The organism is Nocardioides psychrotolerans, from assembly GCF_943371775.1.
GTDB lineage: Bacteria > Actinomycetota > Actinomycetes > Propionibacteriales > Nocardioidaceae > Nocardioides > Nocardioides psychrotolerans_A.
This window is the reverse complement of record NZ_CALRWD010000029.1, coordinates 1-45,848: the sequence shown is the minus strand read 5'-3', so window position 1 is coordinate 45,848 and position 45,848 is coordinate 1. Positions and strand designations below refer to the sequence as shown.

Below are 45,848 nucleotides of genomic sequence, written 5' to 3'. Positions count from 1 at the left end.
CGTTGGGCACGTTGAGGCGCACGTTGCCGATCGTGGCGGACGTGAAGCCCTTGCCGGTCATGCCCTTCTGCAGGCCGCTGAAGGCGTACTTGATGCCGCTGAGCGTCACGCCGAGCTGGTCGTGGATGAGGCTGGCCGAGGCGGTGTTGATCGTGCGGGTCTTGCCCGCGGTGCCCTCGCAGGGGATGGAGCTCTGCGAGATGCCACCGAGCGAGACCAGGTCGCCCAGGGCGCTGAGCTCGAGGGCGGACATGGTGGAGCGGAAGACGCCGGCGGTGACCGGGCGGCTGATGCGGCTGCTGGCGCGACCGAGCTGGAGCACGGTCTCCTCGCCGGTGGCGTCGACGAGGACCTTCAGGGCGTAGGCCTCGGAGGAGGCGAAGTTCTTGCCGGTCTTGCCCGAGGCGGAGCCCAGGCTGATGCTGCCGAGGCCCGGGATCTCGAGCGGACCGGTGATGGTCTGCAGGAGGGTGATGACCTGGTTGACGATCTGCGCGATGGGCGCGGTCACCTGGTTGAGGATGTCGAGCAGCTGCTGGACCTCCTGCGGGATCGGGGACTCCTCGGGCAGCTCGAGGGACATGCCCTTGAACTTGAAGGAGTGCTCCTCGCGGAAGGCGCCCTTGCCGCCATTGGCCTTGGCGTCGAAGAAGGAGTCGGCGATCGACTGGAGGCCCTCGATCTTGAGGACAGGCGTCGCGATGCCGGCGACGGTGCCACCGAGCTTGATGTCGGCGACGGTGTTGACCGCGCGGACGCCGTTGATGCCCTTGGCGGCGTCGCGGTAGGTCTTGCTCTCGCTCGTCGAGGCGGCGACCTTGATCAGGTCGTTGCCGATCGCGAGGGGGACCGAGGCGATGGAGGGCTGGGCCTCGGAGACGCCGACCTTGCGGGTGCAGGGCATCTGGAGGTTGGCGTCACGGAGCGTGCGGAGCTCGACGTTGTTGACGCGGACCTTGGTGCCGAAGACGCTGGCCTTGTAGCCGAAGTTGGTCACGGCCGGCTTGGCGGCGGCGTCTGCCGGCGCGGCGACGGCGGGAAGCGTGGTGAGGCTGGCACTCAACCCGGCGGCGCAGGCGGCCGCGACAGCGACGGACCTGACGATCGAACTCTTCATGCGAATACTCCTATGGGGATGGCGAGGCGAGGGCACGGCCGAGTCCGCTCCCCCCTCAACGGGGGAGGGGCTCGGAGGTTATAGACACATCTAGACCAGTCATGGAGGGTCTGTTAAGCACGTCGCTCATGATGACGGTCGACCGACCCGCCGTCCCGGTTTTAGGGAGACCTCGCGCCGGTCGGTAAGGTCCCGCTGCGTGCAGGTGCATTTCCGGCAGGACATCCAGGGGCTCCGAGCCGTTGCGGTGACCCTGGTGGCCCTGGACCACGCCAACATCGGCCCCTTCCACGGCGGCTTCGTCGGGGTCGACGTCTTCTTCGTCATCTCCGGCTACCTGATCACCTCGCTGCTGCTGCGCGAGGCGGACCGGACCGGCACGGTCTCCCTGTCGAGCTTCTACGCGCGCCGCGCGCGCCGGATCCTGCCTGCCGCCCTGCTCGTCACCCTCGTGACGATCGTGCTGTCCGTCCTCTTCCTGGACGGCGCCCGCGCCCTGGCGGTGGGGGAGCAGGCCGTGTGGGTGACCTTCTTCGCGGCCAACATCAAGTTCGCCTCCGACGAGACCGACTACTTCGCGGCCGGCGAGCCCGTCTCCCCGTTGCAGCACTACTGGTCGCTGGCGGTGGAGGAGCAGTTCTACCTGCTCTGGCCACTGATCCTGATCGCGGCCCTGGCCCTGCTCTCGAGACGCGTCGGCGGACCGCGCAAGGCCGCTGCGCTGGTGCTCGGTGTCGTCGTGGTCGCGTCGTTCGCCTGGTCGCTGCACCTCACCGCGACCAACCCGCTGGCGGCCTACTTCTCGACCCCGGCGCGGGCCTACGAGCTCGCGCTCGGCGCACTCGCCGCCGCCGGTACGCCGTACCTCTCGCGGTTGCGGGTCCCGAGGCTGCCGTTCCTGCTGGCCCTCGCCTCATGGGTGGGCATCGGCCTGGTCGCCTGGTCGGCGCTGGTCTTCACCGAGACCACGCCGTTCCCCGGCTCCGCGGCGGCCGTCCCGACCATCGGCACGGCCCTGCTGCTGCTGGGCGGCATCGAACGGGTGGCCCGCTGGGGACCCCAGCGGCTGCTGTCGCTGCCGCCGATGCGGGTCGTGGGGGACTGGTCCTACTCGTTCTACCTGTGGCACTGGCCGCTGATCATCGTGGCCGACTACCAGCTCGGGGAGGTCTCCGGCTTCCGTGGCGGCTCCGTGCTCCTCGTGGCCCTGGCGCTCAGCGCCTCCACCTACACGTGGGTCGAGACGCCCTTCCGGACCAGGAAGGTCTGGAGCGTCGGCAAGACGCGCGCGCTGCTCCTCTATCCCGCGACGGTCCTGATCGTGCTGCCGTCGGTGGCCGTCGCCAACCACGTCGTGCGGTCCGGCTCCGAGGACGGCGGCGCGGCGATCTCCCTGACCACCTACGGCCAGGACCCCTCCGACCCGCCGGCCCGCTTCGACGACGACCCCTTCGTCGCCCTGGTCGAGGCGTCGGTCCTGGCCGCGGAGAACGAGATGGCGATGCCGGGCGACCTCCAGCCCAACCCGCTCGACCTGAAGGAGAGCACCGCGTCGCTCGGCGACTGCGACTACATCGGGATCGACACCGAGGACCTCGAGCTGTGCCCGCGCGGGGACACCGACGGCGACCAGGTGATGGTCGTCTTCGGCGACTCCCACGCGCGGCAGTGGGTGCCCGCGCTGGAGGCGATCGCCGAGGACCAGGGCTACCTGCTCTACGTCCTCGTGCGTGACGGCTGCCCCTCGATCGACCAGACCCCGGTGACCACCTCGGGCGGCGCCAGCGTGGGGTGCCAGGAGTTCCAGGACTGGGCCTTCGACACCATCGACGAGCTCCAGCCCGACCTCACCGTCCTGGCGACCGACGCCAACGAGCGCGGCTTCGTCGTCGACGGCGAGGTCGTCGACGACGACACGAGCGTCGCGGTCCTCGTGGAGTCCGGGATGGAGGCCACGATCGAGCGGGTGCAGCCCTCCAGCGGTCGCACGATCCTGATCGGAGACCCCCCGATCCACAAGACCAGCCCCGTCGACTGCCTGACCCGTGACGACCCGACCCTGCTGGGCTGCCTGTCGGAGCCCACCCGTCGCTCCGAGCGGATGATGCGCGCCACGAAGCGGGCTGCCGAGAGCACCGGGGCCGACTTCATCATCACGCGGCCGTGGTTCTGCGTGGAGGACAGGTGCCCCACGGTGGTCGGTCGGATGGTGACGCACCGTGACGTCGAGCACATCACCGTGGAGTACGCCACCTACCTCGCCCCGAAGCTGGCGGAGAAGATGGAGCTCGAGTTCGACGGCTGAGCCGTCGCGAGCGGGTGGAGAAGGTGGTACCCCCGGCAGGATTCGAACCTGCGCTTTCGCCTCCGGAGGGCGACGCTCTATCCCCTGAGCTACGGGGGCCCGGGGTGCGGGACGACCTTACAGGCGCCGGTGTCCGAGGGTGAAACCGGTTCGGAGTCCAGGGTGCCCCGCCGATAGGCTGGACCGGTGACTCCTGAGCAGCTCTCCACCGCGATCGTCGATGTCCTGACGACCCTGTCCACCACGGGTGAGGTCGCCCTGCCGGACGGTGTCCCGACGGCGGTCACGGTGGAGCGACCCCGTCAGAAGGGGCACGGCGACTACGCGACCAACGTCGCGTTGCAGCTGGGCAAGAAGGCCGGGATGAACCCCCGTGCGTTCGCCGAGCTCGTCAAGGCAGGACTCGAGGCAGTCGATGGCGTCGCCGAGGTCGAGGTGGCCGGGCCCGGCTTCCTCAACATCACCGTGGCGGCCGGCGCCCAGGGCCTCGTCGCGCAGCAGGTCGTCGCCGCCGGTTCCTCCTACGGCGCCACGGAGGCGTTCGCCGGAGAGAAGATCAACCTCGAGTTCGTCTCGGCCAACCCCACCGGCCCGCTGCACATCGGCGGCGTGCGGTGGGCCGCGGTCGGTGACGCCCTCGGCCGGATCTTCACCATGACCGGCGCCGAGGTCACCCGGGAGTACTACTTCAACGACCACGGCGCCCAGATCGACCGCTTCAGCCGCTCGCTGCTCGCGAGCGCGAAGGGCGAGCCGGCGCCGGAGGACGGCTACGGCGGGCAGTACATCCACGACATCGCCAGGGCGGTCCTCGAGAAGCGGCCCGACGCCCTCGACCAGTCGGCCGAGGACTCCCTCGAGGCCTTCCGCGAGGTCGGCGTCGACATGATGTTCGCCGAGATCAAGCAGAGCCTGCACGACTTCGGCGTCGACTTCGACGTCTACTTCCACGAGGACGAGCTGCACAGGAGCGGCGCGGTGGCCCGCGCCGTCGAGCGACTCACCGCGCTCGGCAGCACCTACGAGAAGGACGGCGCACTCTGGCTCGCCACCGAGAAGTACGGCGACGACAAGGACCGCGTCATCATCAAGTCCGACGGTGAGGGTGCCTACCTCTCCGGCGACCTGGCCTACTACCTCGACAAGCGCGAGCGCGGCTTCGACCGCTGCTTCATCATGCTCGGCGCCGACCACCACGGCTACGTCTCGCGCATGATGGCGATGTGCGCCGCCTTCGGCGACAAGCCCCACGAGAACCTCGAGATCCTCATCGGGCAGATGGTCAACCTGCTCAAGGACGGCGAGCCGATGCGCATGTCCAAGCGCGCCGGCACCGTGGTGACCATCGACGACCTCGTCGACGCGATCGGCGTCGATGCCGCGCGCTACGCCCTCGCCCGTTACAGCAGCGACTCCAACATCGACCTCGACCTCGGCCTGTGGACCAAGGCGGCCGGCGAGAACCCCGTGTTCTACGTCCAGTACGTCGCCGCGCGCACCTGGCGCCTGCTGCACAACGGGGCCGACCTCGGCGTCCTGCCGGCATCCGACGACTTCGACCCGAGCCTGCTCTCCCACGAGAAGGAGGGCGACCTGCTGCGCGCGCTCGCGGACTTCCCGCGCGTCGTCACCGCCGCTGCCGAGCTGCGCGAGCCGCACCGCGTCGCGCGCTACCTCGAGGACACGGCCGGCTCCTTCCACCGCTTCTACGACAGCTGCCCGGTCCTGCCCAAGGGCGACGAGGAGCCGACCGAGCTGCACCGCGCCCGGCTGCTGCTGGTGCAGGCGACCCGGACGGTCTTCGAGAACGGCCTGGCGCTGCTCGGCGTCACCGCGCCCGAGCGGATGTGAGCGCGCGATGACGCACGAAGCAGGGTGGGCCCACGCGCCCGGTGCCCTCAGGCTCCCGTCGTGGCTGCGCGAGCCGAGCGACCCCAACGAGCTGGTCCCGCTGCTGTGGTCGAGCACCACGCGCAAGGTCGAGGGCGACCTGACCGTCGGCGGCGTGGCGCTGGCCGACCTCGCTGCCGAGTTCAACACCCCGGCCTACGTCCTCGACGAGGACGACTTCCGGGCCCGGGCCCGCGCCTTCCGCGACGCCTTCGCCGACTACGACGTCTACTACGCCGGCAAGGCGTTCCTCTGCACGACGATCGCCCGCTGGGTGGCCGAGGAGGGCCTGCACCTCGACGTCTGCTCGCCGGGCGAGCTCACGGTCGCGCTGCGCGCCGGGGTCGACCCCGCGCGCATCGGCTACCACGGCAACAACAAGTCCCACCCCGAGCTGCGTCGCGCCGTCGACGCGGGCGTCGGGCGGATCATCGTCGACAGCTTCATCGAGATCGAGCGGCTCGCCCAGGTCGCGGCCGACCTCGGCACGACGGCCTCCGTGATGATCCGGGTGACCGCCGGGGTCGAGGCCCACACCCACGAATACATCGCGACCGCCCACGAGGACCAGAAGTTCGGTTTCTCGATCACCTCCGGCGACGCCCTCGAGGCCGCGCGCCGCGTGGTCGCGGCCGAGGGTCTCGAGCTGCTGGGCCTGCACTCCCACATCGGCAGCCAGATCTTCGACTCCAGCGGCTTCGAGGTCGCGGCCCGACGGGTGCTCGCGCTGCACGCCCGGGTCGCGAGCGAGGTCGGTCTGACCATGCCCGAGATGGACCTCGGAGGTGGCTTCGGCATCGCCTACACCACCCAGGACGACCCGTCGGAGCCCGCGCAGCTGGCCATCGAGATGAGCAAGATCGTCGAGCACGAGTGCCGCGCGCTCGGCATCGAGCAGCCCCGGCTCTCCATCGAGCCCGGCCGCGCGATCGTCGGTCCCTCGATGTGCACCGTCTACACCGTCGGCACGGTCAAGCCCGTGGCGCTCGACGGTGGCGCCGTGCGCACCTACGTCTCGGTCGACGGCGGGATGAGCGACAACATCCGCACCGCCCTCTACGACGCCGACTACTCCTGCACGCTCGCCTCGCGTGTCTCGCAGGCGCCGCCCATGCTGGCGCGCGTCGTCGGGATGCACTGCGAGGCGGGCGACATCGTGGTCAAGGACGAGTTCCTGCCGTCCGACCTGATGCCGGGTGATCTACTGGCGGTGCCCGGCACGGGTGCCTACTGCCGGTCCATGGCCTCCAACTACAACCATGCTCTCCGGCCCCCGGTGATCGCGGTGAAGGACGGGGTCGCACGCGTGGTCGTGCGACGCGAGACGATCGATGACCTGTTGGCGACGGATGTGGGTGCAGTAGATGGATAAGCGGTCATTGCGGGTCGCGGTGCTCGGGTGCGGCTCGGTGGGCTCCCAGGTGGTGCGGCTGCTCCTGGAGCAGGCCACCGACCTCGAGGCGCGCGTCGGTGCGCGGGTCGAGCTCGCCGGGGTCGCCGTACGACGGATCGACGCGGCGCGCGACGTCGACGTGCCCGAGGGACTACTGACGACCGACGCCGCGGGGCTGGTGGCCCGCGACGACGTCGACCTGGTCGTCGAGGTGATCGGGGGCATCGAGCCGGCCCGGTCGCTGATCCTGTCCGCGCTCGAGCACGGTGCCTCCGTGGTCACGGCCAACAAGGCCCTGCTCGCCGAGGACGGCCCGACGCTCTTCGAGGCGGCCGAGAAGGCCGGCCGCGACCTCTACTACGAGGCCGCCGTCGCCGGTGCCATCCCGATCCTGCGACCGCTGCGCGAGTCGCTCGCCGGCGACCGGGTCACGCGGGTGCTCGGCATCGTCAACGGCACCACCAACTTCATCCTCGACAAGATGGACACCTCGGGAGCCGGCTTCGGCGAGGCCCTCGAGGAGGCCCAGGAGCTCGGCTACGCCGAGGCCGACCCCACGGCCGACGTCGAGGGCTTCGACGCCGCCGCCAAGGCCGCGATCCTCGCCTCCCTGGCGTTCCACTCCCGGGTGACGGCCTCCGACGTCTACCGCGAGGGCATCTCGGAGGTCACCGCCGCCGACGTGCAGTCCGCCCGCGAGATGAACAGCGTCGTCAAGCTGCTGGCGATCTGCGAGCTCCGGGCCGTCGCCGGGGGCGACGACGCGGTCTCCGTGCGCGTGCACCCCGCGATGATCCCGCGCTCGCACCCGCTGGCGAGCGTGCGTGAGGCCTACAACGCGGTGTTCGTGGAGTCCGAGGCCGCCGGCCAGCTGATGTTCTACGGCCCCGGCGCCGGTGGCTCGCCCACCGCCTCGGCGGTGCTCGGCGACCTGGTCACCGTGGCCCGCAACCACCTCGCGGGCACTCGCGGGGTGGGGGAGTCCGCCTACGCCGACCGAGCGGTCCTGCCGATGGGCGAGACCCGCACCCGCTACCACGTCGCGATCGACGTCGACGACCGCGCCGGGGTGCTGGCCTCGGTGGCCCTCGCCTTCGCCGAGCACGACGTCTCGATCCAGACGGTGCGCCAGGAGGGACGCGGGGACGACGCCCAGCTCGTCGTCGTCTCGCACGAGGCCACCGATGCCCAGCTCAGCGCCACCGTCGAGCACCTGCGAGGCATGGACAACGTCCGCGAGGTCACCTCGGTGATGCGGGTCGAGGGAGAGACCGAATGAGCACCGTGACCCGCACCCACCAGTGGCGAGGCGTGATCGAGGAGTACCGCCCGCTGCTCGACATCCCCGAGGGCACGCCCGCGGTCACCCTGCGGGAGGGCGGCACGCCGTTGGTCTTCTCCGAGTGGCTCTCCGGCCTGACCGGGGCCGAGGTCTGGCTCAAGGTCGAGGGCAACAACCCCACCGGCTCCTTCAAGGACCGCGGCATGACGACCGCGATCTCGGTCGCCAAGGCCGACGGTGCGGAGGCCGTCGTGTGCGCCTCGACGGGCAACACGTCGGCGGCGATGGCCGCCTATGCCGCCAAGGCCGGGCTCAAGCCGCTGGTGCTCGTCCCCGAGGGCAAGATCGCCGCCGGCAAGATGGCCCAGGCGATCGTCCACGGCGCCCAGGTGATCATGGTGCGCGGCAACTTCGACCACTGCCTGACCCTGGCCCGCCAGCTCGCCTGGGACTATCCCGTCGCCCTGGTCAACTCGGTCAACCCGGTGCGGCTCGAGGGCCAGAAGACGGCCGCCTTCGAGATCGCCGACTTCCTCGGCGACGCCCCCGACTACCACCTCCTGCCGGTCGGCAACGCGGGCAACATCGCCGCCTACTGGCTGGGCTACACGCAGTACCACTCGCTCGGCATGACCACCCGGACGCCCGTCATGCGCGGCTTCCAGGCCGAGGGCGCCTCGCCGCTCGTGACCGGCGAGCCCTTCCCCGACCCGGAGACGAAGGCAACCGCGATCCGGATCGGCAACCCCGCCTCGTGGAAGCTCGCCGAGGCTGCGCGCAACGAGTCAGGTGGGCGCTTCGCGGCCGTCAGTGACGACCAGATCCTCTCGGCGCAGCGCGAGCTCGCCTCGCGCGACGGCGTCTTCGTCGAGCCGGCCTCGGCCGCCGGCATCGCGGGCATCCTTCAGGAGCTCGCCGCCGGTGAGTCCTACGCGGGCTCCACGGTCGCCATCACGGTCACCGGCCACGGGCTCAAGGACACCGCGACCGCGCTGGAGGGCGTGGGCGCGCTCGTCGACACCGTCATCGACGCCGACGTGACCGCTGCGGCCCAGGCCGCCGGTCTCGCCTGAGGAGGCGAGGGTGGTGACGTTCGTCGAGGGGCCCGTGCGCGTCTCGGTGCCGGCTACCTCGGCCAACCTCGGCCCGGGGTTCGACTCGCTCGGCCTCGCGCTCGACCTGCGCGACCACCTCGAGGGGGAGGTCGTCGCGGAGGGGCTGGTCGTCGAGGTGACGGGTGCCGGCGCCGGCGCCGTACCCCTCGACGAGACGCACCTCGTCGTCCGCTCCATGCGCGCGGCGTTCGACCGCCTCGGCGGTCAGCCGTCGGGACTGCGGCTCTCGTGCACCAACGTCGTGCCCCACGCCCGTGGGCTGGGGTCCTCGTCGGCCGCCATCGTCGGCGGCGTCTTCCTGGCCCGCTCGCTCGTCGCCGGGGGAGCGCTGCTCCTCGACGACGACGCGCTCTTCCGGCTCGCCGCCGACCTGGAGGGGCACCCCGACAACGTCGCGCCCGCCATGCACGGCGGCTTCGTGATCTCGGGACACCAGGACGGCGACTTCTACGCCGTCGACTCCTCGGTCGATCCGCGCGTGAGCGCTGTCGTCTTCATCCCGCCCACCCCCGTCTCGACCGAGGTGGCGCGCGGGCTCCTGCCGGCGCAGGTGCCCCACGCGGAGGCGGCGGCCGATGCCGGCCGCACGGCGCTCCTCGTGGCCGCGCTGGCCGGCAGCCCCGAGCACCTGTGGCTGGCCACGCGCGACTACCTCCACCAGGACTACCGTCGCCCGGCCATGCCGGAGTCCCTCGAGCTCGTCGACCGGCTGCGCGCCGACGGCGTCGCTGCCGTGGTCTCCGGGGCCGGTCCCACGGTGCTGGCGTTCAGCGACGGCGTGGACAGCGCCGGCACCGAGGCCCTCCTCGGTCGGGCGCCCCGGGGCTGGCAGGTGCTGGCGCTCGCGGTCGACCGCGACGGCGTACGACCCGCCTGAGCGGACCCGCCCGTGTGGCCGCGATCGCAGTGATACATTGACCGCGCGTCAGCCCCTCTCGACGCAGCCCCTTCGTGTGACCACGGCCCGCCAGGGCAGTCGATCCGCGAGGAGCACCCACCCCTTCCTTGGCTCGTGCGGAGCATCCGCACGACCCGTCCGTCTCCTGCGCGAGCGACGACGAGGCAGGGCCCCGACATGTAGCCGTGGGTGATCACCCAGTGCGGCACTGATACGTGGGAAGGACCTCACGTGACCGAGACCATCGATTCCTCCACCGCCCCTGACGCTGCCGCGTCGGCTCCCAAGAAGCGTGGTGGCGGGCTCAACTCCCTGCTGCTCGCCGACCTGAAGTCGATGGCCGGCGGCATGGGCATCTCCGGCGCCAAGACGATGAAGAAGGCCCAGCTCGTCGACGCCATCAAGGCTGCCCAGTCGGGTGGCCAGTCGGGTGGCCAGTCGGCCCCGGTCAAGGTCGAGAAGTCGGCCGACAAGGCTGCCGAGACGCCCGCCGACAAGGCTGCCGAGACGCCCGCCGAGACGCCCGGCGCCTCCGCACCTGTCGTCACCCGGACCGAGCGGACCCGCCGCACCCGGGACCGCCAGCAGGACCGTGAGGAGCCCACCCAGCGCGACGGCGACCGTGAGGCGCAGGCCCAGCGCGACCGTGAGGCGCAGCCCAACCGCGACCGCGAGGCGCAGGCCAACCGCGACCGTGAGGCGCAGGCCAACCGCGACCGCGAGGCGCAGGCCAACCGCGACCGCGACCGTGATCGTCAGCAGGATCGCAACCCGCAGGATCGCACCCCCCAAGACCGTGGTCAGCAGGACCGTGGCCAGCAGGACGCGCAGGGCGAGGAGGGCGGCGGCCGCAACCGTCGCCGTCGCGGCCGCGACCGCAACAACCGTCAGGCCGGGCCTGTCGGAGCGGGCCGCAACGAGCCCGACACCACGGTCCTCGAGGACGACGTGCTGGTCCCGGCGGCCGGCATCCTCGACGTGCTCGACAACTACGCCTTCGTGCGCACCAGCGGCTACCTCCCCGGCACCGAGGACGTCTACGTCTCGCTGTCGATGGTCCGCAAGTACGGCCTGCGTCGGGGCGACGCGATCCTCGGCCAGGTGCGCCAGCCCCGCGAGGGCGAGGGCAAGGCCAAGTTCAACCCGATGGTGCACATCGAGAGCGTCAACGGGGCCGACCCCGAGACCGCCAAGAACCGGGTGGAGTTCCAGAAGCTGACGCCGCTCTACGCGTCGGAGCGACTGCGTCTCGAGACCGAGCCGGGCAACCTCATCGGCCGTGTCATCGACATCGCCGCGCCGATCGGCAAGGGACAGCGGGGGCTCATCGTGTCGCCGTCCAAGGCCGGCAAGACGATGATCATGCAGTCGATCGCCAACTCGATCACGACCAACAACCCCGAGTGCCACCTCATGGTGGTCCTGGTCGACGAGCGTCCCGAGGAGGTCACCGACTTCGAGCGCTCCGTCAAGGGCGAGGTCATCTCCTCGACCTTCGACCGCCCGGCCTCCGACCACACCATGGTGGCCGAGCTGGCCATCGAGCGGGCCAAGCGCCTCGTGGAGCTCGGCCACGACGTCGTGGTGCTGCTCGACGGCATCACCCGGCTGGGTCGCGCCTACAACCTCGCCGCTCCCGCGAGTGGTCGCATCCTGTCCGGTGGCGTCGACTCGGCTGCTCTCTACCCGCCGAAGAAGTTCTTCGGGGCCGCCCGCAACATCGAGAACGGCGGCTCGCTGACGATCCTGGCCACGGCCCTGATCGAGAGCGGCTCGAAGATGGACGAGGTGATCTTCGAGGAGTTCAAGGGCACCGGCAACATGGAGATCCGGCTGCGCCGCGACTTCGCCGACAAGCGCATCTTCCCCGCGATCGACGCCGTGCAGTCGGGCACCCGCCGCGAGGAGCTCCTGATGAGCAAGGAGGAGCTGGCCATCATCTGGAAGCTCCGCCGCGTGTTGTCCGGGCTCGACAGCCAGCAGGCGCTCGAGCTTCTCCTGGAGCGACTGAAGAAGTCCCAGAACAACATGGAGTTCCTGCTCCAGGTCCAGAAGACCACGCCGACGGCAGGCGGCTCGGACGACTGAGTCCGACCGGGGCTAGGCTGACCGCACAACCACCAGGGGAGAGGGACGACGTGGCACGCATCGTGGTCGCTGATGACGACGTGGACATCCGCGAGCTCGTCGAGTTCAAGCTGTCGACGCTCGGACACGAGATCGTCGCCGTCGGCGACGGAGCCGCGGCCGTGGAGGCCTGCCAGGCGCAGCGTCCCGACCTGGCGGTGCTCGACGTGATGATGCCCGGCACCTCGGGGCTCGACGCCATCCGGCTGATCCGCGCCGACCCGGCGCTTGTCGACCTCCCGGTCATCCTGCTGACGGCCCGGGCCCAGGAGTCCGACGTCGAGACCGGGTTCGACTCCGGCGCCGACGACTACATCACCAAGCCGTTCAGCCCCCGCGAGCTCGCGTCGCGGGTCGAGGCCCTGCTCGCCCGGGCCCAGGGCGGCGTCTCCTAGGGAGCCCCCGCTCCCGGGGCCCGCCGAGCTGCCTGGACCACCCCACGCGTTGTCCCACGAGGGACCCCGGTCACCGAGTACCGTTGCTCTCGGCGGTGGGGGCCGCCGTTCGTGAGGGGGGACCGTGGTCGCAGCAGTGCGCAGCACACCGTCTCCGCGACCGACCCCGCGGCCGGCGAGGTCCCCGGGGAAGCCTCCGAAGGTGGAGCGCGGTCGGTCGGTAGCCCGCCTCGTCGGGCCGGTGTTCTTCCGCGTCGGCATGCTGGTCGCGGCGATGGCGGCGATCTGCGTGGTGGGGGTGGTCCTCTCGGTGCGCTCCGTGGACCACCTGACCGACGACGTCGAGCGGTCGGCCGACGCCAACGCCGCGGTGCTCCTCGACGTCACCGAGATGGACGCCGCCGTGGGCGCCTGGGTGCAGAGCGGCCAGGCAGCGTCTCGCGACGACTACACGCAGGCCTTCCGGCGGCTGCCGGCCGACCAGGAGATCGTCCGTCGCCTGACGGCGGGCGACGCCGAGCTGGACCTGCTGGTCACCCGGCTCGAGGACACCGTGCAGGCCTGGGTCGACGGCTACGCGGCGCCCCGCATCGTCGCGGAGGGCGGTGCCGGGTCCTTCGCGCCCCAACGCTTCCGGGTCGGGCGCGAGCTCTTCTCCGAGGTCACCACCGCCCACGCCGAGACGGAGAGCGCGCTCTCCTCCCGGATCCGCGACGCCCGCCAGGAGGCGACCCTGCGGCTGCGCGGCACGATCGGCGGGGTCCTCCTGCTGGCGATCGCCGCGTGGGTGGTGATCGGGCGGTCGCGCCGGCGTCTGCTGGCGGAGCTCTCCGAGCCGCTGCTGGCCCTCGAGGCTGCCGTGCAGAAGATGACCAAGACCGACCTCGACGCCCGGGCTCCGGCCGGCGGCCCCAAGGAGGTCCGCGCGGTCGCGATCGCCCTCAACGACTACGCCGACGGGCAGAGCCGTGCCCGTGCGGTCGAGGGACGCATCCAGAACGAGCTGCGGGTGCTCGACACCGCCAAGGACGACTTCGTCTCCAACGTCTCCCACGAGCTCCGCACGCCCCTGACCACCATCAGCGGCTATCTCGAGATGGTCGCCGAGGAGTTCGAGGACCGCATCGAGCCGCGCCACGAGCGGATGCTCGAGGCCACCCGGCGCAACGTCACCCGGCTCAAGACCCTGATCGACGACCTGCTCGCGCTGTCCAAGGCGGAGAGTCGCGCGACCGACCTCGAGGCCTCCGACGTCATCTCGATGGTCCGTGATGCCGTGACCGACGTGCGGATCACCGGGGCCCGGCGCGGCATCCGCATCGACGTGGTCGTCCCCGACCAGCCCCTGCTGGTGCTCTCGGACCGCGCCATGCTCCAGCGCGCCCTGCTCAACGTGCTGTCCAACGCGGTGAAGTTCAGCCACGACGACGGCGTCATCGAGGTCGTCGTGGGTCGACACCTCGACGAGCAGGTCGAGATCATGGTCCGCGACCACGGCATCGGGATCCCTCGCGCCGAGCTGGACCGTCTCGGCACCCGCTTCTTCCGCGCGTCCAACGCCGTGACCAACGAGATCGCCGGGACGGGACTGGGGCTGCGCATCGTGCAGACCATCATCGACAAGCACGCCGGCGACGTCATGATCGAGTCGACCGAGGGGGAGGGCACCGCGGTGTTCATCCGCCTTCGTCTGCACGGCCCCGCCCAGCCCGTCGAGACGCTGCCGGAGTCGGCTCCCGAGGCGACCCAGCCCCTCACCTCAGCGGGGAATTAGGCAGCACTCGGCGACGTTACCTATCATCGTCAGCTGGTTCCGGTTCACGCTCCCGCAGTCAGCGGGGACGACCCGGCGGCCCTCCCAGCAATGGGAACAGAGAGGACAGTCATGAAGAAGGACATCCACCCCGACTACGTCGTCACCGACGTCACCTGCACCTGCGGCGCGCAGTTCACCACGCGCAGCACCTCGACGGGCGGCTCCATCCGCACCGACGTCTGCTCGCAGTGCCACCCGTTCTACACCGGCAAGCAGAAGATCCTCGACACCGGCGGCCGCGTCGCCCGCTTCGAGGCGCGCTACGCCAAGAAGGCCGCGGCCCCGTCCGAGGCCGACGCCAAGTAGCAACCTCCGAGCGCCGACCCGCTGCCTCCATGCAGTGGGTCGGCGCTCGTGATTTGTCCCCAGCACCCCGCACCAGCCCGCCACCACGACCACCACAGGAGTCCTCATGTTCGAGGCCGTCGAGGGCTACCTCGCTGAGCACAGCGAGCTCGAGACCCGACTGGGTGCTCCCGAGACGCATGCCGACGCCCGCCTGGCCAAGCGGCTCAACCAGCGCTACTCCGAGCTGAGCGCCATCATCGCGGCCTGGCGCGAGTGGCAGGCCTTCGACGGCGACATCGAGGCCGCGCGCGAGCTCGCGGCCGAGGACCCCACCTTCGCCGGCGAGGTCGATGCCCTGGTGGCCGGTCGTGTCCAGGCGGAGGAGCGCGTGCGCTACCTGCTGATCCCGCGGGACCCGGCCGACGACAAGGACACGCTGCTGGAGATCAAGTCGGGGGAGGGCGGCGAGGAGTCGGCACTCTTCGCCGGGGACCTGCTGCGGATGTACACGCGCTACGCCGAGGCCCGGGGGTGGCGCACCGAGCTGATCGACGCCACCGAGTCCGACCTCGGCGGCTACAAGTCGGCCACGGTCGCCGTGAAGGCCAAGGGCACTCCGGCCCCGGGGGAGGGCCCCTTCGCCCAGCTCAAGTTCGAGGGCGGCGTCCACCGCGTCCAGCGGGTGCCCGTCACGGAGTCGCAGGGTCGCGTCCACACGAGCGCCGCCGGTGTCCTCGTGCTGCCCGAGGCCGAGCAGATCGACGTCACGATCGACGACAACGACCTGCGCATCGACGTCTACCGCAGCAGCGGACCCGGTGGCCAGAGCGTCAACACCACCGACTCCGCGGTCCGCATCACCCACGTCCCGACGGGCATCGTGGCCAGCTGCCAGAACGAGAAGAGCCAGCTGCAGAACAAGGAGAGCGCGATGCGCATCCTGCGCGCCCGACTCCTGGCCGCCGCGCAGGAGGAGGCGGACGCCGAGGCGAGCGAGGCGCGGCGCAGCCAGATCCGCACGGTCGACCGCTCCGAGCGGATCCGCACCTACAACTACCCCGAGAACCGGATCTCCGACCACCGCACCGGCTACAAGTCCTACAACCTCGACCAGGTGCTCGACGGCGACCTCCAGCCGGTCCTCGACTCCTGCATCCAGGCCGACCTCGACGCCCGCCTCGCGGCGCTCGAGGACTGATGGAGCCGCGTCGGCGGCTGCTGACAGCCGCGAGCGACCAGCTCCGCTCCGCCGGGGTGGCCAGCCCCGAGCACGACGCAGCGGAGCTGCTCGCCCACGTCCTGGGCAGCGAGCGCTCACGCCTCGTCCTGGTCGACGAGGTCGCCGACGACGTCGCCGAGGCGTACGCCGTGCTGGTGGCACGTCGTGCCGCTCGCGAGCCGCTGCAGCACCTGACCGGCGTCGCCTGGTTCCGCCACGTCGAGCTCCGCGTCGGCCCCGGCGTCTTCGTGCCCCGGCCGGAGACGGAGCTGCTGGCCGGGTGGGCGATCGAGCAGGCGTCCGCGCTGGAGTCTCCCGTGGTGCTCGACCTCTGCACGGGCTCCGGCGCGATCGCCAAGTCGATCGCCGACGAGGTGCCCTCCGCGCAGGTGCACGCGGTCGAGCTCGACGAGCAGGCGCTGGACTGGGCGGCGCGCAACCTCGCGGGCACCGGGGTCGACCTACGGCACGGCGACCTCGCGACCGCCTTCGACGACCTGGTCGGCCAGGTCGACGTGATCGCCTGCAACCCGCCCTACATCCCGCTCGACGCGTGGGAGTCCGTCGCCGTCGAGGCCCGCGACCACGACCCGCACCTGGCGCTCTTCTCCGGCGACGACGGGCTGGACGCGATGCGGGTCCTCGAGGAGCGAGCCGCGCTGCTGCTGAGGCCCGGCGGGGTCGTCGGCGCCGAGCACGCGGACGCCCAGGGGGAGCTCGCACCCGCGGTGTTCGAGCGGACGCGGCGCTGGACCGACGTACGAGATCATCGCGATCTGGCCGGGCGAGCGCGCTTCGTGACGGCGCGACTGGCACGATGAGGCCGTGAGCGAGCGTTACGCGACCGAGAGTCCCGACGAGCTGGAGTCCGCGATCGAGGCGGCGAGCCTGGCCGTCCAACGCGGACTGCTGATCGTCCTGCCGACCGACACCGTCTACGGCGTCGGTGCCGACGCCTTCGAGCCCGACGCCGTCGCGTCCCTGCTCGAGGCCAAGGGGCGTGGGCGCGACATGCCACCCCCGGTCCTGGTCAGCTCGGCGACCACCATCGACGCGCTCGCGGTCAAGGTGCCCGGCTATGCCCGGGCGCTGGTCGAGGCTTTCTGGCCCGGCCCCCTGACCTTGGTGTGCCACCAGCAGCAGTCCCTGCAGTGGGACCTCGGCGACACCCGCGGCACGGTCGCGATCCGGATGCCCGACCACCCCGTCACGCTCGAGATCCTCGAGCGCACCGGTCCGCTCGCCGTCAGCTCGGCCAACCGCACGGGCATGCCCGCCGCCACCGACGCCGACCAGGCCGAGGACATGCTCGGCGACTCCGTCGCGGTCATCGTCGACGCGGGGGAGTCCCCGGTCGGCCAGGCCTCGACCATCGTCGACGTCACCGGCAGCCAGGGCCGCATCCTGCGCCGCGGGGCCCTCTCGCTGGAGGAGCTCAACGAGGTCCTCGAGCCGTTGGGCGCGACGCTCACGGACGAGGAGTGAGGGAGCAGGCATGAGGGAGTACCTCCTGGTCTTCCTCGTCGCCGCGTCCGTCACCTACCTCCTGACGGTCGTCGCCCGCGAGATCGCGCTGCGCACCGGGGCGGTGGCCCAGGTGCGCGACCGCGACGTGCACGCCGAGCCGATCCCCTACCTCGGCGGCATCGCGATGCTGGGCGGGCTCGTGGCGGCCTACGTCGTGGCGCGCGAGCTGCCCTTCCTCTCCAACGGAGGGCCGTTCGTCTTCGAGGACGCCAAGATCGTGCTCATCGCCGGGGCGATGGTCTGCGGCATCGGGGTCCTCGACGACATCTTCGACCTCGACGCCCTCACGAAGTTCGGGGGACAGGTCCTGGCGGTCGGGCTGCTCATCTACTCCGGTCTCCAGTTCAACTTCTTCCCCCGTCCCGACGGTTACCAGCTGGCGCTCGACCCGGCCCAGGGAGCCCTGCTGACGCTCGTCGTGGTGGTCGCGACCGTCAACGCGGTCAACTTCGTCGACGGGCTCGACGGTCTCGCCGCCGGGGTGGTCGGCATCGGGGCCGCGGCGTTCTTCCTCTTCAGCTATCAGCTGGCCAACCTCAACGGTGCCAGCCTGGCCACGACCGCGGCCCTGCTCTCGGCGTCCCTGGCGGGGGCCTGCACGGGGTTCCTGGCCCACAACTTCCACCCCGCCCGGCTCTTCATGGGCGACAGCGGCTCGATGCTGATCGGCCTGGTGCTCTCGACCACGGCGCTGACGATCACCACGCAGTTCCGTGGCAACGAGCTCACCCAGGGCGCCGACGGCTCCCAGGCCAGCCTGCTGCCCTTCCTCCTGCCGCTCGCGCTGCCGGTCCTCATCCTGATCGTGCCGCTGGCCGACCTCGTCCTCGCCGTCGTACGACGCACGCGGGCCGGCCGCTCGCCCTTCGCCCCGGACAAGCAGCACCTGCACCACCGGCTGCTGGAGATCGGGCACTCCCACCGCCGCGCGGTGGCCATCATGTGGCTCTGGGCGGCCCTGATCGCCTTCGGCACGGTGCTCGCCAGCCTCTACACCGGTCCCCGGATGTGGGGGTCCCTGGGTGTCATGGCAGCGGTGACGCTCGTGCTCACGTTCGTGCTCCCACGCTTCGCCAAACCCCTCACCGAGCCGCTCGCCGGAGCGCCCGGTGAGGGGCTTCCGCCGTCCGATGCGGAGCGCTCCGAGACCTTGTGATAGTTTTCACGAGCACCCCGAACGACCTCCACAGAACGGCCGCCAATGATGACGACCGAGGCTCCCCGCACCGGACAGGTTGACCGCGACAGCGGTGTCAGCGTGCTCCTCGGTGCGGCGGCATCCGCCGTGGTCCTGGGGCTCCTCGCCGTTGTCGTCGGCGCCCTCGTGAGCGGCTCCGCAGCCGCCCTCGGCGCCCTAGTCGGCACCCTCCTGGTCGTCGGGATCCTCGGTTTCGGCTCCTTCGTCGTCAACGTCGTCGCGGGCCTGGTGCCCACGCTCGCGCTGATGGTCGCGATGACGACCTACGTGCTCCAGGTGGTGCTCATGGGCCTGGTGTTCGCGGTCCTCTCCGGCAGCGGCCTGCTCGACACGACGCTCGACCGCGGCTGGCTCGCGGGCGCGGTCATCGGCGGCACCGCGATCTGGCTCGTGAGCCAGGTCCTGCTGACCACGCGCCGCCGGATTCCGGTCTACGAGCTGCCCACCGAGGGGGGTGCGCGATGACCACCAGCGACTGCTATTGTCCGGTTCGCGATGGCTCAGGAGATTCCCCCCGGGGAGCACGACGACGGACCACGCGGAGATCCCTGGAATGCTTTCGGCTACCTGGTCTCCGGGGTCCTGCTCTACGGTCTCGCCGGATGGCTCCTCGATCGCTGGCTGGGCACGACCTTCCTGGTAGCGATCGGCATCCTGCTGGGCGCGATCCTCGGGACCTACCAGACCTGGGCACGCTTCCGGATCCCGGACAGCACCGCCACGACCACGCAGAAGAAGCAGCAGTAGTGCACGAGAACGTAGTGAAGACACAGGAGACACGTTGAGCGGCATCGGCAGCGCACTTCTCATGCAGGGAAGCATCCGGACCGAGGGTGGGGAGGGCTTCACGCCTCCCGGACCCGCGGACTTCGACCTTCCCCCCGTATTCGGCGGCGGCTCGTCGTTCTCCTTCATGGGACAGGAGTTCGTGCTCGGCGTCACCAAGCCGATGCTCCAGGTCGTCTTGTCGGGCGTGCTGATCTTCGCCTTCTTCTACCTGGCCTCGCGCAAGCGCGCCATGGTCCCGGGCAGGCTGCAGTTCGTCGGCGAGGAGACCTACGGCTTCGTGCGCAACTCGCTGGGCCGCGACATCATCGGCAGCCACGACTTCCGCCGCTTCACGCCCTACCTCTTCACGTTGTTCACGTTCATCTTGCTGAACAACCTCTTCGCCTCGATCCCGTTCATCCAGTTCCCGACCTTCTCCCGCTCGGGGATGGTCTACGGGCTGGCGGTCATGAGCTGGATCATCTACAACTACGCCGGCATCAAGAAGCACGGCTTCGTCGGCTACATGAAGCTCCAGTGCGTGCCTGCGGGCATCAAGGGCCCGATCCTTGCCCTGCTCATCCCGCTCGAGTTCATGTCCAACATCCTCGTCCGGCCCGTCACCCTCGCGCTGCGACTCTTCGCCAACATGTTCGCCGGCCACCTGCTGCTGATCCTGTTCGCGCTCGGAGGTGAGTACCTCATCGTCGAGATGGGTGCCGCCTACGCCCCGGTCGGCATCCTCGCGTGGGTGCTGTTCGTGGCCGTTGCCTTCCTGGAGATCCTGATCCAGTTCCTCCAGGCGTATGTGTTCGTCCTGCTCAACGCCATGTACATCTCAGGTGCTCTCGCTGACGAGCACTGAGCTGACGTAAGAACCAACCGAAAGGAAGAATGCCGTGGAAGGCACTCTGAACGGCTCGCTCAACATGATCGGCTACGGCCTGGCGGCCATCGGCCCCGGTATCGGTATCGGTCTGATCTTCGCGGCCTACATCAACGGCGTCGCCCGCCAGCCCGAGGCCCAGTCGCGCCTGCAGTCGATCGCGATCCTCGGATTCGCGCTCGCCGAGGCCCTGGCCATCATCGGTATCGCCCTCGCGTTCGTCCTCAGCTGACCTCGTCGACCCTGACGTAGGCCACCGACCGAACACGAAGGATCTGCCATGCAGACACAGAACCCCACGCACGTGGTGAGGGCCGCCGAGGGAGAGCTCAACCCGCTCGTCCCTCACCTCGCCGAGATCGGGCTGTCGCTCGTCGTCTTCGGGATCCTCTTCTTCCTGGTGAAGAAGTTCGTGGTCCCGGCGTTCGAAGCGACCTATGCCGAGCGCACCACCGCGATCGAGGGTGGGCTCGCGGCTGCCGAGACCAAGCAGGCCGAGGCCGACGCCAAGCTCGCCGAGCTCGAGAAGCAGCTCGGCGACGCTCGGCACGAGGCCGCGCGCATCCGCGAGGAGGCGCGTGAGCAGGGTGCCCAGATCCTGGCGGAGATGCGGGAGCAGGCCCAGGCCGAGTCCACCCGCATCGTCGACCACGGCAAGGCGCAGATCGAGGCGGAGCGCCAGCAGGCGGTCACCTCGCTCCGTGCCGAGGTGGGCGCGCTCGCGACCGGCCTGGCCGGTCGCATCGTGGGTGAGAGCCTGGAGGACGACGAGCGCTCCGCGCGCGTGGTCGACCGGTTCCTCGCCGACCTGGAGGCCATCGAGACGACCGGAGCCGGCACCACCGGCAACGGGGCGGTCTGATGTCCATGCGTGGCGCTTCTGCCGAGGCCGTGGCCGGTCTGCACGACCGGCTCGGCCAGGTGGCGACCCCGAGCACCGCTCTGGGTCAGGACCTCTTCGGGGTCGCGGGCGTCCTCCGGTCGGAGCCCGCCCTGCGGCGCCTGGCCACGGACGTCTCCACGGACTCCGCGGCCAAGTCCGGCCTGGTGCGCTCCATCTTCGAGGGCAAGATCGACGGGGTCGCGCTCGACCTCGTCGCCGATGCCGTCGCGCGTCGCTGGACCGCGACGCGTGACCTCGCGGACGCACTCGAGCAGCTCGGGGTGGTGACGGTCGTCCGATCGGCCGGCAGCACGCCGGCCGAGGGCAGCCGTCTCTCCGACGAGCTGTTCGGGATCGGTCAGACGATCAACGACAACCCGGAGCTGCGCAGCGCCCTGGGTGACCCCGCTCGCTCGGGCGACGACAAGCGGGCGCTGCTGCGCTCGCTGCTCGAGGGCAAGGTGCTCCCCGAGTCGCTGGTCCTCGCGGAGCAGGCGCTCTCGGGTGCCTACCGCACGGTGGGTCTCGCGATCGCCGACTACCAGAAGATCGCGGCCTCGGTCCACGAGGAGAGCGTCGCCCGGGTGCGTGTCGCCCAGGAGCTCTCCACCGCTGACCGCGACCGTCTCCAGCGAGCGCTCACGCGCCAGTACGGCCGCGAGGTCCACCTCGACGTGCTGGTCGACCCGTCCCTCCTCGGAGGCATGCGGATCGAGATCGGCGACGACGTCATCGACGGCACGGTCGTGGCGCGCATCGACGAAGCACGACGGAAGCTGGCCGGCTGATCGCCGGCTCCCCGCCCCACCACACGATTTTCACCAGAGTCCAAGAGAGTAGGCAGACATGACGGAGCTTTCGATCCGTCCGGACGAGATCCGGGACGCGCTGCAGAAGTTCGTTTCCGACTACAAGCCGGAGGCCGCCGGCAAGGAAGAGGTCGGCACCGTGGCCGAGGCCGGCGACGGCATCGCGCGGATCAGCGGTCTGCCCTCGGCCATGGCCAACGAGCTCCTCGAGTTCGAGGACGGCACGCTGGGCCTGGCCCTCAACCTCGACACCCGCGAGATCGGCGCCGTCGTCCTCGGTGACTTCGACAAGATCGAGGAGGGTCAGACCGTGCGCCGCACGGGCGAGGTCCTCTCGGTCCCCGTCGGCGAGGGCTACCTCGGTCGCGTGGTCGACCCGCTCGGCAACCCGATCGACGGCCTGGGCGACATCGAGACCGACGGCCGTCGTGCGCTCGAGCTCCAGGCCCCCTCCGTCATGGAGCGCAAGTCGGTGCACGAGCCGCTCGCCACGGGCATCAAGGCGATCGACGCCCTGACCCCGATCGGCCGCGGCCAGCGCCAGCTGATCATCGGTGACCGCGCGACCGGCAAGACCACGGTCGCCATCGACACGATCATCAACCAGAAGCAGTACTGGGACTCCGGTGACCCGACGAAGCAGGTGCGCTGCATCTACGTCGCCATCGGCCAGAAGGGCTCGACCATCGCCTCCGTGCGTGGCGCCCTCGAGGAGGCCGGCGCGCTGGAGTACACCACCATCGTCGCCGCCCCCGCGTCCGACAGTGCCGGCTTCAAGTACCTCGCCCCCTACACCGGCTCGGCCATCGGCCAGCACTGGATGTACGACGGCAAGCACGTCCTCATCGTGTTCGACGACCTGACCAAGCAGGCCGAGGCCTACCGCGCCGTGTCGCTGCTGCTGCGTCGCCCGCCGGGCCGCGAGGCCTACCCCGGCGACGTGTTCTACCTCCACAGCCGGCTGCTCGAGCGGTGCGCGAAGCTCTCCGACGACCTCGGTTCCGGCTCGATGACGGGCCTGCCCATCGTCGAGACCAAGGCCAACGACGTCTCGGCGTTCATCCCGACCAACGTCATCTCGATCACCGACGGCCAGATCTTCTTGCAGTCGGACCTCTTCGCCGCCAACCAGCGCCCGGCCATCGACGTCGGTGTCTCGGTGTCGCGTGTGGGTGGTGCCGCCATGACGAAGGCGATGAAGAAGGTCACCGGCTCGCTGAAGGTCGACCTGGCGCAGTTCCGCGCCATGGAGGCTTTCGCCATGTTCGCCTCCGACCTCGACGCGGCCTCGCGTCAGCAGCTCGATCGCGGCTCGCGCCTGATGGCGCTGCTCAAGCAGCCGGCCTACTCGCCCTACCCCCTCGCCGAGATGACCGTCTCGCTGTGGCTGGGCACCAGTGGCCGTCTCGACCGCGTCCCGGTCGAGGACGTGCTCCGTTTCGAGCGCGAGTTCCTCGACTACCTGCGTCGCTCGCACGACGGCATCCTGGCCGCCATCCGCGAGTCGATGAAGTTCGAGGACGAGACCGAGTCCTCGCTCTCCGACGCCTACGACTCCTTCCTCAACGAGTTCGAGACCTCCGAAGGTGGCTCGATCAAGGTCGGCCACGAGGCCCCGGCCGAGGCGCTGGAGGACGAGGACCAGGAGCAGATCGTCAAGCAGAAGCGAGGCTGACCCATGGCCCTCTCGCTGCGTGAGTACCGCGCGCGGATCAAGTCGACGGAGTCGATGAAGAAGATCACGCGCGCCATGGAGCTCATCGCTGCGTCCCGCATCATCAAGGCGCAGCAACGAGCACAGGCGGCAGCGCCCTACGCTCGTGAGCTGACGCGTGCGGTGTCGGCCGTCGCGACGTTCTCCAACGTCGACCACCCGTTGACGCGCGAGGAGGACAACCCCGTGCGGGCTGCCGTCCTCATCGTGACCAGCGACCGTGGTCTCGCCGGGGCCTACTCCTCGAGCGTGCTCAAGGAGGCCGAGCGCCTCGCCGAGAAGCTGCGCGGCGAGGGCAAGGAGATCGACTGGTACATCTGCGGTCGCAAGGGCGAGGCCTACTTCAGGTTCCGCCAGCGTCCCGTGGTCCAGTCGTGGACCGGCTTCTCCGACCAGCCCTCCTACGAGGTCGCGGCGGAGGTCGGGCGTGCCCTGATCGAGTCGTTCCTCAAGGAGCAGGGCGAGGAGGGTGACGTGGACGAGGTCCACGTCGTCTACACCCGCTTCCGCTCGATGCTCACGCAGGAGCCCACCGCGGTGCGGCTGCTGCCGCTCGAGGTCGTGGAGGGTGAGGAGGCACCTGAGAAGCACGAGGTGCTCCCGCTCTACGAGTTCGAGCCCTCGGCCGAGGCCGTCCTCGACGGCCTGCTCCCGCAGTACGTCCAGAGTCGGATCTTCTTCTCCCTGCTGCAGGCGGCGGCCTCCGAGCTCGCCGCCCGCCAGAAGGCGATGAAGTCCGCCACAGACAACGCCGACGAGCTCATCAAGAAGTACACCCGTATCGCCAACCAGGCCCGCCAGGCCGGCATCACCCAGGAAATCAGCGAGATCGTCGGTGGCGTCAACGCGCTGGCCGACGCCAACTCCGGGAACGAGTGAGAGACATGACTGCACTGATCGAAGAGACCCAGAAGGGTTCGGGCTCCGCGAGCACCGGCCGCGTCGCCCGGGTGACCGGCCCCGTCGTCGACGTCGAGTTCCCCTCGGACTCGATGCCCGAGATGTACAACAAGCTGGAGGTCGACCTCGACCTCAACGGTGAGACCAAGACGCTGATCCTCGAGGTCGCGCTGCACATCGGCGACGGCATGGTCCGTGCCATCTCGATGCAGTCGACCGACGGGCTCGTGCGCGGCGCGACGGTGACCGACACCGGCGGTCCGATCACCGTCCCCGTGGGCGACATCACCAAGGGCCACGTGTTCAACGCGACCGGTGACGTGCTCAACCTCGAGGAGGGTGAGGTCTACGAGGTCAAGGAGCGGTGGGGCATCCACCGCAAGGCTCCGGCCTTCGACCAGCTCGAGTCGAAGACCACGATGTTCGAGACCGGCATCAAGGTCATCGACCTGCTGACGCCCTACGTCAACGGCGGGAAGATCGGCCTGTTCGGTGGCGCCGGGGTCGGCAAGACCGTGCTGATCCAGGAGATGATCGCCCGCGTCGCCAAGGACCACGGTGGTGTGTCGGTGTTCGCCGGTGTCGGCGAGCGCACCCGCGAGGGCAACGACCTCATCGAGGAGATGACCGACGCCGGCGTCATCGGCCAGACGGCCCTCGTCTTCGGTCAGATGGACGAGCCGCCGGGCACGCGTCTGCGCGTGGCCCTCTCGGCCCTGACGATGGCGGAGTACTTCCGCGACGTGCAGAACCAGGACGTGCTGCTCTTCATCGACAACATCTTCCGGTTCACCCAGGCCGGCTCCGAGGTCTCGACCCTGCTGGGTCGCATGCCCTCCGCCGTGGGCTACCAGCCCAACCTGGCGGACGAGATGGGTCAGCTCCAGGAGCGGATCACCTCGACGCGAGGCAACTCGATCACCTCGCTGCAAGCGATCTACGTCCCCGCCGACGACTACACCGACCCTGCGCCGGCCACGACGTTCGCCCACCTCGACGCGACCACCGAGCTCTCGCGAGAGATCGCCTCGCTCGGCATCTACCCCGCGGTGGACCCGCTGACGTCGACCTCGCGGATCCTCGACGCCCAGTACATCGGGCAGGAGCACTACGACTGCGCCATCCGGATCAAGCAGATCCTGCAGCGCAACAAGGAGCTCCAGGACATCATCGCCATCCTCGGTGTCGACGAGCTGTCCGAAGAGGACAAGATCATCGTCTCGCGTGCGCGTCGCATCCAGCGCTTCCTGTCGCAGAACACCTACGTCGCCAAGCAGTTCACCGGCCTCGAGGGCTCGACGGTGCCCGTCAAGGACACCATCGAGGCGTTCAACAAGATCGCCGACGGTGACTACGACCACGTGGCCGAGCAGGCCTTCTTCATGTGCGGCGGTCTCGACGACGTCGAGGCGAAGTGGGCCGAGATCCAGAAGAACCTCTGATGAGTGACCTGCAGGTAGAGCTCGTCGCCGCCGACCGGACCGTGTGGTCCGGCTCGGCGACGATGGTCATCGCCCGCACGGTCGAGGGTGACGTGGGTGTCCTGCGCGGGCACGCCCCGATGCTCTCGCTGCTCACCGAGGCCACCGTGGAGATCACCGAGGTCGACGGCCCCGTCGTCGTCGCGGCGGTCGACGCGGGCTTCCTGTCCGTGGCAGGCGACCGGGTCTCGATCCTGTCCGAGTACGCCGTGCTCGCCCAGGACATCGAGATCGACGAGGCTAGGGCCGAGCTCGACGCGGCCCACGGTCTGCCCACCAGCGACGAGCGCGAGCTGCGCATCCGTCGCGCCGAGGCCCGCATCCGCGCGGCCGAGAAGGTGTCCTGACGCAAGGACCCTCGCAGCACCGATCACCGGCACCTCTCGTCACCCCCGGCCCACCTGTGGGTCGGGGGTGACGTGTTCGTTAGGCTGAGCCGACCATCGGGCGCGACCGAGGGAGGGAGTGACCGGATGCCGTGGTGGCAGTGGCTGATCGACATCGCCGGCGTCCTCCTCCTGCTCGTCCTCAGCTATGGGCTCGCCCTGGTCATCAGGCGTCGAGCCCTCTCGCGTCACGGCGGCACTTTTGAGCTCAGCTATCGCGTGCGCTCCGACCGGGCCGGTCGGGGGTGGGTCCTGGGTCTGGGCCGCTACTCCGGACAGTCGCTCGAGTGGTTCCGCGTCTTCTCCGTGGCACCGGGTCCCCGTCAGATATGGGCGCGCGACGCGCTCAGCTATGACGGACGGCGCGAGGCCCTCGGGGCCGAGCAGATGTCGCTCTACCCCGACCACGTCGTCATCCACTGCCAGACCGCGTCGGGCGAGATCGAGCTCGCGATGAGCGAGGCCTCGTTGACCGGCTTCCAGTCCTGGCTCGAGGCTCGACCGCCCGGCACCGACTGGTCGCGATGACCCCCACGCTGCCGTCCTCCAAGCGATCGGTCGCGGCGGTCTTCGCGCTCAACGGCGTGCTGATGGCGTCGTTGATCTCACGGATCCCCTCGTTGCGCGAGCGCCTCGACCTCGACAACGGTGCCCTGGGGCTGCTGCTCCTCGCGATCGCGGCCGGCTCCGTGCTGGCGCTGCCGACGGCCGGTCGGCTCATCGCCCGCACCAGCGCCGCCGATGTCGTGCGTGCCGGGGCCGTCGTCTGCGCGGCCGGCCTGATCACCTGCGCGCTCGGTGCCTTCGCCGGGGGATCGGTGGCCGTCGCGGCCGTCGGGCTGTTCCTCTTCGGTGTCGGCAGCGGCCTGTGGGACGTCGCGATGAACGTCGAGGGTGCCGAGGTCGAGCGCCTGCTCGGGCGCACGATCATGCCGCGCTTCCACGCCGGCTGGTCCTTCGGCAACATCGGCGGTGCCGGTGTCGGGGTGGCGATGGCCGCCACCGGCGCCCCCGTCGTGGCCCACCTCACCGCGGTCTCCGTGCTGGCACTGGTGACCGTCCTGGTGGTGGTGCGCGACTTCCTCCCGGTGAGGCCCGAGGAGCACCACGAGGAGGGTCCGCCTCGCTCGGCCTGGACCGAGCCCCGGACGCTGGCCATCGGGCTGATGGTCCTGACCTTTGCGATCGCGGAGGGGTCGGCCAACGACTGGCTCTCGCTCGCGCTGATCGACGGCTACGACGCCCGCCACTGGGTCGGGGTCGGCGGCTACGCCGTGTTCGTCACCGCGATGAGCCTGGGGCGGCTCTTCGGACCGATCGCCCTGGACCGCCTCGGTCGTCGCGTGGTCCTGTGGATCTCGGCTGCCGCGGTCGCCTCGGGCACGTTGTTGACCGTGCTGGGGGAGCGGACTCCGCTGGTCGTGCTCGGCATCCTGGTCTGGGGTCTCGGGGCCGCACTCGGGTTCCCCGTCGGCATGAGTGCCGCAGCCGACGACCCGCGGCGCTCAGCGGCCCGGGTGAGCGTGGTGTCGACCGTCGGCTATGCGGCCTTCCTCACCGGACCGCCCCTGCTGGGCGCGCTCGGTGACCGGGTCGGGACCCTGGACGCGCTGCTGGTCGTCACGGTCCTGATGGTGCCCGCGGCCGTGGCCGTGCTGGCGGCGGCACCGGCTCCCGGCAGGGTGGACGTGCCGACGCGCTGAGCAGGTCGCTCGGCTCAGCCCCGGCCGAGCGCGTCCTGCACGCTCAGGACCAGCTCGGCGACGACCTGCACGTAGACGTCCGTCCGGTCCTGGTCGGCGAAGCCGGCGATGGGCACCGACAGGACGACGTGATCGACCTGGTCCTCGGACGGCCAGGGGGTGAGCTCCAGCTCCTCGCAGTCACGCACCTTGAGGTGCAGACCCACCTCGGCGATGCTCGTCCGGCGCCGATGGAACTCGGGGTCGGCCTCGAGGCGCAGGACCGCCTCCGTCCACGCCGGGTCGAGCGTCACGGAGTGGCCGTGCCGAGGGTCGTCGCCTGCCCAGTCCAGGACAGGGTCGAACGTCGATTCGATGTCGACCGGGAGGTCGAGGGTCTTCCACTCGAGGGTGATCCCGATCCGCGTCCCGGGAAGCGGAGAGTCCACCTCGTGCGGCATGCCGACGACGAGGAGGTTCTCGGCCTCGGCCCACGCCCACGCGTCCGGGACCAGGGGCGCGCCGGAGGCGAGCACGCGGTCGTGCTCGGCCCGCCCGGCGGCGATGACAGCCGCGGCGATCCACTCGGCGGTGTCGCCCCGGTGGGACGCCGGGACCTGGCAGCGCTCGAGGAGCCGCTCGACGTGCTCCTCGACCAGGTCCTGGAAAGCCTCGCCCTCGCCGTGGTCGTGCAGCACCCGGTCCAGGGCCGGGGTCGTGGTGTCGTCGGCGACGCCCCCCAGGGTCTCGACCAGCTCCCAGAAGCGATCCGGGGACATCCTCAGCGCTCGCCGCCCGGGACCCACAGCACGTCCCCGGCCTCACGGTTGGCGTGGCGGGCGAGGATGAAGAGCAGGTCGGAGAGCCGGTTGAGGTAGGTGATCGCCACCGCGCTCATCGTCTCCCCGTGCTGCTCGTAGGCCGCCCAGGCGGCCCGCTCGGCCCGTCGTACGACGGTGCGCGCGACGTGGAGGTGCGCGCCGCCGGGCGTGCCACCGTTGAGGATGAACGAGCGCAGGTTGGGCAGCGCCTCGTTGTAGTGGTCGCACCAGGCCTCGAGCCGGTCGACGTAGGCCTGCTCGATGCGCAGCGGCGGGAACTCCGGGTCGGGGACGACGGGGGTGCAGAAGTCGGCTCCCACGTCGAAGAGGTCGTTCTGCACGTGGGTGAGGACCTTGACCACGTCGTCGTCGAGCCCGCCGGTGGCGATGGCTACCCCGAGGTGCGCGTTGGCCTCGTCGACGTCGGCGTAGGCGTGCAGCCGCAGGTCGTTCTTGGTGGTGAGGCTCATGTCGCCCAGCCGCGTCTCGCCGGCGTCGCCGGTGCGGGTGTAGATCCTGGTGAGGTTGACCATGGGTGCGAGGGTAGCCAGCATGCGCCAACCTCGTGTCCTCGGCCTGCTGGTCGCCGTCCCGGCGCTCTCCCTGGCGGTGGCCGGGCTGTTCCACCCGCACAGCCTCGACGCCGACACCGCCCAACGGTGGTTCGGCCTGCACGTGGCCGGGCTGCTGGTCTTCCCGCTCGTGGGGGTGGCACTGGCCGCGCTGGTCCGCGGGCGTCGCGACCCGGTGGCCTGGGTGGTGCGGGTGGCGGCCTACGTCTATGCCACCTTCTACACCGCGCTCGACGTGGTCAGCGGGATGGCCGCGGGCTACGTCACCCGTGAGCTCGGGCCCGGCGTGCCGCGCCCCGACGAGGTGCGGCTGCTCTTCCGCATCGGCACGCCCATCGGGGAGGTGGGGTCGTGGGCGCTGCTGGTGTGCGTCGTGGTGCTCACGGTCGACCTGCTGGCGCGGCACCGGGTGGCCGCCCTCCCGGCCCTGCTGCTCGTCCCGGGAGCCTGGCTGGTGCACACCGACCACATCTTCTCGCCCCTCGGCGTGGCCGGGATGGCCCTGATCGGGGTGGGCTGCGGAGCCCTGGTTGCGACGCGCCCGGAATTGGTTGCGGTCGTGGTGCAACCTTCTGCGTATGACGAGCGTCATAGTGGGTAAGCAGCAAGAGATGGCTTCACTCGGGAGGACGGCAGATCATGGACATCACGACCAACGGCCCGGCACTCATGTTGAGCGGTGACTTCGACGTGCGCAGCACGTGGGAGGTCCGCAACGCGATCTACGCCCACCTGCGCGACCACGACTGCGACGTCGTCGTCGACCTGACCGACGTCTCCACGGTCGACCACACGGCCCTCAAGGTGCTGGCGATGGCGACCCGCAACGCCACCCGCGAGGGTCACCACCTCACGCTGCGCGGCTGCGGTCCGGCCGTGCGCCGGATGCTGCACATCTCGCGGCTGATCCGTGTCGTCGAGATCGAGCGGGAGCGCGTCCCCGCCTGACCGGGCCCACGTCGAGCGGCGCAGCGCGGCGGGCCATGTCGGATAAGCCACACCGAGACCCGTTACTTCTGGGTAGCCGACGTCCTACCCTCAGGGCATGACCGAGAAGGATCGCCCCTGGGTGATGCGCACGTACGCCGGCCACTCGACCGCTGTCGCGTCCAACGCGCTCTACCGCACCAACCTCGCCAAGGGGCAGACCGGTCTCTCGGTCGCCTTCGACCTGCCGACCCAGACCGGCTACGACCCCGACTCCCCGCTCGCGCGTGGCGAGGTCGGCAAGGTCGGCGTCCCGGTGCCGCACCTCGGGGAGATGCGCAAGCTCTTCGAGGACATCCCGCTCACCGAGATGAACACCTCGATGACGATCAACGCCACCGCCATGTGGCTGCTCGCGATGTACCAGGTCGCGGCCGAGGAGCAGAACCCCGACCTCACGCCCGAGGAGGTCGCGGGCAAGCTCGCCGGCACGACGCAGAACGACATCATCAAGGAGTACCTCTCGCGCGGGACCTACGTCTTCCCGCCGGAGCACTCGCTGCGCCTGATCGGCGACATGATCTCCTACACCGTCCACCAGATCCCCAAGTGGAACCCGATCAACATCTGCAGCTACCACCTGCAGGAGGCCGGCGCGACGCCGACGCAGGAGCTGGCCTACGCGCTGTGCACCGCGATCGCCGTCCTCGACCAGGTCAGGGCCTCGGGACAGGTCTCCGAGGACGACTTCGAGAAGGTCGTGGGCCGCATCTCCTTCTTCGTCAACGCCGGGGTCCGCTTCATCGAGGAGACGTGCAAGATGCGCGCCTTCGTCGAGCTGTGGGACGAGATCACCCGCGAGCGCTACGGCGTCCAGGACCCCAAGATGCGCCGTTTCCGCTATGGCGTGCAGGTCAACTCGCTCGGCCTGACCGAGGCGCAGCCGGAGAACAACGTGCAGCGCATCGTCCTGGAGATGCTCGGTGTCACGCTGTCCAAGAACGCCAGGGCGCGCGCCGTGCAGCTGCCCGCGTGGAACGAGGCGCTCGGCCTGCCGCGCCCCTGGGACCAGCAGTGGTCGCTGCGGCTGCAGCAGGTGCTGGCCTTCGAGTCCGACCTGCTGGAGTACGACGACATCTTCGAGGGCTCGGTCGTGATCGAGGCCAAGGTGCGCGAGCTGGTCGACGGCGCTCGCGCCGAGATCGACCGGGTGCAGGCGATGGGCGGTGCGATCGCGGCCGTCGAGTCCGGCTACATGAAGCAGGAGCTCGTCTCCGCGCACGCGGCCCGTCGTGGCCGCATCGAGAACGGCGACGAGAAGATCGTCGGCGTCAACATCTACGAGACCACCGAGCCGTCGCCGCTGACGGCCGACCTGGACGGCGCCATCATGGCCGCCGACCCGCAGGCCGAGCAGTCGGCGCTGACCTCGGTCGAGGAGTGGAAGGCCGCTCGCGACGAGTCCGCGGTCACCGCGGCGCTCGCGGCGCTCGCGGCCGCAGCCAAGACCACCGAGAACCTGATGGCCGCGACGCTGGTCGCCGCCCGCGCGGGTGCCACCACGGGGGAGTGGGCCGGCACGCTGCGCGAGGTCTTCGGTGAGTTCCGCGCGCCGACCGGCGTGAGCGGCGCGGTCGGTGTCGCCGAGGCAGGCGCCGAGCTGACCGCCGTACGCGAGAAGGTGCGCAGCACGGGCGAGGAGCTCGGTGGACGCCTGCGCCTGCTCGTGGGCAAGCCCGGCCTCGACGGTCACTCCAACGGGGCCGAGCAGGTCGCGGTGCGAGCCCGCGACGCCGGCTTCGAGGTGATCTACCAGGGCATCCGCCTCACGCCCGAGCAGATCGTGTCGGCCGCCGTGGCCGAGGACGTCCACTGCGTCGGCCTCTCGATCCTGTCGGGCTCGCACATGGAGCTCGTCCCAGCCGTCCTCGACGGTCTCCGCGAGGCGGGGCTGGCCGACGTGCCGGTCATCGTCGGCGGGATCATCCCCGACTCCGACGGGCGTCGGCTCAAGGAGCTGGGCGTCGCCGCGGTCTACACCCCCAAGGACTTCGGCCTCACCGAGATCATGGGCGGGATCGTCGACGTGATCCGGCGCGCCAACGACCTGGCCTGAGGCCCCTGGGACCTGCATCACTTTAGGTTAGGCATGCCTAAGGGGCCTGCTATGCTGCGGTCATGGGAAAGTCCAAGGGTGCGATGCGCAAGCTCCCCAAGACGGAGTGCTGCGTCTCCAAGTCGAAGTGCGGCCGTTGCCCGCTCCGGATGCTCAAGGAGGGCACGCTGCCCGACGGATACACCGTCAAGAAGCGCAAGCTCGTCCGTGTGGACGGCAAGAAGCTGACCAAGAAGAAGCTCGCCAAGGCCGCCTGACCCGGTCCCGCGACGACAACCAGGAGACCCCCCGGTGCCCGCACCCCGTTTTGCCGACCAGCTCAACACCCAGATCGGCAACGAGCTCGCCGCCCACAGCCAGTACCTCGCCTGCGCCGTCTACTACGACGCGCTGACGATGCCCCAGATGGCCGCGTTCTTCTACGGCCAGGCGCTCGAGGAGCGCGAGCACGCCATGATGATGGTGCAGTACCTCCTCGACACCGACGCCGACGTGGTCGTCCCGGGAGTCGAGGCCCCGGTCAACGGCTTCGACGACGTCGTCGCCCCGGTCGCCCTCGCGCTGGCCCAGGAGAAGCGGGTCACCGAGCAGATCAACGGTCTGCTGCGCATCGCGCGTGAGGAGAGCGACTTCGCCTCCGAGCAGTTCATGCAGTGGTTCATCAAGGAGCAGGTCGAGGAGGTCGCCACGATGAGCGACCTGCTGGCTGTCGTGACCCGCAACCGCGAGGACGTCGAGGACATCGAGGAGTACGTCGCGCGCGAGCAGAGCGCCGAGGGTGCCGACCCGACCGCGCCCCGCGTGGCCGGGGCCTGACCTCGTCCGGTCCCGTCCTGCCGCCTCAGCCCGGCGGCCGCGAGGTCGCCGTCGAGTTGGGGCAGAACGCCTCGCGGGGGGACCCGGTGTGGATCTCCTCGGGCAACGTGACCTCGACGACGTCCTCGAAGAGCCCGGCCTGACGGGTGCGCACCGCGATGGTGGTGACGAACGACCCGGCCCGCGACGACAGGGTCTCGCACCCGCCCATCGTCAGCGACAGCGTGACCTCCCCTGACTCACCCGCGCCGATCGAACGACGCGTCAGACCGGCCAGCCCGAAGAGGCGGGGATCGGCCTGCTCCGCGTCGAGCCCCAGGACCGTCACCGGGAAGCGCGAGTCGTTGTCGAGGAGGAAGGTGTAGCGCAGCGTCCCCCCGTCTGCGTAGCGGACCTGTCGGACCGTGCGATCGGCGACCTGGAAGACCGCGCTGGCCTCGGTCCCGGTCACCGAGACCGGCCCACCTGCTCCGAGCACCGGGGTGCTGCGGGCCAGCGCCACGGTCGCGCCGCCGGCCAGGAGGGCGAGGACGGCGACGCCGACCAGCGCACTACGCAGCGCGCGCACGACGACGACGTCCCAGTCCCAGCAGGAGGAGCAGGCCTCCCGCGGCGGCGAGCAGAGGAGCACCACCGGCGCTCGCGTCGACGGCCCGCGACGCGGCGGGCGCGGCGGCGGTGACCTCGCTCGTCGTACGGGCGGAGGGGCGCGACGGGCTGTCGAACCACTCGCAGCCCGGCGGGTGACGCAGGATCGGGTCGGCCCGGTCGTACTCGCTGCAGGTCAGGAAGCCGGCGTCCTTGACGGCCATGCCGGGCAGGAACAGCGAGCCACCGGCCGCGCAGCTGGCGGGCGGCAGGACGAAGTTGTCGTCCTGGCTCCCGTCGGCGTAGACGTTCCTCTCCCAGCAGTTGCCGACGCCCTGGTCGTCCCACCAGTGGTCCATGCCGTTCTCGAGGAGCCTGCCGTCGGGCGTCGAGCCCATGCGGTTGGCGAAGGTGTGGTTGTCGTTGGAGGTGTCGTAGAGCTTGCTCGGGTCCATCTCGTCGCGCAGCGGGGCAGGCACCCAGAACTGCATCGTGCCGACCCGCCAGTTGTCGTAGATCCAGTTGTGGTCGGTCGAGTTGGAGTTGCCGCCGGCGATCAGCACACCCGTGCCGACCGGGGTGGGCACGACGGGGCACACGGCGCCCTGGAGGTAGCCGCGCTCGGGCATCGGCCGGTCGCAGACGCCCTGGTCGACGTAGTCGGTGTACCAGTTGGTGTTGTTGCGGAAGATCTCGTTGTTGTTCCAGCGGGCGTGGTCCTGCGGCAGGCCGGGGTGACCGGGGAAGAGCGAGTCCGTGGCGATACCCGTGGCGTTGTCGTAGAACTTGTTGTGGTGCGCCCACACCGAGTTGCCGGCGGTGCCGGAGTAGCCGAGCGTGTTGTGGTGGCTGCGGTTGTTGCGGATCTCGATGGCGTAGCGCGTGACCTCGAAGTTCGGGTTGTCGGCGTTGAGGTCGGAGGCGGAGCCGGGGTAGATGCCGGAGTCGCCGTTGTAGTAGGCGTCGGAGCGCTGGATCAGGCCGTGGTCGCTGGCGAAGGCGAGGATGCCGTACTCGTCGTTGCCCCGGGTGCGCAGCCGATCCAGCACGAACCCGTCGGTCTCGAGGACGTAGATGGCGTTGAACTCCGCCTGTTGCAGCGTCATGTTGGTGACGTAGGCACCGCCCGCTCGGTCGAGACGGATGGCGTTGAGCTTCTGGAAGTCGTTGTCGATGACCACGTCGGACATGCGTCGACCCGTGCCGACGATCTGGGTGCCGCAGAACTCGCTGTCGCAGGCGATCGAGCCGTTGCCGGGGGTCTGGTCCCCGAAGACCGAGATCAGGTTGAGGTTGGCGAAGCAACGCCGTTGGTCGGCGTAGGAGAGCGCGATCGGGTCGCTCTCGTCGGCGGCCGCGGCCTGGCCGTCGGGTGCCGGCGTGCCGGGGGAGGAGATGGAGCCGATGTACTCGGAGCTGAGCAGGGGCCGGTCCGACTGCGTGCCGAGGTGGGAGCAGTAGTCGCTGCGCGCCCGCTGGCCCCACTTGCGCTCCTCGTAGACGCCGGGGAGGACGTAGACGGAGGTGCGTTGCCGCGTGATCGAGCGGACGGCGTCCTGGATGGAGGAGAAGCGGCACTGGGGCAGCAGCCGCAGGTTGCGCTGCTTGGCCGCACCGGCGGGCATGGCCCGGATGCGGCGGGCGCTCTCGGCCCCCTTGCACACGACGCGCTTGCGCGGGTTGTCGTAGCCCAGGAACGCCGGGCGGGCGCCGTTGCCCTTCGGGAAGACGGCCGGCCGCTCCTCGTGGGCGCCGGCGGTGCCGGCGTCGAGGGTGAGGGCGGTGCCGACCAGGGCGGGGACGACCAGGAGGGTCAGGAGGAGTCGCACGATCCGGGACATGGGGGACCTTTCGTCGTGGCCCCAACGACGGGGGTGTGACCTGGGTTACGCCGACCTCCCCGCCGATGGGGGAGACTCGGGCCATGAGCCGCGTGATCGTCGTGGGGGCCGGGGTGGTCGGCCTGTCGTGCGCCGTGCGCCTGCTCGAGGCCGGGCACCGCGTCGACGTCGTGGCGCGCGACCTGCCCCGGGAGACGACCTCGGCGGTCGCCGCAGCGATCTGGTACCCCTACCGCGCCCTGCCGCAGGACCGCGTCACCGCCTGGTCCGCCACGACGTACGACGAGCTGGCGGCCTTGGCGGTCGACGCACCGGAGTCAGGGGTGCGGATGGTCCCGGGCACCGAGGTGGTCCCGGCCGCGACCCCCGACCCGTGGTGGACCTCGGCGGTGCCCACGCTGTCGCGCGTGGAGCGGGGCTGGAGCTTCGTGGCACCGGTCGTGGAGATGCCGGTCTACCTCGGGTGGCTCGCGGGCCGGGTCGAGGCGCTGGGTGGCACGCTGACGCGGCTCAACCTGCGGGTCCTGCCCGACGGGGGAGACCTGGTGGTCAACTGCTCCGGGATCGGGTCGCGGCTGCTGGCGGCCGACCACGGGGTGACCCCCGTGCGCGGTCAGGTGCTCTACGTCGACCAGATGGGCCTGGACCGGTGGTGGCTCGACGGCGCAGGGCCGACCTACGTGGTGCCCCGCGAGCACGACATCGTCGTCGGCGGCACCGCCGAGGAGGGTGACTGGAGCCGCACCCCGTCGGCGCAGACGGCTGCCGCCATCCTGGAGCGGGCGAGCGACCTCGTGCCCGAGCTGGCGCTCGCCCGGGTGCGCGGGCACAAGGTCGGGCTGCGGCCCGCCCGGCCCGTCGTGCGGCTGGAGCGCGAGGGGCGGGTCGTCCACTGCTACGGCCACGGTGGCTCCGGGGTGACGCTCAGCTGGGGCTGCGCCGCCGAGGTGGCCGCCCTCGCCTCCTGAGGGTGTTGCGAGGACGGGCCCGGTCGACCGGCAGTAGTCTCAGGACGTGCAGGAGACCCGACTGGATGCTGCGCTGCTCGGGAGGTTGCTGGACGCGGCACCCGACGCCACGGTCGTGGTCGACGAGAGCGCGACGATCGTCCTGGTCAACGCCCAGGTCACCAACGTCCTCGGCTGGTCGGAGGACGAGCTGATCGGGCAGCAGGTCGAGGTCCTCGTGCCCGACCGCCTCCGCCACGACCACCAGCATCGGCGCACGGGATTCCTGGCCGCGCCGGAGGTGCGGCCCATGGGCGTCGGCAGGGAGCTCTTCGCCCGTCACAAGGACGGCCGTGAGCTGCCGGTCGAGATCTCGCTCTCACCGCTGATGACCGACGCCGGCGTGCTGGTGTCGGCCTCGGTCCGTGACATCTCCCCCCGGCTGCGCAGCCAGGAGGAGAGCAACCGGATGCGCGAGGACATCATCGCGACCGTGTCCCACGAGCTGCGCACCCCGCTGACCTCGATCATCGGCTATGCCGAGCTGCTCGAGGACCTGGAGGAGGACCAGCTCGGGCCGCGGGCGCGCCAGATCGTGTCGGTGATCCAGCGCAACGCGGCGCGCGAGCTGCGCCTGGTCGACGACCTGCTCACCCTCGCCTTCCTCGACGACGAGCGGCACCAGCTCACCCTGACCCCGGTCGACCTCGTCGAGGTGGCGCGCCGCGTGCTGGTCGACCGCGGGCCCCTGGCCGCCGGGGCCCAGCTGGAGGTGCGCTTCGAGGCCGAGCAGGTCCTGCCGGTGCAGGGCGACTTCCTGCGGCTGGTGCAGGTCACCGAGAACCTCCTCGGCAACGCGTTGAAGTTCTCCGAGCCCGGCGGCACCGTCACGCTGCGCGTCGGTGACGCGGGCGCGATGGCGCTGCTCGAGGTCACCGACACCGGCCGTGGCATCTCGCCCGAGGAGATGCCGCACCTCTTCAAGCGGCTCTACCGCGGGCCGGACGCGGTCGTCGCGCAGACGCCCGGTGCCGGGCTGGGCCTGCCCATCGCGCAGACGATCGTGCAGGCCCACGGCGGCCGGATCGACGTCACCAGCGAGGTCGGCGTCGGCACGTCGTTCCTGGTCTACCTGCCCTACGCCTGAGCCGACGACGGGTCAGCGGCGTCGGTGGACCACCACGGCCGCGCCGACACCAGCCACGAGCCCGACGAGCAGCCCGACGGAGGCCCCGAGATCGGGCTCGACGGCCGAGCCGACGAGGGCGCCGAGCACCGCGATGCCCATGACGACCAGGGCCAGCACCACTCGTCGTACGACCTCGGCGAGGAAGACCTGGGAGAACGTCGCCCCCCCGCCGTCCGGTGCGACAGGGCGGCCGTCGAGGGGGATGACATTGATGACCGCGTCGGGGGAGAGCGGGCCGTAGACGTGGGGAAACGTCTCGGCGCTGTCGGCGACGGGCTCCTCGACCACGGGCACGGTGAGGCGGTCGGTCTCGACGACCAGGAGGACGAGGGGCTCGGTGACATCGGCGTAGAAGCGGTCGCGCACGCCCTGCCACTGGTCGCCGCGACTGGCGTGCAGGAAGCCCTCCTCGGCGAGGGTGCGCCCGATCGTGGAGGTCGTGTAGGACCCCGAGACCCGGGCGGCCTCCCAGTCGGCCAGGGTCGCGATGTGGAAGATCCGCATCAGAGCGGGCGGTCCGGAGCCGCCTGGACTGCGCAGGTCACGAGGGCTCGGGAAGGCGACGGACGAGCTCGGCGAGCGTCGCGTCGATCCGGTCGAAGCGGCCGGTGTGGTCGGTGAGGGTGCTCTCGACCCTGGAGAGGCGGCCGGTGTGGTCGGTGAGGGTGCTCTCGACCCTGGAGAGGTGGCCGGTGTGGTCGGTGAGGGTCCTCTCGACCCTGGAGAGACGGCCGGTGTGGTCGGTGAGGGTGGTCTTGACGGCGGCGAGCCGTGTGGTGTGCTCGTCCTGCGTCGTCCGGACCTCGGTGACCAGCTCGTAGAGCGACTCCGTGTCGTTCTCGAGTCGGGTCACGCGGCGGCTCATGCCCGGATCGGTCGTCATGGGTGTCACCGTAGGCCGGTTGCTCGCACGCCGCCACTGCGCCCAGGGCGGCTGTGGACAGCGGCCCGGATGCTCAGAACAGGCGGTGCGAGGGGTCGTCGAGCCCGCGCAGGGCGTCGTAGTCGACGACCGCGCAGGCGATGCCGCGATCCATGGCGAGCACCCGCGCCTGGGGCTTGATCTCCTGGGCGGCGAAGATGCCGTGGACGGGGGCGAGCAGCGGGTCGCGGTTGAGCAGCTCGAGGTAGCGGGTGAGCTGCTCGACGCCGTCGATGTCGCCGCGCCGCTTGATCTCGACCGCCACGCTGGAGCCGGCGGCGTCGCGGCACATCAGGTCGACCGGACCGATGGCGGTGGGGAACTCGCGGCGCACGAGGGTCAGTCCGTCGGACAGCGTGGCGGGGTGCTCGGCGAGCAGCTCCTGGAGGTGCTTCTCCACGCCGTCCTTCTGCAGGCCCGGGTCGACCCCGAGGTCGTGGGAGGAGTCGCTGATGATCTCCTCGAGCAGGATCCGCAGGGTGTCGTCGGTCTTGGGGTTGGTCACGGTCCACTCGACCTGGCCGTCCTCCGTGGTGCCCTCGCGCAGCGTGCACGGCGGCGACATCCAGTTGAGCGGCTTGTAGGAGCCACCGTCGGAGTGCACGAGCACCGAGCTGTCGGCCTTGATCATCAGCACCCGGGTCGCCAGGGGCAGGTGGGCGGTCAGCCGGCCGGCGTAGTCGATCTGGCAGCGGGCGATGACGATTCTCACGGCACCAGAACCTACCTGCCCGTTGCACGGAGGCCGATCTTCGGGTTGTCTAGTCCGCCATGACGGACACGACGATCAGCGCAGCGGAGCAGGCCGAGAGCTGGGAGTGGCTGTCGTCGGCCGAGGAGGCGATCAACGGGGCCTTCGAGCCGGTCGCTGCGGCCGTCGCCGGCGTCATCTTCTTCGCGCCGGTGGTCGGCGGGGTCGAGATCCCGCTCATCGTCTTCTGGTTGGTGGCCGCCGCCGCGGTCTTCACCGTCTACTTCCGCGGCATCCAGCTCACCGGGATCCGCACCTCGATCGCCCTCGTGCGCGGGAGGTACTCCCGCGACAGCGACCCGGGGGAGGTCACCCACTTCCAGGCCCTCTCGTCGGCCGTCTCCGGCACCGTGGGTCTCGGCAACATCGCCGGTGTCGGCGTCGCCGTCACGATCGGTGGGCCCGGAGCGACCTTCTGGATGATCGTGGCCGGGCTGCTCGGGATGTGCACGAAGTTCGTCGAGTGCACGCTCGGGGTGAAGTACCGCGAGATCCACGAGGACGGATCTGTCACCGGCGGCCCGTTCCGCTACCTCCCGATCGCCTTCGAGCGGTTCGGCGCCGGGGTCTCGAAGGCGCTCGTCATGGTCTTCGCTGTGGCGCTGCTGCTCTTCGGGGCGGTGGGCGGCAACATGTTCCAGGCCAACCAGACCTTCGCCCAGGCCCGCGAGGTGACCGGCGGGGAGGACGGCTTCCTGGGCTCTGACGGGTCGGCGCTCGTCTTCGGGCTGCTGCTGGCCTTCCTCGTCGGCGCCGTCATCCTCGGCGGGATCACCTCCATCGCCAAGGTCACCTCCAAGCTCGTGCCCACCATGGCGATCCTCTACCTCGGCACCTGCGCGCTGGTGATCGCGGGCAACATCGGCAACGTGCCGGGCGCCTTCGGCGCGATCATCTCCGGCGCCTTCAACCCCGAGGGCGTGGCCGGTGGCGCGATCGGGGTGCTGATCATCGGCTTCCAGCGCGCGGCGTTCTCCAACGAGGCAGGCGTCGGCTCGGCCCCGATCGCCCATGCCGCCGTCAAGACGAAGCACCCGGTCAGCGAAGGGTTCGTGGCCCTGCTAGAGCCCTTCATCGACACCGTGGTGGTCTGCACGATGACCGCTCTCACGATCGTCATCGCCGACACCACCTTCTACAACGACGCCCAGGCCACGGTGGCCGGCGGGGGCGACGCCCCCGACGGAGTGGTCGTGACCTCACGTGCTTTCGAGACGTTCCTCCCGCAGTTCCCGGTGGTCCTCGCGATCGCCGTGGCGCTCTTCGCCTTCTCGACCCTCATCACCTGGGCCTACTACTCGATGAAGGCATGGACGACGATCTTCGGTCGCTCGGTGCGCAGCGAGCTGGTCTTCAAGCTGGCCTTCTGTCTCTGCACCGTCATCGGCTCGGTCATGACCTTCACCTCCGTCCTGAGCTTCGCCGACTCGATGCTCTTCGTCTGTGCGATCGTCAACCTGCTCGCGTGCTACCTGCTGCTGCCGAAGGTGCGCGAGGAGCTGCGCAGCTTCCGCGCCGGCATGAGGAGCGGCGAGATCGTCGAGGTGCCGGTCGAGGAGCGTGCGCACTGAGCGGCGCCGGCGACGTCCCGCGCCACGCCCGCGCCGCCGACCTGCGGCCCATCGCTGCGATCGAGGACAGCGGGGTCGCGCTCTTCGAGCAGGCCTTCGGCGACCTGACCGGCGACGCGCTCGCCTCGCCCGCCGAGCGCGGTCGCGACCGCATCGACCAGCCGGGCTTCCTGTTGGTCGTCGGGGAGGTGGGGGAGCCGGTGGGCTTCGCCCACGTCGTGTACGCCGAGGGGCTGGCGCACCTGGCCCAGCTCTCGGTGCTGCCGGGCCGGGCGCGCGAGGGGCTGGGCAGTGCACTGGTGCGCGCCGCGATGGCGGAGGCGTGGCGGGACGGCTTCGGCTCGCTGTCGCTCACGACCTACCGCGACGTGGCCTGGAACGGCCCGTTCTACGCCCGCCTGGGCTTCGTGGAGGTCGGCGAGGACGAGCGGTTCCTGCGGCGTCAGCGCGACGTGGAACGGGCCCTGGGCCTCGACCGGCACGGTCCCCGGGTGGTCATGCGGGCCCGTCTGGGACGACCGACCCGGCGCCAAGTTACCGGTGAGTGAACTAACACTCCCGACTTCTGCGGGCCGTGGAATGATGCCCGCCATGACGAGCACGCCTGAGACATCTGCCCGCACCTTCCGCACGATCGGCGTCGTCGGTCTCGGCACGATGGGTGCCGGCATCGCCGAGGTCTTCGCGCGCAACGGCTTCGCCGTCGTGGGCGTCGAGCTCAACGACGAGGGCGTGGCTCGCGGTCGCCAGCACCTGGAGAACTCCACGGGCCGGGCGGTGAAGCGCGAGAAGCTCACGGAGGCCGAGCAGGCCGAGCTCCTGGGGCGCATCACGTTCACCACGGAGCTGAAGGACCTCGCCGAGGCCGACCTCGTGGTCGAGGCCGTCGTGGAGTCCGTCGAGACCAAGAAGTCGATCTTCAAGGAGCTCGACGCGATCGTCGCCCCCGACGCCATCCTCGCGACCAACACCTCTTCGCTGTCGGTCACCGAGATCTCGACGGCCAACTCCTCGCCGGGTCGCGTCATCGGCGTGCACTTCTTCAACCCCGCGCCCGTGCAGAACCTCGTCGAGATCATCAAGACCGTCGTGACCGAGCCCGCCGTGCTCGACGACGTCAAGGGCCTGGTCGAGCAGGTCGGCAAGAGCCCCGTCGTCTGTGGCGACAAGGCCGGCTTCATCGCCAACACGCTGCTCTTCGGCTACCTCAACCACGCCGCCTCCATGTTCGAGGGCAAGTACGCCTCGCGCGAGGACATCGACGCCGCCATGCGCTTCGGCTGCGGCTACCCGATGGGCCCGCTGGCGCTGCTCGACCTGATCGGTCTCGACACGGCCTACGAGATCCTGGAGACGATGTACCGCCAGGGTCGCGACCGTCTCCACGCGCCCACCCCGATCCTCAAGCAGATGGTGACCGCGGGCCTGCTCGGTCGCAAGACCGGCCGCGGCTTCTACACCTACGAGGGCCCGGACACCTCGGCCGTCGTCGCGGACGACAAGACCCCCTCGGCCGACGAGAAGCCCGAGCTCAAGCACGAGATCAAGCAGGTCGGCGTCGTCGGCACCGGCACGATGGCCAGCGGCATCGTCGAGGTCTTCGCCAAGGCCGGCTACGACGTGCTCTTCGTCGGCCGCAGCTCCGACAAGGTCGCCGGGGTCACCGCCGCGATCACGAAGAACTTCGACAAGCAGATCCAGCGTGGTCGGGCGACCGAGGAGGCCAAGACCGAGGTGCTGGCCCGCGTCAGCGGCACCACCTCGCTCGACGACCTGGCGTCCGTGGACATCGTCGTCGAGGCGATCGCCGAGGACCTCGCGATCAAGACCACCCTCTTCGAGAACCTGGACGAGATCTGCAAGCCCGGCGCGATCCTGGCGACCACCACGTCGAGCCTGCCGATCATCGCGATGGCCAAGGTGACCAAGCGTCCCCAGGACGTCATCGGCATGCACTTCTTCAACCCGGCGACGATCATGATGCTGGTCGAGGTCGTCTCGACCGTCTCCACCTCCGAGGACGTCACCGAGACCACCCAGGCGCTGTGCGCCAAGATCGGCAAGGTCGCGGTCTCCTGCGGCGACCGGGCCGGCTTCATCGTCAACGCCCTGCTGTTCCCCTACCTCAACGACGCGGTCAAGATGCTCGAGGCCCACTACGCGAGCGCCGACGACATCGACCTGGCGATGAAGCAGGGCTGCGCGCTGCCGATGGGACCCTTCGAGCTCCTCGACGTGGTCGGCAACGACGTGTCCCTGGCGATCCAGCGCGAGCTCTACCTGGAGTTCCGCGAGCCCGGCTTCGCACCGGCGCCGCTGCTCGAGCACCTCGTCACCGCCGGCTACCTCGGTCGCAAGACCAAGCGGGGCTTCCGGGACTACAGCACGCGCTGACCTGAGCGAGCGCCAGGGAGGGCTCGGCCGCTCTCACGCCGGTCGGCTCGACCCGCTCCTGGGCCCTCAGCCGCGCGGGTAGCCGCGGCGCACGGTGCGGTCGAGAATGCCGAGGGTGCCGCGCAGGGCACCCTCGGAGATGACCGGGAAGATCCCGGCGTCGCGCCACTCCGGGGCGATGTCGGACCAGTCGTAGACCGACGTCACCAGCGTGCCCGCAGGCTCGTCGTCGGTGGCCTCGGCAGGCTCGAGGCAGTAGCCGTAGACGTGGCCGATCTGGGGCCGCACCCGCCCGAGGATGGTCCAGGAGATGAGCCGGTCAAACTCGAAGTCGCGGATCGTGACCGTGACGTCGTAGCGGCCCATCTCCGGGAAGTCGCACAGCGCCTCCCGGTCCATGTGGACGGTGAAGGAGTCGCCGGCGTTGCCCACGGGCTCGCCGGTGCAGTCCTGGAGCATCCCGGAGGAGTCGATCGCCACGTGGCCATGCGGGTCGCACAGCAGCGCGAAGACGTCCGCGGCAGGGGCGGCGATGCGGCGGGTGCTCTCGAGGCGGGTGTCGGTCACGAGCGCGATCATCCCAGCCTGGGCTGATGGTCGCGCGGAGGACGACCCTCGCGGGCGCCGAGCGGACGATCACCACCCCATGAGGCGATCATCCGCTCGGCATCCTCGCTGCCTGGCCTAACGCGTCAGCCGGGCCGGGGTTACGCCCGCCGGCGCAGCTGGGCCACCTGCAGGAAGACGACCCGGCCGTTGACCGAGTCGCTGTCCACCGTGTCGGGGTCGGAGGCGGCGTAGTCGCCGGTGACCTCGACGGTGTAGCGGCCCGGCGTCAGGCCCCTGACGAGGGCAGTCGCGATGCCGGTGGCGTAGAGGACGTCGGTGCTGGTCGTGCCCACGACCTTGCCCGCGGCGTCGCGTACCGTGCCGGTGAAGCTGGCCAGGTTGGCGGCCGTGCCGGGCGTCGGGTAGACGAGCGCGACCTTGATGGCCGTGGAGCCCTGGGCCAGGGTCACCGTGCGGGTCCGGGTGTAGGAGCCGCCGAGGGAGAGAGCCGGCGCCGCCTCCTGCCACAGGTCGGAGCGCGTCACCGCCCAGGAGTCCTGGGCCAGGAGCCGGGCGGTGGCCCGACGCTGCGCGGCGGCCAGCCGGGACTTCCAGTCAGGGGAGCGCACGAGCGCGACCGCTCGGTCGAGGTTGACGTGGCCGTAGCCGACCTGCGACGAGGACAGGCGCTTGCCATCGGCGAGCATCGGGGTGGCAGTCGCGGTGAGAGCCTGCTGGACCTGAGCGACGCTCAGGCGTGGCTTGGCCTGGGTCAGCACCGCGGCGGCCCCGGCGACGTGCGGCGAGGCCATCGACGTGCCGGACGCAGTCGCGTTGCCGCCCTGCGGGCAGGGACCGATGACCGAGCCGGTGCTGTCGCAGGTGGAGGAGATGTCGACGCCGGGTGCCGACACGTCGGGCTGCGTGTTGCCCACGCGGTCGCCGAAGAAGACGGTGTGGCCGCCGCGGCCGATCGGGGCCGCGCGGCCGTTGTCGAGGGCCAGGCCGTTGGAGGAGAAGCTGCCGCGCTCGCGCTCCAGGTCGCTCGCCGCGACCGAGAGCACCCAGGGAGCCTGGTTGAAGGGGCTCACGCTGGCCTCGCCGTCCTCCGAGCCGGAGTTGCCGGCGGCGAAGACCACGACGGCACCGCGCTTCGCGACCGCCTTGGTGGCGACGTTGACTGGGTCCCGCGGGTCGAACTGGCGGAACGAGTTGCCCCAGGAGTTGTTGACCACGTCGATGCCCAGCATCCCGGGCTGGTCGAGCATGTAGTCGAAGGCGGTGACCACTGCGGTCGTCGTGATGACCGCACCTATGGCGAAGCAGGCGAGCTCGGCGTCGGGCGCGACGCCGAGGTGCTCGGGACCGGACGTGCCGTCGGCGGCGATGATGCCGGCGACGTGCGTGCCGTGGCCGCTGCCGAGGTCGGTGTTGCTGTAAGGGCCCTTGTCGAGCGGGGCGACGATCGTGGGGCTGGTGCCGGCGTTGACGTACTCCGGGCTGACCAGGACCACGTTGGTCGTGACGTGGTCCGCGAGGTCGGGGTGGGTCCCGTCGCAGCCGGAGTCGACGACGCCCACCGTGACGCCCCTGCCGGTCAGGCCCTTCGCGCGCAGCGCTCGGGCAGTCTCGGGGGAGGACGAGACGACGTCGGAGGACGCGGTGTCGAGGTAGTCCAGCTCCTCGTCGGGGTAGACGTCGAGGCCGATCCCGCTGGACACCGCGCTCACCAGCTGCGGCACGGTGCCGGCGACCAGGGCGAGCG

At 70.4% G+C, this 45,848-nt stretch carries 46 protein-coding genes and 1 tRNA gene; 36 read left to right on the top strand and 11 right to left on the bottom strand.

The window, feature by feature from the left end; all coding sequences use genetic code 11:
- Positions 1-1,117 (bottom strand): hypothetical protein (locus tag AAG827_RS10530; protein ID WP_341925901.1); only part of this gene is annotated, 1,117 nt, incomplete at its 3' end.
- A gap of 199 nt (positions 1,118-1,316) precedes the next feature.
- Here AAG827_RS10530 and AAG827_RS10525 point away from each other — a divergent pair.
- Positions 1,317-3,422 (top strand): acyltransferase family protein, encoded by a 2,106-nt coding sequence (locus AAG827_RS10525; protein ID WP_341925900.1) that lies wholly within the window; start codon positions 1,317-1,319, stop codon positions 3,420-3,422.
- Between the two features lie 24 nt (positions 3,423-3,446).
- Here the strand turns inward: AAG827_RS10525 and AAG827_RS10520 are convergent.
- Positions 3,447-3,521 (bottom strand) — tRNA-Arg (locus tag AAG827_RS10520).
- A gap of 87 nt (positions 3,522-3,608) precedes the next feature.
- Between AAG827_RS10520 and argS the strand changes: the two genes are divergently transcribed.
- The 25 genes from argS (at position 3,609) to AAG827_RS10395 (ending at position 28,100) form a co-directional block, all read left to right on the top strand.
- Positions 3,609-5,273, top strand: coding sequence for an arginine--tRNA ligase (argS, locus tag AAG827_RS10515; protein ID WP_341925899.1), 1,665 nt, complete (start codon positions 3,609-3,611; stop codon positions 5,271-5,273).
- 7 nt (positions 5,274-5,280) lie between these two features.
- Positions 5,281-6,684, top strand: a complete 1,404-nt coding sequence (gene lysA / locus AAG827_RS10510) for a diaminopimelate decarboxylase (RefSeq protein WP_341925898.1) — start codon at positions 5,281-5,283, stop codon at positions 6,682-6,684.
- A complete protein-coding gene (locus AAG827_RS10505; protein WP_341925897.1) occupies positions 6,677-7,984 on the top strand; it encodes a homoserine dehydrogenase in 1,308 nt (435 codons plus the stop codon). The genes lysA and AAG827_RS10505 overlap by 8 nt, the downstream gene beginning before the upstream one ends.
- Entirely contained in the window at positions 7,981-9,060 is a 1,080-nt protein-coding gene (gene thrC / locus AAG827_RS10500) for a threonine synthase (protein WP_341925896.1), read from the top strand. Before AAG827_RS10505 ends, thrC begins: the two co-directional genes overlap by 4 nt.
- A gap of 10 nt (positions 9,061-9,070) precedes the next feature.
- A complete protein-coding gene (thrB, locus tag AAG827_RS10495; protein WP_341925895.1) occupies positions 9,071-9,979 on the top strand; it encodes a homoserine kinase in 909 nt (302 codons plus the stop codon).
- Positions 9,980-10,231: 252 nt separating this feature from the next.
- Entirely contained in the window at positions 10,232-12,088 is a 1,857-nt protein-coding gene (gene rho, locus AAG827_RS10490) for a transcription termination factor Rho (RefSeq protein ID WP_341925894.1), read from the top strand.
- A 50-nt stretch (positions 12,089-12,138) separates the two neighbouring features.
- Positions 12,139-12,522 carry a response regulator gene (locus AAG827_RS10485; RefSeq protein WP_309649517.1) on the top strand — a complete coding sequence of 128 codons (384 nt, stop codon included), beginning with the start codon at positions 12,139-12,141 and terminating at the stop codon, positions 12,520-12,522.
- A gap of 202 nt (positions 12,523-12,724) precedes the next feature.
- Positions 12,725-14,296 (top strand): ATP-binding protein, encoded by a 1,572-nt coding sequence (locus tag AAG827_RS10480; RefSeq protein ID WP_341925893.1) that lies wholly within the window; start codon positions 12,725-12,727, stop codon positions 14,294-14,296.
- A gap of 111 nt (positions 14,297-14,407) precedes the next feature.
- A complete protein-coding gene (gene rpmE, locus AAG827_RS10475) occupies positions 14,408-14,644 on the top strand; it encodes a 50S ribosomal protein L31 (RefSeq protein WP_309649519.1) in 237 nt (78 codons plus the stop codon).
- Positions 14,645-14,750: 106 nt separating this feature from the next.
- Complete coding sequence (gene prfA, locus AAG827_RS10470) at positions 14,751-15,824, top strand: peptide chain release factor 1 (RefSeq protein ID WP_341925892.1); 1,074 nt, start codon at positions 14,751-14,753, stop codon at positions 15,822-15,824.
- Positions 15,824-16,666 carry a peptide chain release factor N(5)-glutamine methyltransferase gene (gene prmC / locus AAG827_RS10465; RefSeq protein WP_341925891.1) on the top strand — a complete coding sequence of 281 codons (843 nt, stop codon included), beginning with the start codon at positions 15,824-15,826 and terminating at the stop codon, positions 16,664-16,666. Before prfA ends, prmC begins: the two co-directional genes overlap by 1 nt.
- 4 nt (positions 16,667-16,670) lie before the next feature.
- Positions 16,671-17,330, top strand: a complete 660-nt coding sequence (locus AAG827_RS10460) for an L-threonylcarbamoyladenylate synthase (RefSeq protein WP_341925890.1) — start codon at positions 16,671-16,673, stop codon at positions 17,328-17,330.
- A gap of 10 nt (positions 17,331-17,340) precedes the next feature.
- Positions 17,341-18,528 carry an MraY family glycosyltransferase gene (locus AAG827_RS10455; protein ID WP_341925889.1) on the top strand — a complete coding sequence of 396 codons (1,188 nt, stop codon included), beginning with the start codon at positions 17,341-17,343 and terminating at the stop codon, positions 18,526-18,528.
- 48 nt (positions 18,529-18,576) lie between these two features.
- Positions 18,577-19,035, top strand: a complete 459-nt coding sequence (locus AAG827_RS10450; protein ID WP_341925888.1) for a hypothetical protein — start codon at positions 18,577-18,579, stop codon at positions 19,033-19,035.
- 30 nt (positions 19,036-19,065) lie between these two features.
- On the top strand, positions 19,066-19,317 hold the full coding sequence (locus AAG827_RS10445) for an AtpZ/AtpI family protein (protein WP_341925887.1): 252 nt from the start codon (positions 19,066-19,068) through the stop codon (positions 19,315-19,317).
- 61 nt (positions 19,318-19,378) lie between these two features.
- Positions 19,379-20,203, top strand: coding sequence for a F0F1 ATP synthase subunit A (gene atpB, locus AAG827_RS10440; protein WP_341925886.1), 825 nt, complete (start codon positions 19,379-19,381; stop codon positions 20,201-20,203).
- 46 nt (positions 20,204-20,249) lie between these two features.
- Positions 20,250-20,456, top strand: coding sequence for an ATP synthase F0 subunit C (gene atpE / locus AAG827_RS10435; RefSeq protein WP_341925904.1), 207 nt, complete (start codon positions 20,250-20,252; stop codon positions 20,454-20,456).
- A gap of 75 nt (positions 20,457-20,531) precedes the next feature.
- On the top strand, positions 20,532-21,086 hold the full coding sequence (locus tag AAG827_RS10430; RefSeq protein ID WP_341925903.1) for a F0F1 ATP synthase subunit B: 555 nt from the start codon (positions 20,532-20,534) through the stop codon (positions 21,084-21,086).
- Positions 21,087-21,091: 5 nt separating this feature from the next.
- Positions 21,092-21,895 (top strand): F0F1 ATP synthase subunit delta, encoded by an 804-nt coding sequence (locus AAG827_RS10425; RefSeq protein ID WP_341925885.1) that lies wholly within the window; start codon positions 21,092-21,094, stop codon positions 21,893-21,895.
- Between the two features lie 58 nt (positions 21,896-21,953).
- The gene (atpA, locus tag AAG827_RS10420; protein ID WP_341925884.1) at positions 21,954-23,591 is read left to right on the top strand and encodes a F0F1 ATP synthase subunit alpha; all 1,638 of its coding nucleotides are present in this window, start codon (positions 21,954-21,956) and stop codon (positions 23,589-23,591) included.
- A gap of 3 nt (positions 23,592-23,594) precedes the next feature.
- Positions 23,595-24,509 (top strand): F0F1 ATP synthase subunit gamma, encoded by a 915-nt coding sequence (locus AAG827_RS10415; RefSeq protein WP_341925883.1) that lies wholly within the window; start codon positions 23,595-23,597, stop codon positions 24,507-24,509.
- 5 nt (positions 24,510-24,514) lie between these two features.
- Complete coding sequence (gene atpD, locus AAG827_RS10410) at positions 24,515-25,972, top strand: F0F1 ATP synthase subunit beta (protein WP_341925882.1); 1,458 nt, start codon at positions 24,515-24,517, stop codon at positions 25,970-25,972.
- Entirely contained in the window at positions 25,972-26,358 is a 387-nt protein-coding gene (locus tag AAG827_RS10405; protein WP_341925881.1) for a F0F1 ATP synthase subunit epsilon, read from the top strand. The genes atpD and AAG827_RS10405 overlap by 1 nt, the downstream gene beginning before the upstream one ends.
- Positions 26,359-26,484: 126 nt before the next feature.
- Positions 26,485-26,925, top strand: a complete 441-nt coding sequence (locus AAG827_RS10400) for a DUF2550 domain-containing protein (protein WP_341925880.1) — start codon at positions 26,485-26,487, stop codon at positions 26,923-26,925.
- Positions 26,922-28,100 (top strand): MFS transporter, encoded by a 1,179-nt coding sequence (locus tag AAG827_RS10395; protein ID WP_341925879.1) that lies wholly within the window; start codon positions 26,922-26,924, stop codon positions 28,098-28,100. The genes AAG827_RS10400 and AAG827_RS10395 overlap by 4 nt, the downstream gene beginning before the upstream one ends.
- A 14-nt stretch (positions 28,101-28,114) precedes the next feature.
- Here AAG827_RS10395 and AAG827_RS10390 read toward each other — a convergent pair whose 3' ends face one another.
- Positions 28,115-28,858, bottom strand: a complete 744-nt coding sequence (locus AAG827_RS10390; protein WP_341925878.1) for a hypothetical protein — start codon at positions 28,856-28,858, stop codon at positions 28,115-28,117.
- A gap of 2 nt (positions 28,859-28,860) precedes the next feature.
- On the bottom strand, positions 28,861-29,433 hold the full coding sequence (locus AAG827_RS10385) for a cob(I)yrinic acid a,c-diamide adenosyltransferase (protein ID WP_341925902.1): 573 nt from the start codon (positions 29,431-29,433) through the stop codon (positions 28,861-28,863).
- Between the two features lie 19 nt (positions 29,434-29,452).
- Here AAG827_RS10385 and AAG827_RS10380 point away from each other — a divergent pair, with 19 nt between their 5' ends.
- The 5 genes from AAG827_RS10380 (at position 29,453) to AAG827_RS10360 (ending at position 33,331) form a co-directional block, all read left to right on the top strand.
- Positions 29,453-30,073: a hypothetical protein gene (locus AAG827_RS10380; protein ID WP_341925877.1), complete on the top strand. Its 621-nt coding sequence runs from the start codon at positions 29,453-29,455 to the stop codon at positions 30,071-30,073.
- Positions 30,074-30,111: 38 nt separating this feature from the next.
- Positions 30,112-30,420, top strand: a complete 309-nt coding sequence (locus AAG827_RS10375; RefSeq protein ID WP_341925876.1) for an STAS domain-containing protein — start codon at positions 30,112-30,114, stop codon at positions 30,418-30,420.
- Positions 30,421-30,517: 97 nt separating this feature from the next.
- Complete coding sequence (locus AAG827_RS10370; RefSeq protein ID WP_341925875.1) at positions 30,518-32,515, top strand: protein meaA; 1,998 nt, start codon at positions 30,518-30,520, stop codon at positions 32,513-32,515.
- Between the two features lie 62 nt (positions 32,516-32,577).
- Complete coding sequence (locus AAG827_RS10365; RefSeq protein WP_341925874.1) at positions 32,578-32,772, top strand: hypothetical protein; 195 nt, start codon at positions 32,578-32,580, stop codon at positions 32,770-32,772.
- 34 nt (positions 32,773-32,806) lie between these two features.
- A complete protein-coding gene (locus tag AAG827_RS10360) occupies positions 32,807-33,331 on the top strand; it encodes a ferritin (protein WP_341925872.1) in 525 nt (174 codons plus the stop codon).
- A gap of 25 nt (positions 33,332-33,356) precedes the next feature.
- Here AAG827_RS10360 and AAG827_RS10355 read toward each other — a convergent pair whose 3' ends face one another.
- Positions 33,357-33,899 (bottom strand): hypothetical protein, encoded by a 543-nt coding sequence (locus AAG827_RS10355; protein ID WP_341925871.1) that lies wholly within the window; start codon positions 33,897-33,899, stop codon positions 33,357-33,359.
- Positions 33,883-35,760: a right-handed parallel beta-helix repeat-containing protein gene (locus tag AAG827_RS10350; RefSeq protein WP_341925870.1), complete on the bottom strand. Its 1,878-nt coding sequence runs from the start codon at positions 35,758-35,760 to the stop codon at positions 33,883-33,885. Before AAG827_RS10350 ends, AAG827_RS10355 begins: the two co-directional genes overlap by 17 nt.
- 83 nt (positions 35,761-35,843) lie before the next feature.
- Between AAG827_RS10350 and AAG827_RS10345 the strand changes: the two genes are divergently transcribed.
- Positions 35,844-36,728 carry an FAD-dependent oxidoreductase gene (locus AAG827_RS10345; RefSeq protein WP_341925869.1) on the top strand — a complete coding sequence of 295 codons (885 nt, stop codon included), beginning with the start codon at positions 35,844-35,846 and terminating at the stop codon, positions 36,726-36,728.
- 46 nt (positions 36,729-36,774) lie between these two features.
- Positions 36,775-37,854, top strand: coding sequence for an ATP-binding protein (locus AAG827_RS10340; protein ID WP_341925868.1), 1,080 nt, complete (start codon positions 36,775-36,777; stop codon positions 37,852-37,854).
- Between the two features lie 12 nt (positions 37,855-37,866).
- Here the strand turns inward: AAG827_RS10340 and AAG827_RS10335 are convergent, their stop codons facing one another.
- From AAG827_RS10335 to nucS, 3 genes are all read right to left on the bottom strand, one after another.
- Positions 37,867-38,400, bottom strand: coding sequence for a DUF952 domain-containing protein (locus AAG827_RS10335; RefSeq protein ID WP_341925867.1), 534 nt, complete (start codon positions 38,398-38,400; stop codon positions 37,867-37,869).
- 37 nt (positions 38,401-38,437) lie between these two features.
- Positions 38,438-38,779: a hypothetical protein gene (locus AAG827_RS10330; protein WP_341925866.1), complete on the bottom strand. Its 342-nt coding sequence runs from the start codon at positions 38,777-38,779 to the stop codon at positions 38,438-38,440.
- 73 nt (positions 38,780-38,852) lie between these two features.
- Entirely contained in the window at positions 38,853-39,530 is a 678-nt protein-coding gene (gene nucS, locus AAG827_RS10325; RefSeq protein ID WP_341925865.1) for an endonuclease NucS, read from the bottom strand.
- A 59-nt stretch (positions 39,531-39,589) separates the two neighbouring features.
- Between nucS and AAG827_RS10320 the strand changes: the two genes are divergently transcribed.
- The 3 genes from AAG827_RS10320 to AAG827_RS10310 are packed head-to-tail and all read left to right on the top strand — an operon-like array spanning position 39,590 to position 43,534.
- Positions 39,590-41,140: an alanine/glycine:cation symporter family protein gene (locus AAG827_RS10320; protein WP_341925864.1), complete on the top strand. Its 1,551-nt coding sequence runs from the start codon at positions 39,590-39,592 to the stop codon at positions 41,138-41,140.
- Entirely contained in the window at positions 41,035-41,688 is a 654-nt protein-coding gene (locus AAG827_RS10315) for a GNAT family N-acetyltransferase (protein ID WP_341925863.1), read from the top strand. Before AAG827_RS10320 ends, AAG827_RS10315 begins: the two co-directional genes overlap by 106 nt.
- Positions 41,689-41,731: 43 nt before the next feature.
- Entirely contained in the window at positions 41,732-43,534 is a 1,803-nt protein-coding gene (locus AAG827_RS10310) for a 3-hydroxybutyryl-CoA dehydrogenase (protein WP_341925862.1), read from the top strand.
- 66 nt (positions 43,535-43,600) lie between these two features.
- Here AAG827_RS10310 and AAG827_RS10305 read toward each other — a convergent pair whose 3' ends face one another.
- Positions 43,601-44,101, bottom strand: a complete 501-nt coding sequence (locus tag AAG827_RS10305) for an SRPBCC family protein (RefSeq protein WP_341925860.1) — start codon at positions 44,099-44,101, stop codon at positions 43,601-43,603.
- Positions 44,102-44,241: 140 nt separating this feature from the next.
- The coding region (locus tag AAG827_RS10300) for a S8 family serine peptidase (RefSeq protein ID WP_341925859.1) at positions 44,242-45,848 on the bottom strand (1,607 nt) is incomplete at its 5' end.

What these genes read in the sequence shown, in the direction of transcription:
- AAG827_RS10310 (WP_341925862.1), top strand. Translation starts at nt 41,732, where the DNA reads ATGACGAGCACGCCTGAGACATCTGCCCGCACCTTCCGCACGATCGGC.
- AAG827_RS10395 (WP_341925879.1), top strand. Translation starts at nt 26,922, where the DNA reads ATGACCCCCACGCTGCCGTCCTCCAAGCGATCGGTCGCGGCGGTCTTC.
- AAG827_RS10345 (WP_341925869.1), top strand. Translation starts at nt 35,844, where the DNA reads ATGAGCCGCGTGATCGTCGTGGGGGCCGGGGTGGTCGGCCTGTCGTGC.
- AAG827_RS10505 (WP_341925897.1), top strand. Translation starts at nt 6,677, where the DNA reads ATGGATAAGCGGTCATTGCGGGTCGCGGTGCTCGGGTGCGGCTCGGTG.
- AAG827_RS10350 (WP_341925870.1), bottom strand. Translation starts at nt 35,760, where the DNA reads ATGTCCCGGATCGTGCGACTCCTCCTGACCCTCCTGGTCGTCCCCGCC.
- prfA (WP_341925892.1), top strand. Translation starts at nt 14,751, where the DNA reads ATGTTCGAGGCCGTCGAGGGCTACCTCGCTGAGCACAGCGAGCTCGAG.
- AAG827_RS10400 (WP_341925880.1), top strand. Translation starts at nt 26,485, where the DNA reads ATGCCGTGGTGGCAGTGGCTGATCGACATCGCCGGCGTCCTCCTCCTG.
- AAG827_RS10330 (WP_341925866.1), bottom strand. Translation starts at nt 38,779, where the DNA reads ATGACGACCGATCCGGGCATGAGCCGCCGCGTGACCCGACTCGAGAAC.
- lysA (WP_341925898.1), top strand. Translation starts at nt 5,281, where the DNA reads ATGACGCACGAAGCAGGGTGGGCCCACGCGCCCGGTGCCCTCAGGCTC.
- AAG827_RS10380 (WP_341925877.1), top strand. Translation starts at nt 29,453, where the DNA reads ATGCGCCAACCTCGTGTCCTCGGCCTGCTGGTCGCCGTCCCGGCGCTC.
- rpmE (WP_309649519.1), top strand. Translation starts at nt 14,408, where the DNA reads ATGAAGAAGGACATCCACCCCGACTACGTCGTCACCGACGTCACCTGC.
- atpB (WP_341925886.1), top strand. Translation starts at nt 19,379, where the DNA reads ATGCAGGGAAGCATCCGGACCGAGGGTGGGGAGGGCTTCACGCCTCCC.
- AAG827_RS10390 (WP_341925878.1), bottom strand. Translation starts at nt 28,858, where the DNA reads ATGTCCCCGGATCGCTTCTGGGAGCTGGTCGAGACCCTGGGGGGCGTC.
- atpA (WP_341925884.1), top strand. Translation starts at nt 21,954, where the DNA reads ATGACGGAGCTTTCGATCCGTCCGGACGAGATCCGGGACGCGCTGCAG.
- AAG827_RS10375 (WP_341925876.1), top strand. Translation starts at nt 30,112, where the DNA reads ATGGACATCACGACCAACGGCCCGGCACTCATGTTGAGCGGTGACTTC.
- AAG827_RS10405 (WP_341925881.1), top strand. Translation starts at nt 25,972, where the DNA reads ATGAGTGACCTGCAGGTAGAGCTCGTCGCCGCCGACCGGACCGTGTGG.
- AAG827_RS10385 (WP_341925902.1), bottom strand. Translation starts at nt 29,433, where the DNA reads ATGGTCAACCTCACCAGGATCTACACCCGCACCGGCGACGCCGGCGAG.
- prmC (WP_341925891.1), top strand. Translation starts at nt 15,824, where the DNA reads ATGGAGCCGCGTCGGCGGCTGCTGACAGCCGCGAGCGACCAGCTCCGC.
- thrC (WP_341925896.1), top strand. Translation starts at nt 7,981, where the DNA reads ATGAGCACCGTGACCCGCACCCACCAGTGGCGAGGCGTGATCGAGGAG.
- AAG827_RS10445 (WP_341925887.1), top strand. Translation starts at nt 19,066, where the DNA reads ATGGCTCAGGAGATTCCCCCCGGGGAGCACGACGACGGACCACGCGGA.
- AAG827_RS10320 (WP_341925864.1), top strand. Translation starts at nt 39,590, where the DNA reads ATGACGGACACGACGATCAGCGCAGCGGAGCAGGCCGAGAGCTGGGAG.
- atpD (WP_341925882.1), top strand. Translation starts at nt 24,515, where the DNA reads ATGACTGCACTGATCGAAGAGACCCAGAAGGGTTCGGGCTCCGCGAGC.
- AAG827_RS10415 (WP_341925883.1), top strand. Translation starts at nt 23,595, where the DNA reads ATGGCCCTCTCGCTGCGTGAGTACCGCGCGCGGATCAAGTCGACGGAG.
- AAG827_RS10425 (WP_341925885.1), top strand. Translation starts at nt 21,092, where the DNA reads ATGCGTGGCGCTTCTGCCGAGGCCGTGGCCGGTCTGCACGACCGGCTC.
- AAG827_RS10335 (WP_341925867.1), bottom strand. Translation starts at nt 38,400, where the DNA reads ATGCGGATCTTCCACATCGCGACCCTGGCCGACTGGGAGGCCGCCCGG.
- AAG827_RS10370 (WP_341925875.1), top strand. Translation starts at nt 30,518, where the DNA reads ATGACCGAGAAGGATCGCCCCTGGGTGATGCGCACGTACGCCGGCCAC.
- AAG827_RS10365 (WP_341925874.1), top strand. Translation starts at nt 32,578, where the DNA reads ATGGGAAAGTCCAAGGGTGCGATGCGCAAGCTCCCCAAGACGGAGTGC.
- AAG827_RS10455 (WP_341925889.1), top strand. Translation starts at nt 17,341, where the DNA reads ATGAGGGAGTACCTCCTGGTCTTCCTCGTCGCCGCGTCCGTCACCTAC.
- AAG827_RS10450 (WP_341925888.1), top strand. Translation starts at nt 18,577, where the DNA reads ATGACGACCGAGGCTCCCCGCACCGGACAGGTTGACCGCGACAGCGGT.